Genomic DNA, 56533 nt, shown 5'->3' with positions numbered 1-56533 from the left:
ACGGGGTACGTGGTGGAGACACCGTCGCCTGTGCCGGCGAGATCCTCTCCTACCGGTACCGCTTCTACGCGCCCTCCGACAGGTTCTACGAGCGCTGCGTCGGCTTGACGTGGTGCTCGACCTGCCGTGAATACTCCGGTGCCATGGTGTTCGTGCCGCGGAACGAAGACCTTTGGGACCCGCTCGCCGATCTGCCGATGCCCGAGCGTGAGAGGCTGGTTCGCAGCGAGGTGAAGCTGCTCGACTATCTCGATCGCCTCGTCCGGCGAGGAATCGACCGCCGCGCCAGCCGTGATCGAGCCGGATAGAGGCTGCGCAGTTGTCAAGCAGACGCAAGGTGCTGACGTTCTCCGTACCGACGCGACGTTCGTACAAACCACAGCCACAGCAGGTCGGCGCTGATCTGCTCCTGCGGTTACGCGTTCGGGTCCCAGTCTGCGAGCCGCTCCATCGGCTCGGTGTCGCCGGTGGTCTCCAGGTCGTCGAGCGGGACCCGCGCGTAGAAGTAGAGGACCAGCTCGCTTGCTGCGCCTCGCATCGCCAGGTCGCCCGGCTCCGCGTCGGCGGCGAGGTCGTCGCAGCGGACGCCGTCGGCGTTGAGGGTCAGACGCCAGGAAGGGCCCTCGGTCGTGTGCAGGTCGATGGTCGCCGGCGTGAACGGCCAGGGGACGGTCGTCGCCGCGACGGTCGTCAGGAACTCGTCGACGCCCTCGACCGCGACTTCCGTCGGCAGCGGCTGGGCGGCCCCCTGGGTGAGCTGGACGTCGTAGGTGTGGACGGCGATCTCCTGGATCTGGTGCCGGGCCAGGGCTCCGCTGGTCTGCGGGGCCTGCGAGCGGCCCCACCAGGTCCAGCAGCCGCGGTCCGGGCCGGCCTCGCGCATCACGTCGAGCATGAGCTCGGTCGACTCGGCGAGCCAGGCATCTAGGGCCTGTTTCATAAGGGCGGTCGAGCCGAGGCGGAGTCCGGGCGGCGATCCGGCAAGGCGCGGTTTCGTCCGGATACCGGTGTCGTATCCGGACGCAACCGCAACGCCGCCGGGCGTCGTCCGGGCCCGCCGCAGGCCGGCCAGGTCTTATGAAACAGGCCCTAGGGCTTCACGGTCGCGGGGCGCGGTCGGGGCGCCCTTCGGGTCCGTCTTGGCCGGGGGCTCAGCGCCCGGCCCCGCCGCGATGATGGCGGCTTGGCGGCGGCGACCGTCGCCGAGGTGCTGCGCCAGTTCGCGCAGCGTCCAGTCCGGGCATGTCGGGACCTGGACGTCAAGGTCGGCAGCGGACGCGATCGCGGCGCGGAACGCGGCCGAGCGGTCTTCAATCAGCCGTAGGACCTCGGGGAACTCGACGATGTTTCGCACCTCGGTTGTGTATCACTGCGTACCGCCATCTGGGTAACGATTTTGTCGGACGAACGCGTCGACGGCCGGGCGGAGCGCCGGCCGTCGCGGACATCGAGCGGCGCAACCGGTGACGCGTTAGGACGCCTCCTCCCAGCTCGCCGCCGACTCATCCCGGATGCAAAGCCGTGCGGCAGCCATGAGCCCGTCCATCACCAGAAGGTCCACGCGATAGCGACCGGCCGGCGGCAGAAGCCACGTACCTTCGATCGCACACTCCGCACCGTTGACACTCGTACCGAGCGCGAACCTCTCGTCGTACTCGATCGGATCGTCCTGCAGCTCGGGGCCCTCTTCGGTGCCCGCCGACTGCTTCCGGCAGCAGTTCTTGTCACCCTCGCGCCGCGCCACCCTTTTTCACGTACTCAAACAACGTGATGAGGACATCCTTGCTTGATTCGCGGTCCCTGGCGTCACACAACATCACGGGCACGTCCGGGTCCAGGTTGAGGGCCAGTTGCACCTCCTCGAGGCTGAACTGACGGGTGCCAGCGAAGCAGTTGACGGCGACGATGAACGGCAGTCCTCGCCCCTCGAAGTAGTCGACCGACGGGAAGCAGTCCGCTAGCCGGCGGGTGTCTGCGAGGACGACCGCTCCGAGGGCTCCCAGTGCCAGTTCGTCCCACACGAACCAGAACCGGTTCTGCCCGGGCGTGCCGAACAGGTAGAGCACCAGATCGTCGTCGAAGGTGATCCGGCCGAAGTCCATGGCCACCGTTGTCATCGATTTGTCCTCGACGCCGACCAGGTCGTCGACGCCGATGCTGTGCTCGGAAATCACCTCCTCCGTGCGGAGGGGCTTCGTTTCGCTCACCGAGCCGACGAGGGTGGTCTTGCCTACTCCGAAGCCACCAGCGATAAGGATCTTGATAGCGGCCGGAAGGGTGCGTAGCCCGTCCGCGCCGTCGCCGTCAGAGTTCGCGTAGTCCATTGATCAGTGCCTCGAAAAGGGTGTCGTCGGGAAGGGTGGCGTGGGAGGTTGGCTCCGTGACCTGCACCAACCTCTGTTCGAGCAGGTCACCAAGGAGAACGCGGACGCTCCCGAGCGGAAGCTCGAGGTGCGCGGCGACCTCCGCCATTGCGAGCGGTCGTTGCTGGCAGAGGCTGATGATGCTTATGTGCTCCGGCGCGATACCGACCGTGAGCGGCGGCGGCGCCCCCGTAGCACGTACCAGCGAGATCAGATTGAGGTTGGCGCTCGTCTTCGCTCGGCCTCGCGTCACAGCGTAGGGCCGGACCACGGGCCCGGCATCGTCGTCGACCCACAGGGCATCTCGTTCGGCGGTCATGACGGCCCCTACTTGTCGGTGGGCGATTCCGACGATGACCGCGCCGGGGAGGCAAGGAACTTGCCGGCACGGCTGACGAGCATGGTCATCTCGTAGGCAACCAGACCCACGTCTGCGCTTTCCGAGGCGAGGGCCGCCAGGCATGCGCCCCGCCCCGCAGCGGTGACGAACAGGAAGGACGACTCCATCTCAACGATGGTCTGCCGGACGGCGCCGCCGTTGAACCGGGTACCCGCGCCCTTCGCGAGGCTCTGAATCGATGACGCTATCGCGGCAAGATGCTCGCCGTCATCGCGGACCAGCCCTGCCGAGGACGCCACGAGCAGCCCGTCGACGGACAGGACGACGGCATGCTCAACCTGCCCGACTCGGGACACCAGGTCATTGAGTAACCACGTCAGATCGGTCTGCTGCACCTGTTGTGGCACGTCTCGTTCCTCTTTCTACCCGTCGGTGCTGGCTGGTGCCGATGCGGGCATGTCGCCGGGACCTTCGTTGTCCTGGTCGTATTGGCCCTCAGCGTCGAGACGGCCGCGGCGGGTGCCACTTTGGTACGAGCTCATCATGGTGCGGATCTGGTCGGGCGACCTGGTTGAGTCGCCACGTGCAGGTACGTCGGTCCGGGTGGAACCGTCGCGAAGCTGCGGAGCGATGCTGCGCTGCCGTACCCGAACAGGCAGCCCACCCGTGGTGCGGGTGTCGAAGGGCGGGGGCGGCTGATCCGCGTTGTCGGAAGGCGACAGCGCTGCCCCCGCTTCTGCGTCGGTAGATCGGGGCGGATGCGTGCTGGCCTCTCGCACGGCGGGGAGCCCTACGGTTGGTGCGGTGAGCGCACGTGGCGCAGGGGGCTCCTCCACAGCAACGGCTCCGCCCGTCAGAGGGGAAGCCTGCCGAGGGCTTCCCAATGTTCCTGTGATGTCGCCAGCGGCAGCCGAGACGCTGGCGTTGGTCGTCGCGGTGCCGACAGAGTCGGCGGTGGTGATGAGCTCCAGTGGGATCAACACCACGGCGGTGGTGCCGCCGTACCCGGACCTCTTGAGGTGGACCATCAGCTGGTGCTTCCGGGCCAGATGGCTCACGACGTACAGCCCCAGCTTGTTGACATCGTCCAAGCTGAACGCCTTGGTGCTGGCGATCTGGTCGTTGGCGGCAGAGAAATCATCATCTGCCATGCCCAGCCCTCGATCTTCGACCTCGATCGCGAAGCCCCGCGCCACGAGCTGTCCCCTGACCTCAACCTCGGTGTGCGGGGGTGAGAACGACAGGGCATTCTCGATCAGCTCAGCCAGCAGGTGGGTGACGTCTCTCGCCACGCGACCCTTCACACCGATCGGTCCGAACGGTATGACTTTCACCCGCTGATAGTCCTCCACCTCCTGCAGCGCAGCCCGGGCCACGTCAAACAAGAGGATGTCCCGACGCCAGACCCGGCCAGGCGTTCCGCCGGACAGCAGGATGAGGTTCTCGGCGATCCGGCGCATCCGGGTAGCAAGGTGGTCGACCCGGAACAGGTCTTCCAGCTCGTCGGCGTCGTGCTCTCGCTTTTCCATCGCATAAAGGAGCCCGTGTTGACGATGCACGAGCGCCTGCGTCCGTCGGGCAAGGCTGAGAAAGACTTCACGGACGTTCTGTCGAAGCTCGGCCTGCTCGGCGGCGGTGCTGATCGTCGTCCGCTGGAGACGAGTGAACGCTTTGCCCACCTGCCCAATCTCGTCGTCACCGAAGTCCAGTGGCGGTGCCTCCCGCTCGACGTCCACCTTCTCACCGTGGCTGATGCGTTCCACAACCCCTGGTAGACGCTCATCGGCCAATTGGTCTGCGGCCTTCCTGAGGCGCTGGAGTCGGGCCACCAGCTCCCGTGACGTGGTCACAGACACCACGATCGCCGCGACAACTGCCAGCAACCCCAGACCCGCGGCGAGAATCAGCCGAACAACGACCCATACGGCTACCGGGGTGGCCCGATCCACCAGGGCATCGCCGCTGTCGAGCACCATGTTCTGCAGCTCGGTCAGTGCGGCCTCCGCGGCGACATCCCACTCATTCGACGTAAGGGGAAGCTGCGACGCGCTACGTTCGCGGGCGAGAACCCGGTCTTCGAGGGCGCGCAGGTTAGTGAACGCGGGACCGGCGATCACTGCGTCGAATGTGGCCCTCTCCGACTCGCGTAGCAGCCCGGAGGCCCGGACAGTAAGGAATCGCTGACCGGCGACGAGTTCCACGAACTTCGCGTTGTCGGTTGTCGTTGATCGGCCTGCGGCGAGGGCACCGGACAGCAGCGCGTCCTCCTGGGAGATCAGCTCCCGGATCCGGTAGAGCTCGATGAGGTTGCGGGTGTCTGCCTCGATCGCTGCATCATCCAGGCCACCCACCACATCGTAGAGGTCGAACAGCGAGTCAATGAGGCCGCTGAAGGCCTTCCCAGCGGCAGCCTGGTCGACGCTGCGATTGTCGATCGACTGTCTCGTGCCGGGTAGGGTGTCCAGAGCGGCAATGGCAGCATTGACCGTGCGCTCAGCCTCGGCATCGGCGGCGAAGTCCGCGAGGCGACTTTGGGCGGTGTCGCGAAATCTCCTTGCGGTGTCGTCGACATTCCTACGAGCGGCGACGAGGGCATTTTCGCGATCCGGGCTGGGCCCGCCGAGCTGGGCTGCCGACAGCCGGCGCTCGATCTGCAACTCGAGCAGCAAGGGCTCGCTTGGGCCAACGATCTGACTATCGATCGTTTGGACGCCCAGCAGGTTGACGCCGTCGCGGAGGGTCACCCATGCCGCGAACGACCACAGCGCGACCAGAGACAGCAGGGCGCCAACGACTTTCGCGCGCAGATTCGTACTGCGAGACCGCATTAGACCTACCGCCCCATGCCTGACATTGGCAACTTCACGGCCTTGCTCGCCGTACAAGCCATCGGATGGTGTAGACCGGGGCACGCTAGCAGTTTCCTGACTCGCTACTCAAGGTCGTCGCGGCATCGAAACGACGCCTCAGCCATCGACGGCCTCCATCACGTCGGGCACGTCCACAGATCGTCGTTGACCTTAGCCCGCAGAGGGATCTCCGTCGCGAGGTGCTGCGCCGCGAGGACGGCAGCACGGACGATCTTTGTTGGGTGATAAAGGTCCTTGTCGTGCCACAGCGCGGGACCCTCCTGCTGGATCGCGCTCGCCCTGTCCAGATAGGACAGGCCTCGGCTGAGGGCCGAACCAGCGGCTGGTAGTTCTCGCCCCGCAACGGCCAGGATCTGCATCGCGTACGCCGTCTCCTCCAACGATCCGTTCCAGCGACCCCAGGAGCCGTCGTGCTGCTGCGTAGCGACCACCCAGTGCACCGCGCGGGCCAGAGATTCCGCAGCCGCGGAAGGGGCGGCATCGGCCAGAGCCAACGTGCAGCAGACGGTCGCGTAGTAGGGAGAGGCGTGCCATCGGTCCTGCCAACTGCCGTCCGGAAGCTGGCAGGCTTGCAGCGCACCGACCAGACGCCGGGCCGCAGAGCGGTAGCGTGGTGCGGCGTCTGACTGCGTAGCCGCGTGCTGGCTCAGGGCGTCCAGGACATGGGCGTTGGTAGTGACCGAGAAGCCGTCCTCGCCGGGCCAGGTGCAGAATCCGGCGTCCGTCTCGAATCCCCACAGGCTGCTCGGGTCGGTGGGCACGCCCAGCCGCGCCAGCGCATACAGAGTGACTGAGGTGGTATCCGCGTCCGGCGGCAGGCCTGGGCCGGCTGGTGTCCCCGCCGATGTCAGATCTGCCGTCAGGCTGTCGACCAAGCCCGAAACCGCGGGTACGGCGATGCCGGCCCGGGCAAGGGAACCGACTACCCACGCACGCTCGAAGACGCCGAGCGGCGTCGCGCAGGGAGCGAGACCGTCGTGCCGCTGAATGACGGACTCCAGGTATGCCCGTACCCAGCCATGCCCATCGGCCTCTCCCGCCGCACCCAACCACGCAGCGGTGGCGGCCGGCGACGCGCCGATGACGCCTGGCGGCAGCGGTTGAACACCGACGGCGTCCTGGGCGATGTCACCAACGACCTCCAACGCGTGCAGCAGCTTGTCGGGCACAGGCGCGCCTGCCGCGATGATGCCCCGAACGACGTCGAGTCTCTTGTCATCCATGCCGGGCGGCAGGGGCAGCCGAGGACCTGCCTGCCAGTGGACCAGGCCGCGCGGCATATCGCTGCACGTCACGTGCTCGTTGATGGCGTTCGTCAGCGCCGGCACAATGAGGTCGATCGCTGGCGTGTCCGGGATGGGTCGCGTGGTCGCCAGCCAACTCCTGAGCCACATGAGCCCCCGGTCGACAGCGTCGACCAGCATGTCACCGGGAGACCTGCTCAGAACGGCGAGTAAAGCCTCCGTGGCGCTCAACGTCGGAACCAGGGCGTACCCCTCTGGTGGGCCCCATCCGCCGTCGAGCCGCTGGTTGCGCAGCAGGTACCGCACCCGCTCGTCATGGCCGGTCAACCAGGGAGCCAAACTCACGAGCCGAGCGGTTTCGTAGGTGGACGGGGACATCTGCCCGGCTGGTTCTCGCATCATCGCCTCGACCAGGTCAGCTGCGCCGGTCGAGGCGAGGGTCCGGCCCTCTGGTCCCCGCGTCTGTTCCGGGAAAGCGCGGTCAACGCTCAACGGTGCCCCAATAATCCGTGCCGCGATAGAAACCAGTGGTGAACCCGATTTCCCGGGCCAGGTAACGGGCTTCCTGCGCGCACGTGCCTTCCAACTCCTGAAGCAGCGTGCGGCACATGTCGATCCGCTCGGTGATGTTTCGGTTGATCTCATCCCTGTCGACGCCGAGCATGAGGGCGTTGAGATCCCCTGTCTTGAGATCGCGCTCATAGCTGGCCATGTCGTTCACCAGACGCAGGATTTTCTGTACCTCGCGACTGGCCGCTGTCAGTTCGGGGAGGTGGCTCAGGGTCTCCTGGTCGGCGGTGGCAAGCCAGTGGGACACGTTGACAAAGGACGCGCCGTAGTTGTCCGCGTTGTCGAGGTATTCCACGAATGTTGGCAGCTGACGCTCGTCGGCTGCCCTGGCGGCTCGCCACTGCCACTCCAAGACCTCAGCGGTGAGCATCTTGTCGACTTCGTCCCGCCACAGCGGCTGAGCGTCTGCGAACGCGGGTACGGCGGCCAACTCGTCGCGAATCTCGGCGAGAAACTGGCCGAGCGCGTCTCCGGCCGCCGGCGTGGCGCCGTCGGCGACCGCGATGCAGGCGGAGGCGATCGCCGTTACGGAGTCCAGGGACGTCGCGACAGAGTCGACCATCCAGTCTTCCGCAGTGACCCACAGCGACGCCCGGTTGGCGATGCGAAGCTGCTCTGCGGTGCACCACGGCGCTATGAACGCCGTCGACAGCGCCAGCGCGCCCAGCATGGCGCCGTCAACCGGTGGGCTGGGGAACAGGGTGGGATACATCGACGCGCACTGCTGTAGGTCTCGATGGCCCCGAGCGGCGAGGACGCAGATGCGTCCCTCTTCCGCAGCTGCCGCGAGGCCGTCGGCGACGGTATGGGTAGGCACAGGTACTCCTCTCATGCGGCGGTGCGAGCTATGCGCGTCAAGACCATTTCCACGGGGCGTGCGGGACGTAGCGAGGCGGCGACCCTCGTGCTGGGAATGGCGGAATCGTTCAGACGGAACCGGAACCGGCTCAGGAAGGTCGCCACGACGAGAACGGCCTCGAGTGCGAACAGGTGCTCGCCCAAACAGCGGTGCCTCCCCCCTCCGAAGGGGTAATACGCGTACCGGTGGCGGCCCTCGTCACGGCCTGGCGCGAAACGCTCAGGGTCGAAGACCTCCGCCGTCTCCCCCCAGAGCGCGGACATCCGATGCGTGGCGTACGGCGAGAGGATGATGCTCGCCCCCTTCTTGATGCGCACTCCGCCGAGCACGTCCGCCTCGGCCGCGCGACGGGGCAGAATCCAGCCGGCCGGGTAGAGCCGGAGGAGTTCGTCCAGCACCATCCGGGTGTAGGTGAGTTCCTGCAGGTTCTCGGCGCGGATCGGACCTTCACCGATGACGTGGTCGACCTCGGCGTAGAGCCGACTGGCGACCTCCGGGTTGTTGGCGAGGACCGGCCACAGCCAGGTGAGCACGACGTACGAGGTCTCCGTCGTGACCGCGACCATCGACACCAGGTCGTCGCGCATCTGCTTGAGACTGAGCGGAGCTCCTTCAGAGGTCCGGGCTCGCGCCAGGGTGGACAACACGTCATCGCTGTCGCCTGGTCGCTGGAGCGCCTCTTGTAGAACGGGCAGCAGGATATCGTCGATTGCGCGAACCGCAGCGATGAAGCGTCGATCGCCGGGCAAGCGGATCCACCACGGCACGCCCGGCGCGAGCAGGCGAGGTCCCATCGCAGTAACGATCACCTCCTGTGCGGCCATGATCCGCAGGGCGGCTTCGATGTCGATTCGATCGGCGAAGAAGACCCGCATGATGGCACTGGAAACGATCCGGGACAGTTCGGCGCCGACATCGATCGGCGTTCCCGCAGCGGCCGCCACCTCAAGCTCGTCGACCGAGGTGGCGATGGCCTCGGCCATGGTGTCGACCAGTGGGCCGATGCGAGTCGTCCTGAACAGCGGGCCGAGCGTCCGCCTGCTGGCCGCCCAGGTCTCACCCTCCGCGAGGATGCCGTCTCCGACCAACCTCCGTACTGACCGCCACAGTGCGGTGTCGTCACCTCGCGGGTAGATGTCGGCCTTCTCCTGCAGCACCTGCTGCACATCGGCCGGGTCGGTGACGAGATACGCGCTGGAAACTCCCAGTCCAAGGCGGACGACGGCACCGCCGGACCAGTTCGCGATGTCGACGAGCGACTGGTGCGGGTCGCGGACCAGCCGCGGCAGCGCCTTGTAGACAGGAATGGCCATGGCCTTGGCACCTGGCGTCGTTCTCGGCATCGTGAGACCCCTCCCCACCGCGCCTGACGGGCGCTCATGGTCACCCGGCTCGATGTCACAGTGGCCGTCAGTGTCCTAGGTGTAACGCGAGTCAGCAATGGGTGACCCAGATAGTCACACCACACCTCACGACGATCGACGCGCCCTCGATGCGGTTGACGTGGGGTTGAGGGCTAATGCGGATCTCGACGATCACCGCGATTGTGGCAACTCCTAGATCATCGGCGAGTGCGCCGCCAAGCTGGAGCGCTACTGCGCAGCCTCGACGCTGGAGCTGACCCGACGGTGGTCACCGCCGGGATTGCGCAGACCCAGGCCGAACGCGCCAGCTGCCTTCGAGAAGACCTCAGCCCAGCGAATCCGCCGCACCCTTCGGAATGGTCTTCTAGGCTGCGTGGGCGGCCCGCCCCAATGTGACACAGGCGTCGAGTTGGTGCTGTACGGGTTGGTCGGGGCGCTCTCCTCGGCGGCCTGGCTTCACTACTGTGCCTCGACGGCGCGTGACGCACCCGGTTCTCGCCGTTGGCGGCCGAGCCCGGCTACCGGTGAGGAGCAGCGGTGACCCAGAGCGAAGGGCAACGCCCGGAGATCGTCGTGGGACTGGTGGCAACCCCACCGGACCACCCTGCCCGGGTGGCGGCGAGGCTCACTGCGGAGTTGGCCCGCCGGCTCACGGAGCGGGTGAGCGCCGATGTGCGGTGGACCGTCCGGGAAGGCTGGGGGGATGTGGCGCCACGCCGCGACGGCGGCGCCGAGGCTCTGCTCGACGATCTTGCTAGACGGCGCGCCGACGACAAGTGGGACGTCGCCGTCTGTCTGACCGATCTGCCACTGCATGGCGAGCGGGTGCCCCTGGTCGCGCAGACCTCCGGCCGACGCCAGGTCGCGATGATCTCCCTGCCCGCGCTGGGCCTGCACCAGATACGAGCGGCCCGCGCAGCCGTTCCGGATCTGATCAACCAACTACTGACCGACGCCACCGACCACCGGGTGCCGCCGGCCGAGTGGGCGTCGGCCGAGTTGACAGGCCGGATTCCCGCCGTCCGCCGAGTGATCGGCGGGGCTGACGCCGGTGAGCGGCGCTACCTCGCCTCGGGGCTGATCGGCCGGGCGCGCCTGGTGACTGGCATGGTCCGAGCCAACCAACCCGGACGCGCCCTGCTGGGCCTGTCCAAGCTGCTGGTCGGTGCGTTCGGCACGGCCGCGTTCGCGCTCACCACGGACACCATCTGGCAGATGGGCGATGCCCTCGGCGGACTTCGGCTCACCGTGATCATGCTGCTCGGGCTGGCCGCGTTGGTGGTCTGGCTGATCGGCGCGCACGGCCTCTGGGAGAGGCCGAGCCGCGAGACACCAAAAGAGCTGGCACGGCTGTTCAACCTGGGTACGATCCTCACTCTCACGCTAGCGACGGCACTGTCCTACGTGGTGCTCTTCGTGGGAACGGTGCTCGTCGGGGCGCTGCTGATCGACACATCCGTGCTGACCCAGGTTCTGCAGCGCCCGGTGAATACCAGCGACTATCTGACGCTGGCCTGGATCACCAGCTCACTGGCCACTGTCGGCGGCGCGATCGGCTCCGGGCTGGAGAACGAGGAAACAGTCCGGGCTGCCGCTTACGGCTATCACCCTCAGCCCAGTGGCTGGCGGGACGAGAAAGGCAGGGAGCAGCCCAGCAGCGGGAGGTAGGCGGACGAGCGCACTCGGGGTCGCCTGGACCGCTGGGTACCGCAACTACCTCTTCCCGGACTCGGGCCTCCTCTGGCGTTGCAGTTCGACACACTGGCCACCCTTGACTTCCGAGACGGGCCTCAGCGGGGCGCATGGCCCATCGGACCTGCCGGGTCAGGGCTGATACTGACTGCGGGTACGGGGAAGCCACTGCGGATGATGGTCGCGCAGGTAGCAGACCAACCCCTCGCGCAGGTCGCAGCGCAGGTCCCAGGCGCTGGCGCCGTCGGCAGCCGAGGCCTGCACCTGGATGACCACCGTCTGCGAGGTGGAGTCGACCATCTGGAGCACCCACTGGTCGCGATCCCACAGCGGTGAGGACTCGACCAGCCGGCGCGCCTCCCGCCGCAGGTCATCCAGATCGGCGGTGTGGTCGACATGGATCTGGATCTTGCCGATCACCCGGGACTCGTTGCGGGTCCAGTTCTGAAACGACCGCTCGGTGAAGTACGTGGTGGGCAGGATGAGCATCCGCTCGTCCCAGAGCCGGATCACCACATTGGTGAGCTTCACCTCCTCGACCCGGCCCCACTCACCGTCCACCACCAGCACGTCGCCGACATGCAGACCGTCGGCGAAGGCGACCTGGACACCGGCGAACGCGTTGCCCAGCGCGGTACGGGCCGACAGACCGATCAACGCCCCGACCACCCCCGCCGACGTCAGTACGGAGACGCCGAAGAGACGTACCGGCCGAAAGGTGCTCAGAATCAGGCCGATCGCGACCATCGTGACCACGGCGACGGTGAGCCGCCGCACGGGACGAATCTGCGTCCGAGCCCGCCGGACCCGCCGGCTGGCGACCGCGTCACCCGGTAGGCGGCTGAACGCGACCGCCTCAGCGACGTGCAACGCCCTGATCACCAACCAAGCCCCGGACAGGACCAGAGCCACCAGGACGACGTGCCGCAGGTGACGCTGCCACCCGACCGGACCCAACGGCAGCGCGTAGTACAACACCCCAGCCAGCAGCGCCGCTGCCGCCGGACCGCGGCAGGCGTGCCGCAGCGGTTCCAGCACCCACTGGTAACGGCCGCGGGCTACCCGGCGGACCAGCACCCCGGAGATCAAGTCCACGACCACCGCCGCCGCCAGCACGGCTACTACGATCAACGCGGTACGCATCAGAGGCCGTTCACCCTAGTCCCGATGCCACCCTCCCCCGACTCCCTGCCCAGCCCACATGCCCAGGGTGCCACCCCGTCCAGCGGTAAGCGGCCAACATCGGCGAACAACCGCTGACCACACCTGCGTCAGCCGCCCGGTGGCCGCTTCCGCCTTGATCGCACAGCTCCCGGCCGGCCTCGTGTGCTGCGGTGTCTGTGGCCGATCCCTGCACTCTGGTGGGCTCAGCCCGCGCTGGTGGTGCGGGCTCGCCGCTCACGTAGCCAGACCAGCACCACCATGGCGATGTTGACGGCGCCGAGGATCAGCAGGGACGCGTCACCGGAGTCGGTGGACCGGTCGATCGCGTAGGGCTCACCGTCCGCCATCACCGTGTTGACGATCCCGAACAGGACGTTGTTGGCGACGTGGAAGGCGACCGGCGCCTCGATGCCGCGACTGATGATGGCCATCGCGCCGGTGCTGACGCCGATGAACGTGTAGTAGCCGAACAGCCAGGGGTCGGTCGACCCGTGGACCACGGCGAAGCCCAGGCCGGAGACGGCGAGCCCGACGACCAGGGCCGGACGCACCGCGCGCACCCAGGACGCGGCGGCGGGCAACACGGCGCTTCGGAACATCAACTCCTCGCCGGCCGACTGCAGCGGCGTGCTCAGCACGGTGACCACCAGCACGCCGATCGTCGTGCCGGTGACCCCGACGGCGGTCCAACCCGGGGAGTCGGGCGCGACAAGCGCCACGACACCGATCCCGGCACCCACCAGCAACGCCGCTGCGATCAGGTAGTACGTCAGGCGGCGGGCGTCGAAGGTTCGGGGAAAGCTGATCAGGCTCCGCCACGGCACCTTGGCGGTCCGCACCAGGAGCAGGATCGCCAGGACGCCCGCCGCGCCGATGCTGATGTTGATGGCCAACAACTTCAACGGCGTGAAGTCGGCCGACATCGGGTCGTCGCTGCCCTCGATGAGGCCCACGACCTGGTAGAGCACCACCTGGAGAAGCAGCATCACCAGCGGCGGCACCAGGATGACCACGAGCGGCTTCCACCAGCTCATGCGGAGGTGGGCGCCGAAGGGCCGGGAGGTGTCGACGGCCGGCCCGGATTGCTCCGATGTCAGGAGGCGCGAGCTTCCGGCGTCAGAGAGTCCCGCGCGTTTCGTCCCTTGCCAGGGTCCGTCGGATCGTGGGGGGTTCATCGGGAGGTTCCTTTCCGAAGGTGGACATCCCATTGCAGCGCTCACCGCGCCCTGCCGGCAGTGCCACCACGTCACCACCTCACCGTGACATTCCGACCTGCGCCTCCCCTCGCACCCTGATGCCTCAACGCGGAACGCATGGGTGCGCCGGGCCGGCCTGTCGCCGGCCTGGCCCACGCCGTAGATGAAGCAGTCACACTTTCTCCGGCGGCCCCTGGTCGGCGGAGAAGATAGGCCCCCGGATGCGTCGGTCACCTGGCCGGTCGCCCAGCGGGCCCTGGAGAGGCAAGGAAGGCGATCATGTCCGCGACATCCGCCGGCTCGCCGACACGGCGCAGGGCCGATAGCCCGGTCACGGCCTCGCGGAGCGGTCACGCATCCGGGCACCTCAGCTGTCGCTGATGGTCAGCCGACCCATACCCGTGTGCCACGCACTGTCTGAGCGTGTCTCAGCGTGTGACCCAGTTCAGGGATCGCGTTGATGACCGCGGCCCGCGCGGCCTCCTCGTCGACTGCGGGAAAGGCGATGCGGATTAGGCGCCCGTTCGGCCATTCGCTGTAGGTGACCCGCCAGTCCTGTGCTGTGGCGAAGCGAACGTCGCAATCACCTTCATGAATACTGAAACCACGATCCTGAACTGGCCCGAACAGTTGGCGCAGCAGTCGCGCACGCTCCCTGAAACTGCCGGCCCCACCGTCGAGATACACGTACACCTGCTTGAGTTTGCGGGCTGGCTCGAACCAGGCCCTGCCTCGCGGTGGCCTGGGCAGCGTTCGTGTGGGCAGGGTGCGCTTCAGCCAGTCGACGATGAAGGCGACCGCGCCGCCTTCGTAAAGCTGGTAGTTGCTGTCGTGCTGATTCCATACCACCACTGGCCACTCATCCGGCTCGCCCCTGGTTAGCCAGCACAGCGAGTGCCCGTCGTAGGTGCCGCCCCACAGCAGCAGGCCACCAGCTTCCGGGTAGAGCGGATATGGGTACCACATTGGGAACTTGCCTCGCGAGGCCGCGTGCCCTTCCAGCAACAATGTGTTGCGCCGAATGTTCATGTCGTCGCCTGCCAGGGGGTATGCGAAGAGGTAGTCGAGGAACATGCCAGCCCCGTAGGCCGTGAGGAGCTCCTTGAAGTCGGCAGGAAGCTCCAACCCGAGCTCGGCCTCGCAAGCGGCGAATTCCTGCGGCAACGACACGTCGATCCCATGATCGGGAGCAGGCACAAGCGTGATCAACTTTTGCAACGACATGGCGGAACCCTAATCAATTAAGCGAAGGTGGCTTGTCCGCCCGAGACGACACCCGACCACTTCGGTATCCGCTGGGAGGTCGAGCCATACCGCTCGGCCTTCATCACCGCAGGTCAAAGCCCCTCGCCTCTGCCCTGCGCCCGGTGAGCGCTTCGGGCGGGGAAACCTGCACCCGACGGTTGTCACCGCCTGGATTGCGGTTAGACCCAGACTGAACGCGCCCGCGCGGAAGCAGACCTCCGCGCAAACTCGGGCGCCCCCGGGCGCAGGATGAGCCGAGGAGAAATCATGGCCCTGGTGGACGCACTCGGCGACATCACCGCCGTGCTCCGCGACGCCGATCCCTCAGACAAGGCCGAGGTGTACCAGCAACTCGACGTTCGGCCGAACTACCATCCTGAAACGGCAAACGGTGCGCGCTGCAATCGATTTCAGCGCGTGCCGGCTCAGGAGCGACGGCTGGCGGGACGAGAAAGACGGGTAGCCCCACAGCGGAAGGTAAGTGGGCGTACACCCGAGTCGCGACGGTCATCTGGTGGGCTGGAAGACGGCCCGTCCGCCGACCCTGTTGGGTGGCCATCCGCAGTGGCTTGCACTCGATCTGCTCGTGCGAGTGCCGCGACAACGGCAACCTTCAGGGCAAAACCTTTCACAAGGGACATATCCCGCAGGGATGCTTGTGACACCCCGCGGAGTTCCCGCTGGTCAGGGCGCTCTGGAGTGAGACCGTGCACCAGCGCGATGGTGATCTCGCCTGGCGCCCGCCCAAACGGCCACTGCCCCTACAACATCTCCAGCGGTTGCGGGCCGGTAGGTGGCGGGAATGCCGTGTCGAGTGCCGTCATGTCTTCCTCGGTCAGGTGCAGGTCGCGTGCTTCCGCGTTCTCCCGGGTGTGTTCCGAGTTGGACGATCGGGGGATGGCCGCGACCATCTCCTGCCTCAGCACCCAGGCCAGCGCGACCTGAGCGGGCGTCGCCCCGTGCCGCGCGGCGACCTCCGCAACCTGGTCGTGGCCGAGCAGTCTGCCCTGCTCGATCGGGGAGTACGCCATCACCGGGACCCGGTGCTCACGTAGCCAGGGCAGCAGATCGTACTCGGGGCCGCGGCGGGTGAGGTTGTACAGGATCTGGTTGGTGGCGCAGTCGTTCCCGCCCGCATCGAGTAGCTCGGTCATGTCGGAGAGGTCGAAGTTGCTCACGCCCCACTGCCCGATGTCGCCGGCGTCGACGAGTTCGGCGAACGCCTCGATGGTCTCCGCGAGTGGATGTGTGCCGCGCCAGTGCAGCAGATAGAGGTCGATGTGGTCGACGCCGAGTCGTTGCAGGCTGCGGCGGCAGGCCTGCACGGTTCCCCGGCGGCTGGCGTTGGACGGCAGCACCTTGTCCACCAGGAACACATCGCCGCGTCGTCCGACAATGGCCTCGCCGACAAGCTCCTCGGAGGCGCCATCGCCGTACATCTCCGCAGTGTCGATCAAGGTCATACCCAGGTCCAGGCCAGCGTGCAGGGCGGCCAACTCATCCCGTCGCCTCGCGGGGCGCTCACCCAGGTACCACGTGCCCTGGCCGAGCACGGGCATGGTCTGGCCGGACGGCAGTTCGATCGGAGCGGCAGGGAGAGTCATGTCGGCCTTTCCGGGGCCTCGGCGCCAGTGGGTCAGTCCGTTACCCGCATCGACCGGAAGCAGTCTCGTACGGTGACCTTTCCTCCACGCAGACCCTGCCTGATCGGCGAGCGGCCGATCCTCCCACCCTTGAGCGGCCATTGGTGACCTGTTTCCCGCTTCTGACAGCGGGAAGGCGACCGCGAGCGAACGATGCGCCGCCGACGGGGCGACGCCGTGAAGGAAAGGCCGCCAAGATGGCGCAGAGCCAGCAGCCACTGACCGGCAACCGAATCGCCTGCCTCGCCGCCGACGGGGTGGAGGACGTGGAGTACACCCAGTCCCGAGCCGCCGCCGAGCAGGCCGGCGCCGAGGTCCACCTGATCTCATTGAATTCCGGCGAGATCCAGTCGATGAACCAGGACATCAACCCGGCCAACCACTATCGGGTGGACCGGACCGTGAAGGAGGCCAATGCGGCCGACTACGACGCCCTGCTGCTGCCGGGCGGGACGGTCAACCCCGACCGGCTCCGGATGAACCCACAGGCGATGGACTTCGTCCGGGCGTTCTTCCGGCAACAGAAGCCGGTGGCGGCGATCTGCCACGGCCCCTGGTCGTTGGTCGAGACCGGCATGGTCAGCGGCCGGACCGTCACCTCGTTCCCCAGTCTGCGGACCGACATCCGCAACGCTGGCGGGAACTGGGTGGACCAACAGGTACAGGTCGACAACGGCCTGATCACCAGCCGCAACCCCAGTGATCTTCCGGCCTTCTGCGCCAAGATGGTAGAGGTGTTCGCCCAGGGCGAGAACGTCCGCCAGATGGCGACGGCCTGACGCGGCAGGGCTCAGGATCCGGAGGATCAGGCCGGGCCTGAGCCCCACAGCGGGGGCATCCCGATCCCGACGGCCGAAACGCCGCCGCTCCTGCCTGGCAACGGCTGTGCGGGACTGGTGCGCATGGTGCGGGCTGCTGGTGGTCGCGGCCCGCACGCCGTCCTGAGCAGCAGGACAGGGATCACCTCCATACCGCGACCAATGCACGGATTGAGGTGGTTTCCGGGGGGTATGCGCGCCTCTACAGGTCGCATCCCCGGACTTCCGTGAGCCGGAATGGCTCAGCCGAGAGGCGACCCAATACGGAGGTTACCCGTGACTCAACTAGCAACCCGAGAGGCCGCGCAGGCCAGGCAGGAAGACGTCCGACGGCGAGGGCGCCGGCTCGGCTGGATGAGTCTCGGTCTGGGCGTGGCACAGCTGGCGGCACCGGACGCGGTGCGCCGGATCAGCGGGGTGGACGACTCCTCGACCTCCCGGGCGGTGGTGCCGCTGGTCGGGGCGAGGGAGTTGGTCCATGCGGCCGGGCTCCTGACGAGCCGGCGCAAGGGCATGTGGGCGTGGACCCGGGTTGTGGGCGACGCAATGGACCTGGCCTCTCTCGGGGTGGCCATCGCTAACCGCGGCGGGCACCGCCGGCGTCGCCTCGTCGGTGTCACCGGCGCCATCGTCGGGATCACCGTGGTGGATCTGCTGACCGCCATGCAGGCCACCCGCGTGCAGAGGATGAGTTCAGCGCCGGCGGTACGAGGCTCACGCGAAGGAGGACCCATGGAGCTGACAGCCACGACAACCATCCGCAAACCCCCGCCCACGGTCTACGCGTTCTGGCGTGACCTGGACAACCTCCCCACGTTCATGGCACACCTTGAGAAGATCCGCGCCACCGGCGACCGTACGAGCCACTGGTCCGCCAGCGCGCCTTTCGGCAAGAACGTCGAGTGGGACGCGGAAATCATCGACGAGGCACCCGGGGAGAAGATCGCGTGGCGGTCCACCGGTAATGCCGACGTGCCGAACGCCGGCACAGTCCGGTTCGCGCCCGCCCCGGATGGTGTCAGCACCGAGGTGCACGTCGTCATGTCGTACGACATCCCGGGCGGCGCGGTCGGCAAGGTGGTCGCCAGGTACTTCGGTGAGGAACCGCACCAGCAGCTCGACGACGACCTTCGCCGGCTCAAGCAGGTGCTGGAGACCGGCCAGGTGGTCCGATCCGAGGGCGCCCCGTGGGGCAAGCGGGCCCGCAAGGAGTTCCCGCAACGTCCGGCGCAACCGCTGTCGGATTCCGAGCTCGCGAAGGGGGCGGATGCGTGAGGGCGAACACCTGGGCGGGCCGCAACAAGGTCAAGGTCCGTGACGTACCGGACCCGAAGATCCTCAACGACCGCGACGCCATCGTACGGATCACCTCCACCGCGATCTGTGGCTCGGACCTGCACCTGCTCGACGGGTACGTGCCCACGATGCAGGACGGCGACGTCATGGGTCACGAGTTCATGGGCGAGGTGGTGGAGGTCGGCCGGGGCGTCGACCCAGGTCGGGTACGCGTCGGGGACCGGGTCGTCGTACCGTTCCCCATCGCTTGCGGCGCGTGCGGCGCCTGCGCCGCCGAGCTGTACTCCTGCTGCGAGAACTCCAACCCCAACGCCGGGATCGCGGAGAAGATGTTCGGCCACCCGGTCGCCGGAATCTTCGGCTATTCGCATCTGACCGGCGGCTTCGCCGGCGGTCAGGCGCAGTACGCGCGGGTGCCGTTCGCCGACGTCGGTCCCCTGAAGATCGAGTCCGACCTCACCGACGAGCAGGTGCTGTTCCTCTCCGACATCCTGCCCACCGGCTACATGGGCGCCGAGATGTGCGACATCCAGCCCACCGACGTGGTGGCGGTGTGGGGCGCCGGCCCGGTCGGGCAGTTCGCGATGGACAGTGCCCGCGCGCTCGGCGCGGCGAAGGTCATCGCTATCGACAAGGAGCCGTACCGGCTGCAGATGGCCGAACGGGCGGGCCACACGCCGGTGAACTTCGAGGATGTCGACGTGCGGTCCCGGCTGCTCGAACTGACCGGTGGGCGGGGACCGGACAAGTGCATCGACGCGGTCGGCATGGAGGCCAGCCACGGTGCCGCGCACGTGCACGCCTACGACCGGATCAAGCAGGCAGTCCGCTCGGAGACTGAGCGCCCACACGCACTGCGGCAGGCGATCCTGTCCTGCCGCAGCGGCGGCATCGTGTCGGTCATCGGCGTTTACGGCGGCTTCCTCGACAAGTTCCCGGCCGGGGCGTGGATGAATCGGGCGCTGACCCTGCGTACCGGTCAATGCCACGTGCAGCGCTACATGAAACCGCTGCTGCAGCGCATCGAACGTGGGGAGATCGACCCGACCCGGGTCATCACCCACACCCTGCCGCTCGACCAGGCAGAACGCGGCTTCGAGATCTTCAAGAACAAGCAGGACAACTGCGAGAAGGTCGTCCTCAAACCCTGACCACCACCCGCATCCGGCCACCGCGGCACGCCCGGTGGCCGGATGCGGCGTCTGTCCGCGGGCACCGATCTTCTGCGGCACCCTGCAGTCGCAACCCCGGCTCTCCATCTGTTTGCCATAGACGACCCTGGGTAGGCGCAGGCGGTGAGCGCGCCAGACGCAGACCTAGGCACCCGGTCAGACACCAGCCGCGCGGTGGCGTTCAGCGACGCCATCTTCGCCATCATCATCACGTTGCTGGTCTTGGACCTGCGGGTGCCGGACGTTCCTCCCGGCCGCCTCCTGTCTGGCCTGCTCAACCAGTGGCCGTCGTACGTCGCGTATCTCGCGTCCTACTCGTACGTGGCCGTCGTCTGGCTCAACCACAAGGCGGCGTTCAACCGCATCAAGCAGGTCGATCGCGGCCTGCACTGGATGAACCTGTTCGTGCTGTTCAGCACGGCGCTGCTGCCGTTCCCGACAGTCGTCGTGTCGGATGCGTTGCAGGAACACAACAACATGGACCAACGGGTCGCCGTCGCCTTCTACGCGTTGATCGGCGCGTTGCTGTGCGCGACGTGGCTGGCGTTCTACCACTACCTGGCTCGGAACCCCGACCTGCTGAAGGAACAAGTCAAGGACGGCTTCTTTCGCGTCGAGCGAGTCCGCGCCCTCACGGGGGTCGTGCTGTATGTCCTCGCCGGCTTGGTCGGCTACCTGGTGGCTCCCTTGATCGGCCTGGTCATCTTTCCACTTCTGCCCGTCTTCTACGCCATCACCAGCGCCGGCCTGTACCAGTTGCGCGTGACCCGAGATATCACCCACCGGCCTCCGCCACCAGCCTGAGGGCGGACGAACCGCTTCCCCACTGGGCAACCGATCCGAGGCGCCTCCTCCAGCAGCCGTTCACCCGAGCGATCACAGGGCGCGGCCAGCCTGAGGCTATGAAAACCAGACCCATCCACTGCGCCAACAACGGCGTCCGCAGACCGATAGTGCGGTGCAGATCGCGGCCTGCCGACTGCATCCGGCTCGAGAACATCGTCGAACTCGAACAGTTCGGCATCCTCACCGAAGCCGTCCCGCTCAAAGCATGGGCGCCCAAGCACCGGGTATCCACCCGGGCATGGGTAGCCAACAGCGTAATAAGCATGACAGCGGCGGCGAGTCGGCGCGGGGCCGCCGGCACCCGGGCAGCGGAGCACGGGGTCGGCAGGGGGCCACGGTGGAGCACTCGCCGAATCAGCGGCACGAGCGCACTGCGACCGGATCAGCCGGCACCGAGCGCGACCACAGCCGGTCGAAGGCGGCCCGGGAGGGGCGGGTCAACCGCCAGGGTACGGCCTGACCCTCGATTACCCTCCTCCCCGCGCTCGTCGGTCAGCTCGGCACCTGCCCGTCTGCCGGCAGCAAATGCCGTACAGCCGGCTGACGGGATGCTCCCGAGCCCCATCCTCGGTCTCCCGATTGACTGACCCTGCGGTAGGGGGAGAGGCTTTCGATGATGGTCGCGCTGACGCGCGGCCAGAACGGTGGGTCGTCTCCAGTTGACCAGGCCGATCAGTGACGGCACCACCGTCCCGGCTTCCAGAGCTGCGAGCCGGGCCGCCACGGGCGTCCGCTCGTCGGTACGACAGGACGGCGCCGGACGCGCAGTCAGCGGCAGATGTACACGTTGGGGACGACCCCGTGCAGCTGCGGATGAGCGCGATGTTTGCTCGGTCCGGACGGGATGCGAGGCTGAAGGCGTGGCCTCCCGATCGGCGTACACGTGGACAAGCCCCGGCTGCCCGGCGGCTTGGTACGCACCGTGAACGCGTCGGTGTATCTGAAGACCGGCGAATGCGCGGTGGAGTGTCACGGAGCCGGGCCCACCCTGCGGCAGGTCGATGACGTCCTCGCCCAGGTGGAGATTGTCGCCGGGTTTCTCGACTCGTACCCCCCGGACGCTCGCCAGGCCCTGAGCCGGCGCGACACTCGCCCGCCGGTGACGCCTGTATGAGCTTGGTGTCGGCGTTCGTACCGATCTGGATCCTTACCGCCCTCGGCTACGCGGCCTGTCGTTGGGGCCTGCTGGGCGAGGCGGTGGCCTCGGTGCTCGGCCGATTCGTGTTCCATCTTGCGATGCCGTCCGCCCTGTTCCTGGCTCTGTCCCGAATGCCGCTGTCCGGTATCGCCGGCCGCCCGCTGCTCGCCTTTGCAGTGAGCACGGCCGCGGTCGTCGGGTCCGGGTGGGTCGGCGCGAGCTGGCTGTTCGGTCGCGAGCCCGGCGAACGGCCGATCTGGGGCATGGCCGCCGGATACGTGAACTCGGCGAACCTCGGCATCCCGATCGCCACGCAGGTACTCGGCAACGTGTCGTTCCTGGCGGAGGTGGTGCTGCTGCAGGTGCTGGTGGTGACGCCCGTGATCCTGGTCGCCCTGGACCGGCACAGCGATCCGGCCGGGCGGGTACGGGTCCGCCGTATCGCCTCCCTGCCGGTACGTAACCCGGTGATCCTGGCGTCGCTGCTCGGTGTCGTCTGCTCGGCTACCGGCCTGCATCTGCCGTCGGCGGCCGGCGCACCGCTCACCCTGCTGTCGGGCGCCGCGGTTCCGACAGCCCTGGTCGCGCTCGGCGCGTCGCTGCACCGCACGGGGCCGTCGCGGGCCGAGCCGACCCAGCTGACCGAGCTGGCCGTGATCACCGCGCTGAAGCTCGTCGCACAGCCGGTCATCGCGTACACGGTCGGGCTGGCCCTGCACCTATCCGCGCCACAGTTGCTCGCCGTGGTCGTGTGCGCGGGCCTGCCGACAGCGCAGAACACGTTCATCTACAGCCAGGAGTACGGCGTCGGCGAGACGGTCGCCAACCGGGCGGTGGTGGTGACCACAACGCTGTCTCTGGCCACCCTGGCCGCAGCGGCGGTGCTGCTCGGGTAGCCGGACGCGCAACGTGAGACCGTCAGATGGGACGCGGTCGCTACGTCGGCATACCTCATGCGGACAAGACATCTGACGTGCTGCTGTCTTATCTCCTCGACTGTGAGCCGGACGTCCGGCTCTTGGCCGCTCAGCACGCCCCGCTCACGGACCAGACGCAGCGCTGGCTACTCACGCTACGCGACGACCCTATTGAGGAAGCATCCGTGCGTCAGGCCGCAGCTGCGCGTCTCAACGGGCACTGAAGCCGCACACACCCTCACATTCGCTTCACGACCCGACGATCCCTACGAGGAGTGCCGGAGCAAGCTTCCGCCCATCAACATGAGCGGGCGCTGTGTTTGGTGGTGCTGGGTACACGTCAGCGTGGCGGCGAGGCCTCTTCCAGTGGTAGCCCATGGGCTCGGGTCGTGTCAGAGACGGCAACGCCGAGCAGGACGGCGACTGCTGCTGCGGCGACCCCGAGGGGCGGTAGGCCGACCATGATCGGTGCCATGGCCGCGAGGACGAGAATCCCGATCGGCCGCGGCCAGGACACTCGGGCGAAGGCCACGTACTCGAATACTGAGCGCCCGGCGAGGTAGAGCGCAGGCCCTCCGAGGATGGCTCCGACCCAGGCGGGTTTGGCGTCTCCGGATGGATCGATGAGGACGAGTTCGGAGCCGGCTGAGCTGGCAAGGATGCCGGACACCATGAGCAGGTGTGCGAACTCGGCCAACCGACCGAGCCGGCCGGGGTCGGCGGATGCCGCGATGGCCTCGCCCAGGATTTGGCCAGCCCGATAGAAGTAGATCCGCCACAGCAACACCGTCGTGAGGAACGACAAGGTGAGGGCCATCATTCGGTCAGCCATGATCGGACCGCGGAGAAGACTCGATCCGGAGGTCAGGATCGTCTCGCCAAGCGCGACAATGACAAGCTGCCAGTAGCGTTCGGCCAAGTGCTCGCCCGCGACGGCCCACGGTGACACCCGCGAGCGACCCAGCCCCGGGACCGGCCAGCCGAGTCTGGCCCCGAGGTAGTCGATTGCCAGGGCCACCGTCCACAGCGAATTGCGCGTCACCTCGGGAGCAAAGGCTCCGGCGAGCCACGGTACGGCCGACGCGCCAAACCAGATGAGCGCCAACATATTGACGCGGCGCAGATTATGACCGCGCACGATGCCTACGAAGAAGAGGGTGCGGCCTACCTGAATCGCGACATAGGTGCTCGCGAAGAGCAGGCCAGTCTCGGCGAGAGCCCCCGAAATCGCGACCGCCATGAGCAGGCTTCCGTACATCGTCGCAACGACAACGAACTGGATCGGCGGCTGAAACGGATCGAATCTGCTGGTCACCCATGCCGTCTGGGTCCAGATCCACCAGAGCGCCAGAAGCAGCAGCAGCGTCTCGCCGTTCTCCGCGAGGGAGGTGGTCAACCGCTCCGCGACATGGCCCCTGGTGTAATCCAACACCAACTCGTGCACAATCCGGGTGAGCGCGAAGACGTAGACGAGGTCGAAGAACAGTTCCAGGAAGGTCGGCCGCTGCGGACTCTCACGCCTGCGCAGAAGATTGGCCACTTCATTCCTCGTCACCCGGGCCGCCCGCTTCGTCGGCTAATCGCTGAAGCAGTCGTACCACGTTGCCGCAGCGCCCACGGATAAGATGCAACCGCGATGACCAAATAGCCTGACGGCCGACGAGGGCTGCACCGCTCCCAGCGCCGCCCTCTCCCGAAAAGCCGACGGCTGGCTGACCGACGTGCTACGCGGCTTCCCGGCAGGGCCCGCCGGCGGCGGGCAACGACTACAGGACGCGGCAGCACCGGCCGGCCGACCTTCTCGATCGCTTGGGCGACGTCGCTGAATCGGCCTCGCTCCCGCGGGTTGCGCCGCGATCCCGCAGTAACCGCCACCGCCCAGCGGAGCCGTCGCTCTCACCCATCCGTTGCCTCGAAGGTGCAACGGGAAGCAGCTGGTGAGGTGCTGGGTCAGGATCGCCGGATTCCGACGTCGCCGCCCGCTGCGCCTACGACGAACGACGGCAAGGCCCGGTCCCGCACGTCAGCTGATGAGACGACGCGGCTTGTCCCGTGGTTCGCGGATGCTGTCGATGATGCGGGTCCAGTTGTCGCCACCGTGCCCATTCTCGATCGCATGCCGATAATGCGCTCGCACGGCCAGGGGAAGCGCGAGGTCGAGGCCCAGTGTCGTGCTGGTCTCGACGATGTGGTCGGCGGTCGCGCCCATCATGGTGACAGTGCTGAGATCGCCGGGGTGTTCTCCGGCGTCCAGCGCGGCGCCGGGGGTTTCCTCGCCGGCGCGGAGAATGGCGCCGATCGACTCGGCCGAGGCGATCAGCTCCGGCATTGCCTCCGTGGCCGTCATTCCCGTGGCGCCCAGCATCGCGGTGGCGTGCATCAACGCGGACAGAGTGGCGAGGAATACGGTGAGCTGGGCTTGATACATCATCTGAGCGAGACCCGGGTCCTCGCCCAGGTGGTTCGGCGCGCCGAGCCGGGCCAGCGCCTCCCGGCTGTCGTCCAGCACTTCGCCGGGGCCGCTGTAGTAGACGTACGCCGCGTCGGTGCCGACCATCGGCGCTGGGACCATGACGCCGCCGGTGAGGAAGGCGGCGTCGTGGGCCGCGGCCCAGGATGCCGCCTCGCGGCTGCGGTCGGGGGTGTCGGAGCTTAGGTTGACCAACGTTCGGCCGGCGAGAGACGCGGTGGCGGGGCCGAGGATGTCGTACATCGCTTGGTAGTCGGTGAGGCTCAAAATGATGAGGCTGCTCGCCTCGACCGCCTCGGCGGGTACAGCCGCGAGCGTCGCGCCGTCGGCGACGACGCCCTCGGCCCGGCCGGTGGTGCGGTTCCAGACCGTCACGGGGTGGCCGGCGGCGAGAAGGGTGCGGGTGATCGCCTGGCCCATCGGGCCGAGCCCGATCACGGTGACGGCGCTGTTGTGCTGTTGGTTGTTCACCTCTCCATGCTCGGCGACGCTTCACTATTCTCGTAAGTACCCACTAACTTCTGCGGTACTTACCTTTCAGTAAGGGGATCAGCGATGGCCAAGGCATCCCGACGCGGGCCTTACATCTGCGGCATCGACGCGGCGCTCGACGTGGTGAGCGGCAAGTGGAAGGGCCTGATCCTCTGGGAACTCGAGGCCCATGGCGTACGCCGTTTCGCGCAGCTGCGTCGAGGGCTGCCCGGAGTGAGCGAGAAGATGCTGACTCAGCATTTGCGCGAGCTCGAGGAGGACGGCCTGGTGCACCGGAAGGTCCACGCCGAGGTGCCACCGCGGGTGGAATACTCTTTGACCGAGCACGGGCGCACGCTCAACCAGGCGCTCGGACCGCTCGGCGCCTGGGGGAGCGAGCGGATCCGACGCGAGGCCGCCGAGATGGTCGGCGCGGCTTCCGAAGACCGGGCGGCTCTGCGCTGATCAGCGGGCGGCAGCGTGTCGATGGGGCCCGCACGCTGCTACTCGGACGCACGGCCTGCAGGCATCTCGTTTGGCGACTGTCGTTGTTCCGGCCAGTACGCTGTTTCACCACCGGGTGGCGGTATGGCAGGGTGACCGGATGATCGACAGCCATGGGGCGTTGGAGGCTGTGGTCCGGCACGCCATGGAGCTTGAGGACGATTACGACGACATTGCGCCAACCGTCACGGCCCTGACTGCGTGCGGGGACACTGCCTTGGTACCCCGGCTGCGGGAGGTGCTGGACCGGTTCCTCGACGAGGGGAACTTCTACGGCCGGGACCTGATTGCCGGCATCTCGGCAGGCATCGAAGGTATGGCGGCGCTGCCAGTGCTGCTCCGCGCCTCGGCGCGCGATCTCGGCGACGACCAGGACAGTCTCCAAGCCGAAATCATCGAGCTGCTGCACGCAGACCGGGCGACCAGCCGGCGTGTGGTGCGTGACTTCGCCACGAGTGAAACGCCGGAGTTGCGCCGTGTGGGACTGTGGGCGCTCGGGTTCGTGATCGAAGTACAGGATGTCGAACTGCTGGCCTCGGCCATGACCGACGCCGACCCGGAGGTCAGGTCCCTCGCTGTCGGCTCGATCCCTGACCCAGCCGGAAACGACCGGGCTTTCGGGGCGCTCGTTCTGGCAATGCGCGACCTCAACGAGCAGGTCCGCACATCGGCCGCGAGCAGGCTTGGCTACACCGGCCGGGTTGACGCGGTCGCACCGCTCGTTGCCCTCGCCGCCGATCCGACACCGCGAGTACGGTCCATGGTCGCCTACGCACTCGGGCGACTCGGTAGTCACGAGGCGACCCCGGCCCTGCTACGGCTCCTTGACGACCCCGATCGGCATGTCCGCGAGAACGCTGCGGACGCACTCGGCTCAGTCGGAGGGCCAGCGGCGGTCGATGCGCTGCTGGTGCTGGCTGCCGACCACGACCCGAAGCGGCGAGTCCAAGCCGCCAAAGCGCTCGCGAAGGCGAACGACTCGGACCCCCGCGTGGCACCGCAACTCACGATGCTGGCACGAGACGGCGCGGCCGCAGTACGAGCGGCCACCCTCAGCGGACTCGCCAGCGCCGATGGCAGGCCAACGCACCGGCGGCGGCTCCTGATCGAATTGGCGGACGACCCTGATCCCATGGTCCGTCAGCGCGTCGCGGTCGTGGCACGCCACCTCGCGCCCGACGCCGCCCCGGACATCCTCCACCGGTATGCCCACGACCCTGATCAGACCCTGCGCCGACTCGCCGCCACCGAGCTGGACCGCCTGACCAACCCCACCGCTCGCTGATCCGACAGCCCCCAGTCAGCGATCCGCTGGCGAGACCGTCATGGACGTTCCCGCGAGGCTGTCCGCCCGGGCCCGGGTATTCGTGACGCGCGACCAGCCGCAGAAGCGCGCACGTGACGTTGATCAGCGCGTCGGATCGAGCTGTCAGGCGTACGAGGGCCGATGCGGGTCCAACAGCTCGGTGATGCGGCCACGGTCAAGGATTTCGATGAGTGCGTTGGTACCGCGTTCGACCTTGACCGCTATCTCCTCAGGATGCAGAGGGATCAGCGCGAGCAATGCGATTCGGATGCCGCCGCCGACGTCGATCGTCCGGGCCTCTGGCGGCACCCGCAGCATCGGCGTGACGACGACTCCGGCGAACGGGGTGTCCGCAGCGTACGGCTGCGCGGGGTCGCCGTTCGGCACGGAATGCCATTCGCCGATCCAGGTTCCGTACTCGTGCGGTAGCCGAGCTACCTGCTTGAGGGCCCGCAGCGGCCACCCGGTTTCGTCGCCGATCCCGGCTACCTCGGTCAGTGGCCAATCTGCCGGCAGGCTCAGCATCAGTTCCGCGTACGGGCTGATGTCGTGGCCCTCCGGGACTGCCATCGGCAGCTCGCTCATCCCAGAAGTGATCAGCGTCCGGTACGGGCGTTCCTCGGTTGGGGCCACGACATAGACATGCACACCGACCAGGTGCGAGGCGATCTCGTGGTAAACGAACTCGACGGGCCCGAAATGTTCCTCGATGTGTCGGTCGATGGCGTCGGCGAAGGCCTGCTGCGGTCCCTGCGCCGGCACGAACCCGTCGTGCAACGACTGATGGCGGAGGACTCCTGACCCGCTCGGCTCGTCCATGGCGACGCAGCCTATGCAAGGGCCCGACGAGGGCGCGACCGGGGGCACGCGCATCGGCCATGAGCGGGCGTCGACGACCTGTGAACCCAACCACGGGTACTGACGCTCCCGTGCGCGTGACCACTCCTCCAACCTGCGCAAAATCCACTCCCACCCGCGCCGCCACTGGTAGTCGCGAAGGGCGACGGACACTCGGCACCCACGCGCACGGTCGACGGCCAAATCCGGATGTCGGATCCTGGCGGGGCCAGGCATCATCATCGCGTGGATGCCCGCCGAGTGATCGTCCTGGTCGATGACCTCCGCTCGTTCGTGGATGGCCGTAGCGCCGCGGTGGCCCGTACCAGTGCTGCCGGAGTTGAACTCCTCGATCGGCACCGGGGCCGCCGCCTGGACGAGCTGTGGTTGGACCATGACCTCGGCGGGGACGACACGATCTGGCCGGTCGTGAAGGTCCTGGAACGGGCTGCCTTCGACGAGCGCCCCTTGACGTCGGCGTCATCAACGTTCACTCCGCCAACCCGGCGGGCGCCGCAAAGATCGCTCAGGTCCTCCGACGCTGGGGGTATCGCGTCCACGTCGCCACGGGCTCCACGGACGTCGGCTATGTCGACAGCCGTGCGTGAACTGACCGGCACGAACGCCCGCCTGACGGCTGTCACACTCGGACAGCGGCTCACCACGACCACCCCGTAACCCCCAATTGGCGAGGAGAAGACGATCGACAACTCGGACACGATCACCCTGTGGAGGCCCACCGGACAGGCCGAACGTGACCTCGTCGCGGAGTCGGGTTGGCGGTCGTGGCCACCACGCTTGGCGGACCAGCCGATCTTCTACCCCGTCCTGAACCGCTGGTACGCCACGAAGATCGCCCGCGAGTGGAACGTGCCCGCCAAGGGAGTCGGCTACGTGACCCGGTTCGACGTCCAGCGGTCGTACCTGGACCGTCACGAGGTTCATCAGGCCGGTGGCCGCGACGTGCTGGAGTACTGGATCCCCGCCGAGGAGCTCGCCGACTTCAACGCCCACATCGTCGGCGCCATCATCGAGGAAGCTGAGTACCGCGGCCCGGTGAACGACCAGGAGTTCACCGACGCCGACAAGGCCCTGGGCCGACCTCTGCCGGCCGCTTGGCGCACCTACCTCCAAGGCGAGTCGTGGTTCCGGCGAGGCTGGATGTCCAGCGGAGCCTACGTATGGCTCAACTCCCCGCGCGAGATGCTCGAGGTGCATGACGCATGGGACGAGGCCACCGATGAGCATCCCGGCATCGCGATCATCGGCGGCGACGGCTCACGCGAACAGCTCGTACTCGACCTGCGCAGCGACCCCGCACCAGTACTACTGGCCGACATCACCAGCAGTGGCTGGGAGAGCGCGACTCGGCAAGCTAGCGATGTCAGCCAACTCATCGACCGCATCGAAGCAGGCACCTTCGAGTTCACCTTCGAGGTCTAGCGGACATCACGCAGCTCCCGGCAGACGCCACGTTGATGCATCATGGTTTCCCATGTTCGTGAACCAGCGGCAGTTCCCTTTCCTGGCCGAGCTTCGGGCACGATGGGATGCCATCCGGGATGAATGCCTTGCTCTTCCGCTTGACACCTACCAGCCGTGGGTCCAACGCGAGATGTACGGCCAGGGCTGGAGTGTCTATGGACTGGTCGCCTTCGGGGATCGGATCGAGGAGGCCCTCGAGGCATGCCCGAACACCGCCTCCGCGTTGACGAAGGTCCCTCACCTGACGACCGCTGGGTTTTCTCGGATGGCTCCTGGCACCCACATCAAGCCACATCAGGGATGGGTTACCACCGTTTACCGCGCGCATCTCGGGCTCGTCGTGCCGCAGGACTGCGCGCTGCGAGTGGGCGACGAGACTCGACAGTGGCGCGAGGGCGAAACCTTCGTCTTCGACGACACCGTCACGCATGAGGCGTGGAACTTTGGCACCAGTGACCGCGTTGTGCTCCTGTTCGACTTCGTCCGTCCCGGCTGCGAGGACATGCAGCAGGATGAACCGCCGGCCTCGGTGGCCGGCTTCGTACGGCGACGCGGACGACGTTCAGGTCCCGACCGGTGATGGCGTCGCCCTGCACCGCGAACAGGATCACGATCGTGAACAGCAGCCCGTAGAAGCGGCCGGGCCGATACGGGGGCAGGAAGCGGGCGTCGTACCAGGTGCGGCCCTTGGCGCGCGCCTGACCAGACCCTATGAGCAGGGCTAGCCCGCTTGGCTGCGCCTGGACACCGACGCCGGGGGTGCCAACCGCACCACGGGCGGGAGCGGCGAGACATCCGGGGAGGCTTGGAATGCCGAGATGGCGAGTGCGGCGAAGCGCCGGGAGGCGGTGACCTGGGTGGTCGGCGAGGTCGCGTGGATACCGCTGTTGGCCATGAGCACGAGGAGGACGTCGTCCAGGACAAAGTCGGGGCGCAGACGCCCCGTTTCCTTGGCGCGGCGGGCCAGTTCGTCGATCGCTCTGAGCGCGTATTCACGGCGCGCCTCGAAATCAACCGCATTGGGAAAGGTCGAAATGAGAGCTGCGGTAAAGCCTCGATCGCGTGCGTGCAGTTCACACATTTTCTCGATCACAAGACAGAAACCGTGCCATGGATCCAGATCGGCAAGACCCTCGTCGACAACGGCGCGACACGCGTGCATCTGTTCCGCGAATGCCTCGGTGACCAGCATCTCCTTGGTCGGAAATCGGCGGTACAGGGTGGCAGGTGCAACCCCGGCGCGTCGGGCAACCTCCCGCATGGGCACATCCAGGCCGTCAACGGCGAAGACCGCGCGGGCGGCCTCGATGATGCGCTCGCGGTTGTCCAGGGCGTCGGAGCGAAGGGTGTGAGGCAAACGATCGGTCACGGCTCTCACTTTAGCGAGGCGGACAGCGGCGTGCGTTAGCGTCCGCCTGCATGAGGGCTTTGCAATTTTCGAAGTACGGTCCCGCGAGTGTCCTTGAGGTCTCCGAGGCACCGGAACCGCACGCCGGACACGGCCAGATACGGGTGGCGGTTCGGGCCTCGGGTGTGAATCCGGCCGACACATACGTCCGCGCCGGCCAATTCCAGGACTGGATTCCGCTCCGCCTGCCGCACGTGCCCGGCGTCGACGCCGCCGGCGTGGTGGATGAGGTCGGTGACGGGGTGACCACCGCTCGGGTAGGCGATGAGGTTTTCGGGATAACGGACTACGCCCAGATGGGCGGGGCGAACGCCGAATACGCCGTCTTGGCCGCGTGGGCACCGAAGCCGGCCGCCCTGACCTGGGAGCAGGCCGGCGGCGCGGCGGGCAACATCGAGACGGCCACCCGAGTACTCGACCGGCTGGGCGTCAAGGACGGCACTACGCTGTTGATCGAGGGCGCGGCCGGCGGGGTCGGTACGACCGCGATCCAGCTCGCCGTCGCTCGCGGCGCGGCCGTCATCGGCACGGCCAGCGAGCGCAACCATGAGTTCGTCGCCTCGCTCGGGGCGATCCCGACCACCTACGGTCCCAGACTGGCCGAGCGGGTCCACACTCTGGTGCCCAGCGGGGTCGATGTCGTACTCGACTGTGCCGGCTCTGGCTCCATACCCGACCTGGTCGGCCTGGTCGCGAACCCGGACAGGGTGGTGAGCATCGCCGACATCAACGCCACGGCCTACGGCGTGCACCTGTCGCGCGGCTCTGGCCCCGGCGCGGACACGCCGGCTCTCGAAGGAATCGCTGCCGCCGGCGAACTCGCCGAACGAAGTCGTTTCACAGTGCCGGTCGCTGCCGTGTTCTCTCTGGAAGAGGCGAACGCCGCCCACGAGTTGAGTGAGTCCCGCCATGCACGGGGCAAAATCGTGCTGAAGCCGTAGGGCGCCCGACCCAGCGTCTGTCCGCCTGACCCGAGCACGCGCGGCCAGGGCGAGCACCAGGACGGTGTCGGCCGGAAGGCACCGACACAGCAGGAAGCGGCCCCGGATCCCTGTTGAGGGTCCGGGGCCGCAACCGTCGGTGACGGGCTCGTCATATAGGTCGATTCAACGGCCGCGTCGCGTTACCTCCGTCACCCCACTTGGCATCCGGAACGTCGTTCCGTATGTTGGTTACCGGAACAACGCTCCGGTTGGCCCGCATGCTGAACCGGGCGGACTGCCACTGAACCATGGACCGCTGGACGTCTGAAGGAGAAACAGTCATGCAGTACCGCACCTTGGGGCGCACTGGTGTGCAGGTCAGCACCCTCGTGCTCGGCGCAATGAACTTCGGCAAGATCGGCAACACTACCCAGGAGGAAGCCACCGCCATCGTCGACGGCGCGCTCGATGCGGGGATCAACCTCATCGACACCGCCGACGCCTACAGCGGTGGCCAGTCCGAGGAGATGGTCGGCAAGGCCATCGCCGGCCGCCGCGACGACGTCGTCCTGGCCACCAAGGCGACGCTGCCGATGGGCGACGAGCGCAACCAGCGGGGCGGCTCGCGCCGCTGGCTGGTCACCGCGCTGGAGAACAGCCTGCGCCGCCTCGGCGTCGACCACGTCGACCTCTACCAGATGCACCGGTGGGATCCGACGACCAGCGACGACGAGACGCTGTCGGCGCTGACGGACCTGCAGCGCGCGGGCAAGATCCGCTACTTCGGCTCCTCGACCTTCCCGGCCCACCGCATCGTGCAGGCGCAGTGGGCCGCCCGCGAGGGGCGTCTGAGCCGTTACGTGACCGAGCAGCCGAACTACTCGATCCTGCAACGTGGCATCGAGACCCACGTGCTGCCCGCGACCCAGGAGTACAGCATGGGCGTGCTGGCCTGGAGCCCGCTGGCATCGGGCTGGCTGTCCGGGGCGATCCGCGCCAGCCAGGAAATCAGCACGAACCGCTCGGGCTTCATGCAGCATCGCTTCGACGTCAGCATCCCCGCCAACCGCGCCAAGCTCGACGCCGTCGAGCAGCTCGCCAAGGTTGCCGACGAGGCTGGCCTCAGCATGATCCAGCTCGCGCTCGGCTTCGTCACCGCGCACCCGGGCGTGACCAGCGCGATCATCGGTCCCCGCACGATGGACCACCTCAGCTCGCAGCTCGCCGCCGCGGACACGGTCCTCTCGGCCGACGTGCTGGACGCGATCGACGCGATCGTGGCTCCCGGCGTCGACCTCGCCGCCCATGAGAAGAACGACACCCCGCCCGCTCTGCTCGAGCCGGCGCTGCGCCGCCGCTGAGCATTCGGCACGTTACGAGTATCCGGGTCGTACGGTCCTCGGCACGGCACGCTGGATCGGCGGCCGCGCGGACACGAGTGTTCGCGTGCTGTCTCCCTCCCCTATTCGAATTCCTCGACGAGCCGCACGTCGGGCGCGGCGTCCGGGTGCAGGAAACCCAGCAGCGCGGCACCTTCGGTGGTCACCGCGTCGCGATCGGCGGCGGTTAGCGGTACGAAGAGCCGAACGGTGAGGGCCGCAGCTGCGACCGTCCACGCTCCCGCGGTGAACCCGTCGACAAGTACCGGTCTGGGGACCGGACCGTGCCGGGTCACCGCCCGGCTCCGGAACTCGTCGGTGAGCACCCGCGTCCGGTCACGATAGGACAGCAGCAGGTTGTCGAAGTCGTACAGGTACCGCACCGGTGCCGGTGTGTCCGGGTCGGGCCGCGGCGCGTCGGGCAGGTCGACGTACCCGCCGGGGAACGTCCGAAGGTGCGGCCGGAGCCGGTCGACCACCTCGGCGAGGTGGGTGAGGCCGCTCCAGGTCTGCGCGTCGGCCACGGTCGCCGGGCCGTACGCGCCCAGGTAACGCAGCACCAGGTCGTCGATCTTCATTCGGTGCGGCGGCGGGTCCGCCCAAACGTCGAGCGGCGCGTGCACGGTACGGCCACTACGGCCCCACACCCCGCGCGGCGGCGTCTGCACGAGCGGAAGAAGGTTACGGGCCGCGTACGCGAGCGCCGCCGCGTTGTTGTCCGGCCACCGCCGCAGCAGTGCGGCGCCCGTCTCGGCGGGCGTCATCGCCCGCTCGGCGAGCAGGTCGTGCGCGTGTGCCGCCACCGCACCGGTGTCGAGCCCCCGCATCCACCGCCCGTGGGTGTGGTTGGCGAACAGGTCCCGGTCCAGCACCGGCTGCACGAGCGGCCGAATCCGCGCGGCCTCCGCGGCGCCGATCACGTGGATGGTGGACCGCATCAGCGCGATCCTCACCACCGCCCGGCTCTCCAGCAGCGTCGCGACGTCGGCCGCCCGGAAGTCGGCGAGCCGGCTCCACAGTCCCGCGTACCAGGTGTGCGGCGTCTGTGCCTGCAGGCCGACGAGGTGGGAGAGGGCCGCTGGAACGCTCATACCGGAGCGGCGCAGGAGCAGCTGGCGGTCGAGCGTGGCCCGGTTGAGCGCCCGGCGGTCCATCAGCGCTTCTCCCACGCCCGCCGGTCGTACCCGTGCTGCCAGCGCCCGGCCAGCACACGGGGCCGGGCCGGCGGCACGCCGTAGTCGTCGCCGGCGCCGGGCAGCTCGTCGGCCCACCGGGCACGAGCCAGCCGCTCGGTCAGGTCGCCCAGTTCAGCCCGCGGACAGTCGGTGCGGAACTCGCGGATCTCGGTCATGCGGTGAACTCTGTCAGCTCATGCGGAAGAGTCCGTTCCTAATAGCGTGCGAGGCTGACGACATGTTGGAAACCTCGGCGCGGTTGCTGCGGTTGCTGTCACTGCTGCAGACACCGCGGGACTGGACCGGCGCGCAACTCGCCGAGCGCCTCGGCGTCAGTGGCCGCACGGTGCGTACCGACGTGGAGCGGCTACGAACCCTCGGCTATCCCGTGACGGCCACCCGCGGCTCGGTGGGCGGGTACCGGCTCGGAGCCGGGGCCAGCCTGCCGCCGCTGTTGCTGGACGACGAGGAGGCGGTGGCGGTCACGGTCGGGCTGCGCATCGCGGCCGGTGGGACGATCTCCGGCATCGAGGAGGCGTCGCTGCGCGCGCTGGCGAAGCTGGAACAGGTGCTGCCCGCTCGCCTGCGGCGCCGGGTGGCTGCGCTGCAGACGTACACCGTCGCGGTGCCGCGCGACGTCGCCGGACCGGTGGTCGACCCGACGCTGCTGTCCGTGCTGGCCGCCGCGTGCCGAGAACGGGAAGGCCTACGGTTCGACTATGCGGACCATGCGGGTACGGGCAGCCGGCGCGACGTGGAGCCGTACCGGCTGGTGAACTGGGGTCGCCGCTGGTACCTGCTCGCGTACGACCTGGGCCGCGCGGACTGGCGGACGTTCCGGGTGGACCGGATCACGCTGCGTACGCCGAACAACCCGCGGTTCGCCGCGCGCCCGCTGCCCACCGACGACATCGCCGGGTACGTGTCCGGTCGGGTGTCCGCGGCGTCCTGGCGATATCGCGCCCGGATCATCGTGCACGCGCCGGCGGTCGAGGTCGCCAACCGGATCACCCCTGCGGTCGGCACCGTGGAGCCGATTGACGAGCGGACGTGCGTGCTGGACACCGGGGCGGAGTCCGTCGAGACGCTCGCCGTCCATCTCGGACTGCTCGACCACGACTTCACCGTGACGGAGCCGCCGGAGCTCGTCGCGTACCTCCGACGGCTGGCCCGCCGTTACGCGATCAGCGTGCCCGGCGGAGCTTCGCCACCCGGCCCGGCTCCCCCGACGCCCGGCAGGGCCGATCCGGCGCGCGGATGACCCCGCCGGATGCGGGCGTTCGCCCGATCTCCATCATGTCCGGACGCTCATCGGCCGGGGGCAAGAAGGTCCTCGCCGCTGATCACGAGGCATCCGAAGATGTCGCCGAGGACAGCTCGTTGGTGTTTCGTCAGCGGGTTGGCGAAGACCGCAACCTCGACCTGCGCGGCTCGGCACGCTTGCGCGATTTCACGCGCTTTGCCGGAGCTGATCAGCGTCCGTCGAGAGAACGGCATGGCCATCCTGGCCGCACCGCCGCGTGAGACACCCCGCCGCTGGACGTGCCGGCTCACTACCCGTCCACCATGCGCCTCCACCGAAGCCGTCAGCACATCAAGCTTCGCGCCGAACTCCCTATCCTTCGCGGAGAACAGCCCTACGAGCAACACGTTGGCGCCCGCAAGCACAGAGGCCGACGGCCCAGTCGGATCTCGCCGCACGGAATCATGGTGCCAGACGCCTTACCTGCCGAGGGGCTGTCAACGGCGGCTGGTCCGACAGGCGGCGGCGGCACTGCGAGGATGACGGCGTGATCATCCCCGGATACTTGGACGGGTACGAACCGCCATTCCTACGATCGCCGCTGGTCGACGGGGCCGACATCATGTCGCAGGAGCTGTTCTGGCCCGCTTTCCTTGCCATCGTCGGGGGATCCACGTCGGTGCCAGACGCTTTCGGCGTCGACCCAGCCGACCTGGAGCACATCGTCGACACCTTCCTCGACCCGCAGAGTTGGCCAGTGTTCTCACTGCCGCTTCCCGGGCGCTGCCACCTGCACGTCATCATGCGCAACGTCGACGACGATGGCGGCGTTGACTACGTGCTCGACCCTGGCACCGGTGACGCGTCGATTCCTCTCGCCGCCATGGAGGGACACTTCCGAGGGCCGGCGTTCGCGTGGCCGGAAGTCGTCGCCGCAGCGCACCAGCCGGATCAGGATCACACCCCTGCCGAGCGTCTACTCCTCCTCGTACCGGCCTGCGCCGACAGCAACCGCCCAGGCGAGGCCGTCGACCTGGTCGCGGAGGCCTTGACCGCTCTCGGCGCCCGGTCCGATGTACGCCAGGTCAGCGAAGAACTGCTCAACAGCGGCAGGTACTGGACGCCGTGCCCATGGGTGAACATCGACGACGTCCTCGTCGGCAGAGGACCGCACACCTACCGCCGCTACGGAGGTGAGCTGTCCCGGGAACAACTCCGCCTCATCGCCGACACGCTCCAGCCCTCGGGGATCACCGAACAGCAGTAGCGTGCCAGCGCACTACGTCGGCCGGGACGAGGGCAAGAGGCCGGGACGAGGACATCGGCTGCCTCAGCTTCACCCTCACTGTCGGATTTGCCTAAAGGTATTAGGCGAGAGCATAATTGCTGTAGGCAGGTAGGGGAGGCGTGATGGATAGACCAGGACTGACGCCGGAGCGTCTGACCCGAGCGGGGGCGGAACTGGCCGACGAGGTCGGCTTCGACCAGGTCACCGTCTCGGCGCTCGCTCGGCGGTTCGACGTCAAGGTCCCGAGCCTGTACTCGCACCTGAAGAACTCACAGGACCTCAGGATCCGCATCGCGCTGTTCGCGCTGAACGAACTCGCCGACCGCGTAGCCGATGCCGTTGCCGGTCGGGCCGGCAGGGACGCTCTAGCCGCGTTCGCCGACGCCTACCGCGACTACGCCAGGGAGCACCCGGGCCGCTATGCCGCCGCCCGGCTCCGGCTCGATCCAGAGACGGCGGCCGCCAGTCCAGGTGTCCGGCACGCGCAGATGGCTCGGGCGATCTTGCGGGGTTACGGGTTGGACGAGCCGGACGCGACCCATGCGGTCCGGATGCTGGGCAGCGTCTTCCACGGCTACGTCAGCTTGGAGCTAGCCGGTGGTTTCGAACACAGCGCTCCCAACGCGCTGGAATCCTGGGAATGGATCGTGGATTCGCTCGACGCGGTGTTACGCAACCGCAGCACTCGCTGACCCGACGACGGTCGCACCACCGCCAGCGGTTCGCAGCGCGGCGCCCCGATGAACATCGAGAGGCTTGAGGCAATGCCCACCGAACACCAGTGGATCACCACCCCGGTCACCGCGGGCCTCCTGCGCGGCTTTGTCGATCTGGAGGCGACCCCGCGCGGTCTACTGCCGCATCGGCTGACCGCCCGGGCGCGCCAGCAGATCCCCGACGATCAACTGGCCATGGCTGAGGCCCAGCCCTCCGGCGTGCGGCTCGCTTTCCGTACCCGGGCCACCACCATCGAACTGGACACGCTGCCCACCAAGCGGGTCTACCAAGGCTTCCCGGCCCCACCGGACGGCGTCTACGACCTGCTGATCAACGGCCGCCTGGCCGCACAGGCCTCGGTGCCCGAAGGCAACGTCCGGACGGTTACCAACATGTTCACCCAAACCTCTGTGCTGGCCGAAGGGCCGTCCGGCACCGCCCGCTTCGCGGATCTGCCGGAGGGTGAGAAAAACATCGAGATCTGGCTCCCGCACACGGAGATCACCGAGTTGATCGCGCTGCGCACCGACGCGCCCGCCGAGCAGACCCCGCCCAGCGGACGCAGGACGTGGCTGCATCACGGCAGTTCCATCAGCCACGGCTCGAACGCCGGTCATCCCACCGCCATCTGGCCGGCGCTGGCCGCGGCCGAGGGCGGCGCAGAGTTGGTCAACCTGGGGTTCGGCGGGAGCGCGTTGCTCGACCCGTTCACCGCCCGCGCCATGCGGGACATCCCTGCGGACCTGATCAGTGTCAAGATCGGCATCAACATCGTCAACAGCGACGTGATGCGTCTCCGTGCCTTCACCCCTGCGGTCCATGGCTTCCTCGACACTGTCCGCGAAGGGCACCCGACCACACCACTGCTGGTCGTGTCCGCCATCCTGTGCCCGGTTCAGGAGGACACGCCCGGCCCTCTCGCGCCGGACTTCGAGGGCGGGACTCTGCGGTTCAAGGCCACGGGCGATCCGGCCGAGCGCAGCGCCGGGCGGCTGACGCTCAACGTCATCCGCGACGAGCTCGCCCGGATCGTCGAACAGCGCTCGGCCGATGATCCGAACCTGCACTATCTCGACGGACGCGACCTGTATGGCGAGGCGGACTACGCCGAACTACCGCTTCCCGACGAGGTGCACCCCGACCCGGCCGGACATCGCCGTATCGCCGACAACTTCGCGCGGCTCGCGTTCGGCGACGGCGGTCCCTTCGCCACCAAGACCGGCTGACCGCCTGAGGTACGCCGCGCAGCGACGGACGAGCCGGTGCTGTTCGGCGTAGTTCAGGCCCGCGTTGACATCGGCCTCAACCATCCTTCGCGGGCCGAGAAGCGATCTCAGTGCTGCGCCTCGTACGGGTCCCAGTGAGCTGCATAGCGCAGCAGCGAGCGGGCCAGGTGCGGGTGTCCCGTCGCCCATCGGGTGTCGAAGAGGAACCACTGGTCGAAGCCGAAGAAGTCGTCGATGTAGCGGGCGACCTGCGCGATGTGCGCGTCCAGCCGGATCTGAGACTCGGCGGGCCGCTCCGAGACCAACAGCTCCAGCATCTCCCGGTGGATCGCGTCGTGCGCAGACACTGTGTCAAGGTTGGCGGGCGACGGGGCATATCCGGGTAGCCGGGCGTAGCGCTCCAGCGCGGAGCCGATGTCGTTTCCCCCGGGGGCGGCTAGGGCCCGCAGCAGCCGGGTGTCGTGCGGCCAACTGTGGGCGTCGTCGGCGTCGCGCAGGAGGGTTGCGAGGTCCGGCAGGGTGAGGCCGGGAAAGGCTGTGGCGCCGACCAGGTTCAGGTTGCGGCCGGTATCGGGTGATTCCCAGCAGAGGCGGACCGAGAACACGCAGTCGGGCCCGGGCGGAGCCAGCCGAACGGTACGGACAGGTACGCCATGGCTGAAGACGGCGCCGGGCGCGGCGACGCCGCCGGGCAGCGGCCAGGTGTCGTGCAGCAGGAACGAAAGCCGGTCGGGCGACGCGACGGCGGCCTCGTCGTCGACGAAGTAGTAGGCGAGGTCCACCTCGTCGTCGTCGGTACGCACCCTCAGGGAATGCTCGCCGAGCCGGATGAAGGTGCTCTCGTCATCGCCCTCCACCCAGAGGTGCTCGTTCAGCAACTCACGCAGCTCGTCGACGGTCTCCGGCCGTGGCAGGTTGCGCTCCAGTGCCGCCTCGAAGATGGAGTCCAAGCCGTACACCTCATCGCCCAGCTCGCTGTTGATTCACCCTTCCGGGTCGTCGCAGCCCCAGCCCCGGCGGAACCAGTCGAGCACGGTCACGTCGGGCAGGGTGACCACCCGCTTGCTGAACGGCGATTCCTCTCGCCACCGACACACGAAGTACACGCGGCTGACTCTAGGTCGACGAAGACCTGGTAGTCACCGCCGATGTGAAGGGCCGACCGACCTGAGCGCCGTTTTAACAGTCGTCTCAGATTCGCTCGGTACGAAGTCGGCGTCAGATAAGCGATGTGACCCGTCTGTAGGAGGCTAGTGATGGCAGTCAACGCAGCGCCGTCCGGGGAAGCGCCGGCCGGCCGGTTGGCAGGCCGGTGGGTGCCGTGGTTGGTGATTGGCCTGTGGGTGGCGCTGGCGGCGGTCATGGTGCCGTTGAGCGGGAAGCTGAGCTCGGTCACTACCGACAGAGCCGTGGACACCCTGCCGGCCGGTGCCGAGTCCACCAAGGTGGCGGTGCTGGAGGACAGTCTCCCCGGTGGTGAGGACAACACGTTCGTGTTCGTGTACCACCGCGCCGGCGGCATGACCGACGCCGACCGCGCGACGGCCGAGCGCCACTACAACACCTTTGTCAAGCGGTACCCGCCGAAGGTGGCGGTCCCGGCCGGCGAGGACGACGAGGGCCCACCGACGAGACTCTCCACCAACGGCAAGGCGATGATGTTCACCCTCGACGTGAGCACGACCTACGGCGCACCGGAGGCCATCGTCGGGCCGTTGCGTGACGCCGCAAAGGACCGCCCCGCCGGCCTGGAACTCGACGTGACCGGCCCGGCCGCTGTCGATGGCGACATGGATGCCGTCTTCGACGGCATCGACCTGCAGGTCTTCCTCACCACCGTCGTCGTCGTAACGCTCCTACTCATCCTCACCTACCGCAGCCCGGTGTTGTGGTTCATCCCGCTGGTGGTCGTCAGCGTGGCCGCACTGACCGCGATGGCGAGCGTCTACCTGCTCGTCAAAGGCTTCGGCATCGTGGTCAACGACCAGAACTCGGCGCTGCTGACGATCCTGGTATTCGGCGTCGGCACGGACTACGCGCTGTTGCTCATCGCTCGATATCGGGAGGCACTGCACCACCACGAGAACGTCCGGGTTGCGATGGTCCACGCGTTGCGCGGCGCGGCACCGGCGATCGTCGCGTCCGCGGCCACCGTGGTCGCCGGCCTGCTCTGCCTGCTCGTCGCGGACCTGAACAGCACCAGCGGGTTGGGCCCGATCGGTGCGGCCGGCATTCTGTGCGCGCTGGTGGCCATGCTGACGCTGTTCCCGGCGGTGCTCGTGGTGCTCGGCAGGCGTATCTTCTGGCCGGCCATCCCGCGGTTCAGCACGGCCGTGGAGCAGAAGCCAGGGCTGTGGGGACGGCTTGGCACCGCCATCAGCCGCCGCCGATGGGTGGCGACGCTCGGCTCGCTCGGAGTCCTCGGCGTGCTCGCCCTCGGGCTGGCGGGCAATACCGGCGCCCTGCGGGAGCAGGACCAGTTCCTGTCCGCGCCGGAGTCGGTCACCGGCTTCACCGTTCTCCGCCAGCACTTCCCGGAGCTCGGCGGCCAGCCGATGACGATCTTCGCACGGCCGGCGTACCAGGAGCGGGTGCTCGACATCGTCAAGGGCACCCGCGGTGTGGCCATGGCCATCCCGGGTCAGACCAAGGGCGGCTGGGCCGACATCTCCGTGTTTCCGACGGACGCGCCGGACACCGTCGCAGAGTACGACACGATCAAGCGGGTGCGCACCGCCGTGCACGCGGTGAGCGGGGCGGAGGCGATCGTCGGCGGGCCGAGTGCGGAGAACCTCGACACCGAGGTGACCACCAGCCGCGACGAGAAGCTGGTGATCCCGCTGGTGCTCGCCGTCGTCCTGATCGTGCTCGGGCTGCTGCTGCGCGCGGTCGTGGCCCCGTTGGTCCTGATGGCCACCGTGGTCGTCTCATTCGCCGCAGCCTTCGGCGGCAGCGTGTTCCTCTTCGACACGATCCTCGGGTTCAAGGGCATCGACTATTCGGTGCCGCTGCTGGCATTCCTGTTCCTGGTGGCGCTCGGCGTCGACTACAACATCTTCCTGGCCAGCCGTGCCCGGGAGGAGGCCGTGCGTCTCGGCACCAGAGAGGGCATGCTCAAAGCCCTCTCCGCCACCGGTGGCGTCATCACCTCGGCAGGCCTGGTCCTGGCGGCCACGTTCGCGGTCCTCGTCTCACTTCCGCTGGTGATGCTGATCGAGGTCGGGTTCCTGGTCGCCTTCGGCGTGCTGCTCGACGCCCTGCTGGTGCGATCGGTCCTGGTGCCCGCCCTCACCCTGCTGATCGGCCGGCGGATGTGGTGGCCGAGCCGGCTGTCCGGACCGGTGGAGCCGCCGGACGGGCGACAGTCGTTCGCTGACGAGGAGCCCGCGCTGCGACGGTGAGCGCGGCGGCACGGGCGAGATCCGGGACGGGACCTCAGGCCCGTCCCGGATCTTTTTCATGACCCGGCGGTGGGCCGCGTGATTCGACCGGGCGGGGCCGCGGCCGGAAGGTCGACCCGAAGCAGCGCACCACCGCGTGCGGAGCGGGCGACGGTGGCCCGGCCGCCGTGGGCGTCGACGACCCGCTGAACGATCGACAGCCCCAGACCGGATCCGGGCAACGCTCGGGCGCTGTCGGCACGGTAGAACCGGTCGAACACCCGGGGTACGTCGGCGGCGTCGATGCCCGGCCCGGCGTCGTCGACCTCGAGCACCGCCGACGCGCCCTCGGCACGGAGCCGGACCTGGACCAGCTGGTCCGCGGGGGACCACTTGCCGGCGTTGTCGATGAGGTTGAGCACCGCCCGTTGGAGCGCAGCGGGACGCCCGCTCACCCACACGGAGGTGACGTCGAGCGCGACCTCGACGTCGGGCACGCGGGAACGCGCCCGGGTCGCGGCGGCCACCACCACGTCGGCGAGGTCGAGCAGGTCGGTGCTCTCGTCGGTGACGTCACCGCGCGCCAGGTCGGTCAGTTCGGCGGCGAGGGTGCCCAACTCGGCTACCTGGGCGCCGAGGTCGTTGAGCAGCCGGGTCCGGCTCTCCGCCGGCAGTGCGCTGTCCAGGGTTCCGCGCCGATCGAGCCGGATCAGCAACTCGACGTTGAGGCGCAGGCTGGTGAGCGGGGTCTTGAGCTCGTGGGCGGCGTCTTCGGCGAGCAGCCGCTGGGCCCGCCGGGAGTCCCGGAGCGCGGCGAGCATGTCGTTGATCGACTGGATCAGCCGCCGGATCTCCCCACCGCCTTCATCCGGGATGTCGGCGTCGAGATCCCGGGTGTGCGCGACGCGTACCGCGGCGGCGGTCAGCCGGTCGATCGGTGCCAGCCCGGCCCGCGCCACGGTCCGCCCGACAAGGGCGCCGCCGACCACGCAGAGCAGCCCGATCAGCAGCATGCCGAACCCGAACCGGTTGATCGGGCTGTCGTTGGCGACGCGGGCCACCTGGACCGCGCCGTCGCCCGCCCGCAGCGTGTAGACGAGGTAGCCGTCCTCGTCCATGTCGTTCGACTCCATCAGGTCGGCAGACGCGCCCTGCGCCACGCGCCCGGCGTGCTCGCTGACCGGGGGCAGCGCGGGTTGACCGGGCGGCGTCCGGGTCGAGCCGTCGGGCAGGATGACCCGCACCAGTCGACCGGATCCGGGATACGGCGGTAGCTGGACCTGCGCCAGACCGGCGCGCTCCGCGTCCGTCGCCAGGACGCGGGAGTCGGCGCGCAGCTGATCCTCGGCGGTGTCCCGCAGCTCCCCGTCCAGCAGCTCGCTGGCCACCTGGAAGGCCATGAACACGCTGACCGCGATGGCCGTCGCCGCGATCACCGTCAGCCTGGTCCGCAGTGACCGCCGGCGCCACCATCGGGTCAGCCGACGCGGTTTCCGGCCGACGGGCCTGCTCACGGAGGACTCTGCCGCAACGTGTATCCCAGGCCGCGCAGCGTGTAGATCAATCGCGGCTCACCCTCGGCCTCCATCTTGCGGCGCAGGTAGCTCACATACACCTGGAGGTTGTTGGCGGTGGCGCTCATGTCGAAGCCCCAGATCGCCTCGAACAGCACGTCGCGGGTCAACACCCGGGTCGCGTTACGCACGAGGACCTCCAGGAGGGAGAACTCGGTCCGGGTCAGGCGCAGCGGCCGCCCGCCCCGCCACGCCTCGAACCTGTCGGGATCGATCCGGACGTCGGCGAACGACAGGACCTGCGACTCCCCGTCGCCCGGCGTGCGCCGGCGCAGCAAGGCCCGCACCCGGGCCAGCAACTCCTCGGTGGCGAACGGCTTGGGCAGGTAGTCGTCGGCGCCCGCATCCAGCCCTGCGACCCGGTCCGAGACCTGATCACGAGCGGTCAGCATCAGCACCGGCAGATCCCGACCCGCCGCCCGCAACCGCCGGCAGGTCTCCAACCCGCCGAGGCGGGGCATCATCACGTCGAGGATCAGCAGATCCAGCGTGTCACCGCCGGCCCCACCGACCCCGTCGAGCACGGCGAGACCGTTGGCGACGATGCTGGTGTCGTAACCCTCGACCTGCAGAACCCGCTCCAGCGAATCACGGATGGCCGCGTCATCATCCGCGATCATGATCCGCATGCCGACGCGTCCCCTTCCAGTCGATGCTTTTGCCGCTCATGGTCCCCGATCAACCTGAGGCCAGGATTAGAAGACCGGTCACTATGACGGTCAGCGACCCGCGGCCGGGGTACACGAGCAATGCGGGGAGCAGCGAGCGCTGACCACTTCGGCATCCACTGGGCGGTCACGCCACATCGCGCGATCTCCATCACCACAGGTCATAGTCCGCGTCTCTGCCCGGCGTTGGTGAGCACTTCGGTCGCGGTGACCTCTTCGCCAACCCGCACCCAATCTGCTCCCAGTTGCGAGGCCAGGCCAACCAATGGCTCCTTACCGCCTTGACCTGCGCACACTCCCCCACCAGAGGTCCGGGATGTACGTCACGCGTCGATCATCGCAGTCAGACACGGGCAGTGCGATACAACAAAACGACGGTGCGGGCCGCCTCTGGGCGGCCCGCACCGTTGTCGAACGCCGGGCGCGTTACGCCCGTCTGCCGGAATGCTGGTGGGTGGGAGTTCCCGGCCTACAGGTCGGCCTTCGTCACGCGGGAGGATTCGTACGTCGTGGAGGCCTGGGGAAGGCCCGGCACGGTGGAGACGTCCTTGACCAGCATGCCGGTCGTAGCGTCGATGGTCAGCACCTCGCTGCCCTCGCCGCCGAACACCTCAGGGCCGGCGGTGATCGTCAGCGTCGCCTTGCCGTGGGTGGTCGAGTTCTTGACACTGACCGCGGAGATGGTGGACAGCAGACGCAGCACACCGGCCCGGACCCGCGTGTTGCCGTCGCCAGCGGACAGCGCTTGGGTGCTGTACGTCCACAGAGCGTTGTCGAAGTGCCGCTGAACGGCCTGGGGGCTGTACGGCTTCGGCTCGGCGTTGCCGCCCTTCTGCTTGATGATCACCTGGACGTCCGCCTGCTGCTTGTCCCACACCGCCTTCTGCGCTACGGGGTCGAGGCCCACCAACGGATCCTTGGCAACCTTGAGCATCTGGGTCCGACCGTCGGCCGGGCTGCTGTCCGCCGCGGCGACGGCTGCCTTGAGGAGCGGAGCGTAACCGCCGTCCGTCATCTGGTCCTGGTGACGGGCGATCGCACGCTTGATGTCCTTCACGCTGTTGCCCGTATAGATCTCGTGACCGTCGGTGTACAGCGTATAGACGACCTGCATGGTCTTGGTGCCGTGGACCTGCGTCGCCTTCACCAGCCACGCGTCGCCCGTCGCCGGGGTGACCGTCTTGATGGACCCGGCCAGGGTCATCAGCGGCGCGCGCTCGGCCGACCCGTCGACGGTGGTCGAGCCCGAGGTGGCGGCTGACGAATCCTTGCTGGCCTCCATGCCCCCGGTCGCCGACGAGTTGAGCACCACAGCGACGACTGCCGCCGCGGCGGCAACCCCCACCCCGGCGCCGATGCCCAGTCGGCCCGCGATACCGATCCTGCGGCGGCGCTGAAGCGCCGGCCTGGATTCGTGGTCCCGCGTGGTTGTCGTCGTTTCCATGGTTGACGTCGCCTCCATAGTCGTGTCCGCCGCTGATATCGCGCCCGGCAGCCGCACGGTTCCGGGGTCGGCCATAGCCGCTCGCAGCACCGCCCGCGCCCGCTGATACGCCTCCGGGCGTAGTGGTTCTGCGCTGCCCAACGCACCGACCAGATCGAGCTCGTCGGTCATCGGTGTCTCTCCTTCGCGCTGTTGCGGTCCTTCAGAAGCGCGGACACCCCCGGGGCGTCGCGCAGTGCCGTCCTGGCCTGGCTCAGCAGCCGCCGCGCGGTGCCGGCCGGTATGCCGAGTGCCCGCGCGGCGTCGGCTGCGGTCAGGTCCTCCCAGGCGACGAGCCTCAGGACCTCCCGCTCTTCGGGTTTGAGCCGCGTCAGGGCCGACCGGAGTACCGCCCGGGCGTCCACGCCGAGGTCCACCGCCGACCACGGATCCCATCCAGTAGCGACGTCCGGCACGTCGGCGACCAGGTCCTCGGCCGGCCGGGACCGCCAGTAGCGCCGCAAGCGATTCAACGCCACCCCGTACAGCCACGGCCGCGCATCGTTGTACGACCGGTCGTAGGATCGCCGCGACTCGAACGCCGCAACCCAAACCTCGCCCAGGAGGTCCTCAGCCGCATCCCGCCCAGCCCGGCGAACGAGGTACGAACCGACGGCGGCCTCATGACGCTCGACCACCTCTACGAAGGCGTCGACATCGCCATCCAGCGACCGGCCTATCAAATCCGCATCCGAAGCCATGGCCCTCCTCGGCAAAGTCCGCGCTTCACCCTGACATTGCCGATCAGGCGGGGAAGTGTTCAGGCGCGGGATCGGACGGCAGGCGGTCGCCCAATAGCGACCGCTCGGCGGCATGAGCGGCGGCGGTGCGGTGCGGTCAGCGTTGGGCCCAAGCGTGGCGCCCAGGCCAGGGCCGAGGGCTGAAGTCGGAAGATGGAGGCAGCGTCGCGACAGCGAGGCTGCCACCCCAACATCGGCAGTCTCCCCGCCGTTTCAAGGCTGGATCTGGTTCTCGACGGGGCTGCCAGGGGCGCCGAGAAATGGCGGCTCGCCCGACTTGGCGCGACGACCGGGCCTACCGATCCGAGACCGCCCGACGAGCGGCCCTACCCGCCTGGCTCCACGCCCACAATTGCGCGCCCTCCCCTGCCAGGAAACATAGAGCACTGTCAACTGCTGCCCGTGGCTCCGAAGCACTCCGTTGTGAAACAGGACCCCGCACCCTCTCTGGCCCAGTCGGCTCTCCCAAAACCCGGCTTGAGCCAGACCGGCGACCACCGACCGATCGTGAGCTGGCACCCCTAGGGCCTGTTTCATAAGACCTGGCCGGCCTGCGGCGGGCCCGGACGACGCCCGGCGGCGTTGCGGTTTCGTCCGGATACAACACCGGTATCCGGACGAAACCGCGCCTTGCCGGATCGCCGCCCGGACTCCGCCTCGGCTCGACCGCTCTTATGAAACAGGCCCTAGACCTTGCTGTTACCAGCGTTGGCTTCCGCGCCCACATTGGTCGCTTGGACGCACCGTCACGGACGTGGCGCCCGATCAGCGGCATGAGAGTTAGTTGATCTTGACGTCAGGGTGGTGTGCATCCTCGCGGACAACCAGGTATTGCTGGTCAGGACGTTGGTGACGGCGCATAGTGGCGGGCAAGGTCGGCGGCGAGGGCGCGGAGGTAAGCCCTGGCTTCGGTGGGGCCGTGTACCGTGATGGCGCCTCCGAACGGCAGCAATGCTCGTACGTCCTCAAGATGCATGAAGCGAATTCTCACCTTATGGCCGGTGGCGGATTCTTCATGGTTGTCCCGGACGAGTCGTAAGCCGAAAATCCGTTGCGCTCGCTCGATCTGGGTCTGGTCGATGGTGGCGCTGACCTCTATCGCGTGGTTGTGTGCCCACTGATCAATGAGCGCTGCAGCGACGGTGGCCAGGGTTTGGTTCTCGCGGAGCCGTCGTGGCTGGTCGACTTCTTTCCACGTGGTGATCCGTTCGAGTCGGTACATCCGTGGCACTCGGGCACAGTCGGCAACGAGGTACCAGATGCCGGCCTTGGCGAGCAGCCCGTAGGGATCCACGACCAGGTCGCGTGGGCATGACTCGCGTGGGCTGTCGTACACGATCCGTAGCTGGCGACCTCGCCGCACTGAGCCGATCAGCGAAGCCGGAGTCGTGCCGGAAGCTCGTGTCTGGTGCCAGGGACGGCTGTCCACGTGCACGACGTCGGTGAGCGGCAGGAGCTCATGAACTCGACGTGACTGTGTAGCGGCGAGCTTGGCGAGCGCGCGCTGGCCTTCGGCCGATGCGTCGAGCTCCGCACGTTGCTTCTCATCCAGCCCGATGAGCGAGAGTTGATCACGCTCGTCAGGCGTGAGTCGGGTGAGGTCGAGCCCGGATCCGGGCAGCATGGTCACGCCGCCGAGGCGGCCCCGGTGTGCGGTCACGGGCAGTCCGGCGTCGCGGAGCCAGTTCAGGTCCCGGGTGATGGTTCGGAGGGAAACCCCGAGCGCTGAGGCAAGTTCCTGTGTGGTCGCGCCATCCCTCGAATCGAGGAGCAGCATCACGGCGAAGAAGCGGTCCGGGGTCACACACCAAGTTTTCCAGGAAATTGCGACACCATGCGGCGCATATTCCGGCCAGGCTGGTGGATGCGTACCTACGACCTGTGAGAAGGAACAACCATGACCACCACGTCCGTCGTGTCCATCGTCTATGTGAACGACGCTCCCGCCGCAGCTCGTTTCTACGGCGACCTCCTCGGCATGAGCCCTTCGTTCGAGACTCCGGGATACATCACCTTCGACCTCGGGCCGGGCGCTGACCTCGCTCTGTGGTCCGGCCAGTTCGAGGATCTGTCGCCGAACGTCCCACGTACCAGTGAGGTTTGCCTGGCCATCGGCGGTGGACGACCCGACGAGATCAACGCGATCTTCAAGCAGTGGCAGTCCAAGGGCGTCACGATCCTGCACGAGCCTCACGATGCGGGGTTCGGGCTGACCTTCCTCGCAGCCGATCCTGACGGGAACCGCATCCGGGTCGCACCGAAGGGCTGAAAGGCCACAATGCGGCAGGCGCGCACGCCAGGTGTCGCGCCTGCCGCTGTCCGACTTCGAGAGGACGACGAGTGCCCCACGTCGACGGTGCACTCCTCGGAGGTGTACACCTGCGGGCTACCGCGATCTTCTCGGAGGTCATCTTGCTGGGCCAGCCACCTCGGCGCGTAACTGACATCCGGTGAGTGACATCCGCGCTGCCAGTCGGGTGAGAAGTCTCAGCTCAACCTGCTCCAGTAACACTCATAGGGGAACAGCAGCGAACGCGCTCACATCGGCACGTCCGGACGGCACTCAGGCCAGCTCGGCAGGACACTGCGTAGCGCGCGCCTCGCGGCAGAATCGACCTCTCCTCGGTCCGGCGATCCAGCCCGACGACTTGTTCCGTCGCGGGCCAAACAGATCCGGCGGCGTGTGGTGCTTGATCGGCGGCGAGAGCGGACGCTCAGGCGAATAGCCGATCAGCCAACCCGGGCAAGCAGGATGTCGATCATTGTTTGAGATGCGATGGTGTTTGGTCGGTCGCTGACCTGCCCGTCGCCGAGTTCGATGACCCGACATACGCCGTCCTCGCGGAGAGCGAGGTCCACGGTGATGAAAGGCAGCCCGAGCCCGCCGACCAACGGAGCGACCGGGGCCAAATCGACCTCGACCGGCGCCGGATCGTTCGGACTATCGGGATGCGGCCCTACCAGAACGCACACGCCGTCGATCCACCACGTGCGTACCTCGGTCGAGGCGAATCGCTCGAAGCGCCGCAGCACGAGCCCGCCCACGAAGTCGTCGTCACGTAGCTCCAGAAAGCGCCTCGCCACGCTCCACGCAGCCGCACCCTCCCCGAGGTCAGGGATGAACGCGGCCTCGTCCCAGTAGTGCTTCATCGACTTGCTGTAGTCACGCAACACCGCTGGTCCCGCGCCCAGCACGGCACGCGCGCGGTCGAAGTCCGCCCGCTCGGAGCCCGTGGTCCAGACTGATGGCGGGGTCACGGAAGCCAGAGCGGCATACCAGCCAGGCAGCTCATGCGCCAGCCGGTACTGCTCAGCACCAGTCCGCAACACCACACCACGCTCAGCGAGCACCTCAGCGAACATGGCGTACTGCTCGCTACGCAGCATCCAGCCGCGGTACACAGCCATACCGCTGCTCGATACCGACGCGACCGCGCGGCGCACATCCCCGCCCCGCGCCAACGCGTCATGGTCGACCACCGCCACATCCAGGCCGGCAACACGTGCAGCCCGCGCCTCTGCGGCGAAGTGCTCATCCGGGTGACGCGGCCGCAGCGGGTCCGCGGGAACCAACAAGATCACGCCGACATCCTGCCCGAGGCGGCCGCCTCGGTCGGCACCGCCGGCCACACGTTCAGCCAGTTGAGCGGGGCGACGACCTGCCGCCACCTCATGCAGCGCCGGACGGACGTTCGCTGACCCTCTCGGCGATTGCCCGGCCCAGCTCCGCCGTCGTGCCGGTGCCGTGCAGGTCGGGGGTCAATGGTGCCTGTCCGGGCCCGTACGCCAGGACGTCCTCGACCGCGCCGAGCAGGTGGGCGGCGGCCTCGGGGTGGCCGAGGTGCTCCAGCATCATCGAGCCGCACCAGATCTGGCCGATCGGGTTGGCGATGCCTTTGCCTGCGATGTCGGGTGCGGAGCCGTGCACGGGCTCGAACAGGCTCGGGTGCTCACCACCAGGGTTGATGTTGGCGCTCGGGGCGATTCCGAGTGTGCCGGTGCAGGCCGGGCCGAGGTCGGAAAGGATGTCGCCGAACAGGTTGCTGGCCACGACCACGTCGAACCACTCCGGATGGAGCACGAACTGCGCCGCGAGCGCGTCGATGTGGAACTTGTCGAGGCGAACGTCGGGGAACCGCTCGCCCATCGCGGCCACCCGCTCGTCCCAGTACGGCATGGAGATGGAGATGCCGTTGCTCTTGGTGGCGGACGTCAGGTGCCGTTTCGGGCGACGGCTGGCCAGCTCGAAGGCGAAGCGCAGGACACGGTCGACGCCGACGCGTGTCATGATCGTCTCCTGTAGGACGGTTTCCCGGTCGGTGCCCTCGAAGATCCGCCCACCCACGCTGGAGTACTCGCCCTCGGTGTTCTCCCGGACGACGACGAAGTCGATGTCGCCGGGGAGCCGGCCGGCCAGGGGGCTGCGGACGCCGGGCATCAGCCGGCAGGGGCGCAGGTTCACGTACTGGTCGAAGACCCGCCGGAACTGCAGGAGGCTGCCCCAGAGCGAGACATGGTCGGGTACGACCTCCGGCCAGCCCACCGCGCCGAAGTAGATGGCGTCGTAACCACGCAGCGTCTGTTCCCAGTCGGGCGGCAGCATGTCGCCGTGCCTCTGCCAGTAGTCGGCGCTGGCGAAATCGAAGCTCTCGAAGTCGAGCGTCAGGCCGAAACGACGCGCAGTGGCGTGCAGCGCGTCGAGGCCGGCCGGGACGACCTCCTTGCCGATGCCGTCGCCGGGAATCACGGCGATCCGGTGGGTGGTCACGGCGCCTCCCGAAGCGCTGCGAGGCCGCCCTGCGAGTCCTCGAGTGCGATGCGCTCCGCGGCGGCGGAGTCGCCTGCCCGTAGCGCCCGGACCAGCGCCCGGTGGCTGCTGTATCGCTCCAGGCCGAACGTGTCGTCCTCCGCCACCCGTTGCAGAAGCAGCTCGCGGCGCTGCGGGCGGGAGAACACGCGGCTCTGCTCGAGCATTCGGACCAGCACCGGGTTGTGCGCGCAGGCGCTGACCGTGTCGTTGAACTGCTGCATGGTGTCGAGCAGTTCGGTGAGGTGCCGCTCGACCGGCCCGCCCTGAGCGGAACGCTCCTTGAGGAGGATCAGCAGGTCGTCGGCGCGGTCGAGAATGGCGTCGAGCGCGTCGAGCTGCTCGGCGGTCGCGTGTCGGGCGGCGAAGCGGGCGACGAGGCCACGCAGGCCGACCTCCACCTCGGCGAGGTCGTCGATGGCGGCGTCGCGGATGGCGGCGACCAGCACGGTACGCGGCCCGATCCGCTCGATCAGCCCGTCGAGCTCCAGCCGACGCAGGGCCTCGCGGACCGGGGTCGGGCTGACCGCGAGCCGCTCGGCCATGCCGCGCTCGGTGACCTTTTCTCCCGGCGCGAGTTCGCCGGTGGCGATCGCGGTGCGAACTTGTCGGTACGCCTGATCGGCGAGCGTGCCGGCTGTCGTCATGACCGCACTCTAGCGCATGACATAGCAACTTCGTTTGCAACTGTTGACGAGTTTGCTACAGCAATTTACCGTGACCGGGGACACAAGGAGGTGGACGTGTGTCCAACCGGCGGATCACGTTCTTCATAGCCCTCGCACTCTTCGCCCAGGAGTCGACCTGGAACTTCTATGACAATCAGGTGCCCGTGCTGCTGCGCGAGCACGTGACGAGCGCGGCGCTCGTGGGCGCGCTGATGGGGATGGACAACCTGCTGGGAATCTTCATCCAGCCCTGGATCGGCAACCGGTCCGACAACACCCGGACCCGGTGGGGGCGGCGGATCCCGTACCTCGCGGTGGGCATGCCCCTGGCCGCGCTGGTCTTCGTCCTACTGCCGTGGACCACGTCGCTGGCCACGCTGGTCGTGGTGATGTTCTGTTACGCGCTGATCGCCAACACCACACGACCGCTGGCGGAGTCGTTGGTGCCGGACTTCCTGCCCCCGCAACGGCGCAGCCGGGCGAACGCCGTCGTGAAGATCGCGACCGCACTGACCATCATCGTCGCGTCGCTGATCAGCCTGCTCGTGGTGGACGAGCATCCGAGGGCGGCGTTCGTCATCCCGTCGGCGATCATGCTGGCCGCCACGTTCGTGCTGCTGGCCAACGTGCGCGACAGCCGCTCGGCGGCCTACCAGGCCGCGGTGGCCGAAGAGTCCTCCGCCGGTCCCGCCGCGGTCAGCCAACCGCTGCGGCAGATCGTCGCCGGACTGTTCACCGACCAGGACCGCCGCCGGCTCCTGCTGCTGCTGACCGTCCTGCTCTTCGGCGGGGCATGGTTCGCCTCACGGTCGCTGATCACCCCGTACGGCATGGAGGCGTTGGGCCTGAGCCGCGGCGAGGCGGGCGGGCTCACCCTGCCCAGCGGCATCGTCTACGTGGCTGCCGCCTATCCGGCCGCGCTGCTGGCCGAGCGCTTCGGACGGCTGCGGATCATCCTCGTGGGCATCGGCGTCTTCGCCGTCGCGCTGGCGGCGGGCGCCGTCGTGCAGACCGCCACCAGTACTGTCGTCGCGTTCTGCGTAGCCTCGGCCGGCGCCGCCGCCTTCACGATCAACGCGGCGGTGGCGCTGTGGAACCTGGCGCCGTCCAGCAGGGTGTTCGGCGCCTACACCGGCCTGTACGCGGTCACCTGGTACCTGGGCGGCTTCGGTGGCCCCGCCCTGATCGGCGCCGTGATCGACCTGGTCGGCTGGGACGGGATGCCGCTCTACATCGCCGTGCTCTCCCTACTCGCCTTGCTCGTCGTCGTCCGTCTCGAACGCCTGCAGCGTGTGCACCGGGCCAACCGGGCCGTCACCCTCACCGGAAGCGAATGATGTCGACCATCCTCATCACCACTGACTACCTCGCCCCCGGCGACGAGGTGGACACCTACCTGACCGGGCTCGGCTTCACCACGCGGCACGACCCCATGCGGGGACCCCGCCGGCCGGAGCAGCTGATCGCGGCCCTGGCCGGCGTCGAGGGGGCGCTGATCGCCAACGAGCCGATGAGCGCGGGGGTGCTGCGCCAGGCATCCGACCTGCGCGCCGTCGTGCGTACCGGAGTCGGGTACGACTCCGTCGACGTGACCGCCGCCGGCCGGCTCGGGATCAGCGTGAGCAACCTGCCCGGGATCAACGCCAACGCGGTGGCCGAGTACACCATGGGGTTGCTGCTCGCCCAGGCCCGGTACCTGGTGCCGATGGCCGCCGGGGTGGCCGCCGGCGGCTGGCCCCGCACCGACGGCCACGAGCTGCGCGGCAGGACGCTCGGCCTGATCGGGCGGGGCGCGGTGGCCCAGCGCGTGGCGCCGCTGGCCGCTGTCTTCGGCATGACAGTGCTGTGCACCGGCAGCCTGCCCGGGCCGGTCACCCGGGTCACGCTCGACGAGTTGCTGCGCGACGCCGACTTCGTGTCGGTCCACACCGCACTGACCCCGCTCACGCGCCATCTGATCGACAGCGCAGCGTTGGCCCGGATGAAGCCAGGCGCGCACCTGATCAACACCGCACGCGGGCCGCTCGTCGACGAGGCCGCCCTGGTCGAGGCGGTCCGGTCCGGCCGGCTGGCGGGCGCAGCCCTCGACGTGGTGGACGTGGAGCCGCTGCCCGCCGACAGCATCCTGCGCGGCGTGGCCGGCATCACTGTCTACTCGCACATGGCCGGGCAGACTGCCGAGGCCCGGCTGGCCGCGGGGATGGAGGGCGCCAAGGAACTCGTCGCCGCCCTCGACGGCCGGCCCGCCCACTCGCTCACCGAATTGAAGGAGCCGGCATGACCACCAGGACAGCGGATGCGGACGTGATGGTGATCGGCGCGGGCCTCGCCGGACTGGTGGCCACCGCCGAACTCGTCACCGCCGGCCGATCCGTCCTGCTACTCGACCAGGAGCCCGAGCAGAGCCTCGGCGGCCAGGCATTCTGGTCGTTCGGCGGCCTGTTCCTGGTCGATTCCCCCGAACAGCGCCGGATGGGCATCCGCGACTCGACCGAACTCGCCTGGCAGGACTGGCAGGGCAGCGCCGGGTTCGACCGCCCCGAGGACGCGTGGCCACGGCGCTGGGCCGAGGCGTACGTCGACTTCGCCGCCGGCGAGAAACGCGCGTGGTTGCGGGGCCTCGGCGTGAAGATGTTCCCCATCGTCGGCTGGGCCGAACGTGGGGGCTACGACGCCACCGGACACGGCAACTCGGTGCCCCGCTTCCACGTCACCTGGGGTACCGGGCCGGGCCTGCTCGAACCCTTCATCGCGATCGTGCGGGAGGCCGCCGGACGCGGTCTCGTCCGGTTCGCCTTCCGGCACCGGGTCGACGCACTGACCGTCAGCGACGGCGCGGTGGTGGGCGCCACGGGCCGGGTCCTGGAGCCCAGCGACGCCGCCCGCGGCACCGCCAGCTCGCGGGAGGAGATCGGCGACTTCGCCTACACCGCGCAGGCCGTCATCGTCACCTCCGGCGGCATCGGCGGCAACCACGACCTGGTCCGCCGCAACTGGCCGGCACGGCTCGGCACCCCGCCCACCCACATGATCAGCGGTGTGCCCGCCCATGTGGACGGCCGCATGCTGACCATCACGCAGGACGCCGGCGGCGCAGTGATCAACCCCGATCGGATGTGGCACTACGTCGAGGGCATCCAGAACTGGAACCCGATCTGGGACGCGCACGGCATCCGGATCCTGCCCGGGCCGTCCTCGGTCTGGCTCGACGCGCGCGGACGACGGCTGCCGGTGCCGCTCTACCCCGGATTCGACACCCTCGGCACGCTCGCCCACCTGCGTACCACCGGCCACGATCACAGCTGGTTCATTCTCACTCAGAAGATCATCGAGAAGGAGTTCGCGCTCTCCGGCTCCGAGCAGAACCCGGACCTGACCGGTCGCAGCGTCAAACAGGTACTCGGCCGCCTCCGTGGCGGCGCACCGGCACCGGTGGAGGCATTCAAGCGGCAGGGCGCCGACTTCGTCGTAGCCAACCGGCTGGACGAGCTGGTGAAGGGCATGAACGCGCTCACCGACGAGCCTCTGCTGGACCCGCTCGACATCCAGCGCACGATCGAGGCACGCGATCGGGAGCTGGCCAACAGCTTCACCAAGGACATGCAGATCGCCGCCATCCGCAACTTCCGAAACTACCGGGGCGACCGGCTCATGCGGACCGCGGCGCCGCACCGGTTCCTCGACCCGAAGGCAGGGCCGCTGATCGCCGTACGCCTGCATGTGCTCACCCGCAAGACCCTGGGCGGCCTGCACACCGACCTCGATGGTCGGGTGCTGGACGGCGCCGGCCAGCCGGTGCCCGGACTCTATGCCGCCGGCGAGGCCAGTGGGTTCGGTGGTGGCGGCATGCACGGCTACCGCGCGCTGGAAGGCACCTTCCTGGGCGGCTGCCTCTTCTCCGGCCGCCAGGCCGGCCGCGCCGTGGCCACCACCGTCGGATGACCGGCTCGTACCCGCGAAATGAGGAAACCGTGACCCGCGACTGCGTACGCATTCTCGTGCCCTCCGGCATGCTCGGCTCGGGATTCCCGCCCGAGATCGTCG

At 68.2% G+C, this 56533-nt stretch carries 53 protein-coding genes and 2 pseudogenes (2 of these 55 only partly in view); 24 read left to right on the top strand and 31 right to left on the bottom strand.

All coding sequences use genetic code 11. The features are described from left to right. Nucleotides 1–308, top strand: partial view of a hypothetical protein gene (locus tag FHU34_RS12280; protein ID WP_145780071.1) — the 3' portion only. It extends 7 nt beyond the left edge of the window; 308 of the gene's 315 nt are visible here — the last part of the coding sequence; its start codon lies off the left edge, out of view; the stop codon is at nt 306–308. A gap of 107 nt (nt 309–415) precedes the next feature. Here the strand turns inward: FHU34_RS12280 and FHU34_RS12275 are convergent, their stop codons facing one another. The 10 genes from FHU34_RS12275 to FHU34_RS12230 form a co-directional block, all read right to left on the bottom strand. After that, nucleotides 416–940 carry a maleylpyruvate isomerase N-terminal domain-containing protein gene (locus FHU34_RS12275; protein WP_208744971.1) on the bottom strand — a complete coding sequence of 175 codons (525 nt, stop codon included), beginning with the start codon at nt 938–940 and terminating at the stop codon, nt 416–418. A 135-nt stretch (nt 941–1075) separates the two neighbouring features. Further along, nucleotides 1076–1354 carry a maleylpyruvate isomerase N-terminal domain-containing protein gene (locus FHU34_RS12270; protein WP_244311632.1) on the bottom strand — a complete coding sequence of 93 codons (279 nt, stop codon included), beginning with the start codon at nt 1352–1354 and terminating at the stop codon, nt 1076–1078. 117 nt (nt 1355–1471) lie between these two features. Beyond that, the gene (locus FHU34_RS12265) at nt 1472–1744 is read right to left on the bottom strand and encodes a hypothetical protein (RefSeq protein ID WP_145780070.1); all 273 of its coding nucleotides are present in this window, start codon (nt 1742–1744) and stop codon (nt 1472–1474) included. Beyond that, nucleotides 1725–2324: a GTP-binding protein gene (locus FHU34_RS12260; protein ID WP_145780069.1), complete on the bottom strand. Its 600-nt coding sequence runs from the start codon at nt 2322–2324 to the stop codon at nt 1725–1727. Before FHU34_RS12260 ends, FHU34_RS12265 begins: the two co-directional genes overlap by 20 nt. Continuing rightward, a complete protein-coding gene (locus tag FHU34_RS12255) occupies nt 2305–2682 on the bottom strand; it encodes a DUF742 domain-containing protein (RefSeq protein WP_145780068.1) in 378 nt (125 codons plus the stop codon). The genes FHU34_RS12260 and FHU34_RS12255 overlap by 20 nt, the downstream gene beginning before the upstream one ends. Before the next feature lie 8 nt (nt 2683–2690). Further along, the gene (locus FHU34_RS12250; protein ID WP_145780067.1) at nt 2691–3110 is read right to left on the bottom strand and encodes a roadblock/LC7 domain-containing protein; all 420 of its coding nucleotides are present in this window, start codon (nt 3108–3110) and stop codon (nt 2691–2693) included. Nucleotides 3111–3125: 15 nt separating this feature from the next. Further along, nucleotides 3126–5588, bottom strand: coding sequence for a sensor histidine kinase (locus tag FHU34_RS12245; RefSeq protein WP_244311631.1), 2463 nt, complete (start codon nt 5586–5588; stop codon nt 3126–3128). A 101-nt stretch (nt 5589–5689) separates the two neighbouring features. Further along, complete coding sequence (locus FHU34_RS12240) at nt 5690–7219, bottom strand: prenyltransferase/squalene oxidase repeat-containing protein (protein WP_145780066.1); 1530 nt, start codon at nt 7217–7219, stop codon at nt 5690–5692. Between the two features lie 79 nt (nt 7220–7298). Then, nucleotides 7299–8219, bottom strand: a complete 921-nt coding sequence (locus FHU34_RS12235; RefSeq protein ID WP_145780065.1) for a terpene synthase family protein — start codon at nt 8217–8219, stop codon at nt 7299–7301. Beyond that, on the bottom strand, nt 8216–9553 hold the full coding sequence (locus tag FHU34_RS12230; protein WP_145785556.1) for a cytochrome P450: 1338 nt from the start codon (nt 9551–9553) through the stop codon (nt 8216–8218). Before FHU34_RS12230 ends, FHU34_RS12235 begins: the two co-directional genes overlap by 4 nt. Nucleotides 9554–10147: 594 nt before the next feature. Here FHU34_RS12230 and FHU34_RS12225 point away from each other — a divergent pair. After that, nucleotides 10148–11278 carry a DUF2267 domain-containing protein gene (locus FHU34_RS12225; RefSeq protein WP_145780064.1) on the top strand — a complete coding sequence of 377 codons (1131 nt, stop codon included), beginning with the start codon at nt 10148–10150 and terminating at the stop codon, nt 11276–11278. 156 nt (nt 11279–11434) lie between these two features. Here the strand turns inward: FHU34_RS12225 and FHU34_RS12220 are convergent, their stop codons facing one another. From FHU34_RS12220 to FHU34_RS12205, 4 genes are all read right to left on the bottom strand, one after another. Then, nucleotides 11435–12445, bottom strand: a complete 1011-nt coding sequence (locus FHU34_RS12220) for a mechanosensitive ion channel family protein (protein WP_145780063.1) — start codon at nt 12443–12445, stop codon at nt 11435–11437. A gap of 224 nt (nt 12446–12669) precedes the next feature. Then, nucleotides 12670–13500 carry a CPBP family intramembrane glutamic endopeptidase gene (locus FHU34_RS12215; RefSeq protein ID WP_208744970.1) on the bottom strand — a complete coding sequence of 277 codons (831 nt, stop codon included), beginning with the start codon at nt 13498–13500 and terminating at the stop codon, nt 12670–12672. Between the two features lie 546 nt (nt 13501–14046). After that, the gene (locus tag FHU34_RS12210) at nt 14047–14886 is read right to left on the bottom strand and encodes an SMI1/KNR4 family protein (RefSeq protein ID WP_145780061.1); all 840 of its coding nucleotides are present in this window, start codon (nt 14884–14886) and stop codon (nt 14047–14049) included. 782 nt (nt 14887–15668) lie between these two features. After that, entirely contained in the window at nt 15669–16511 is an 843-nt protein-coding gene (locus tag FHU34_RS12205) for an aldo/keto reductase (RefSeq protein ID WP_145780060.1), read from the bottom strand. Nucleotides 16512–16747: 236 nt separating this feature from the next. Here FHU34_RS12205 and FHU34_RS12200 point away from each other — a divergent pair, with 236 nt between their 5' ends. The 5 genes from FHU34_RS12200 to FHU34_RS12180 all read left to right on the top strand — a co-directional run bounded on the left by FHU34_RS12200 (nt 16748) and on the right by FHU34_RS12180 (nt 22716). Next, nucleotides 16748–17329 (top strand): type 1 glutamine amidotransferase domain-containing protein, encoded by a 582-nt coding sequence (locus FHU34_RS12200; RefSeq protein ID WP_145780059.1) that lies wholly within the window; start codon nt 16748–16750, stop codon nt 17327–17329. A gap of 393 nt (nt 17330–17722) precedes the next feature. Next, nucleotides 17723–18643, top strand: coding sequence for an SRPBCC family protein (locus FHU34_RS33630; RefSeq protein ID WP_244311628.1), 921 nt, complete (start codon nt 17723–17725; stop codon nt 18641–18643). Continuing rightward, complete coding sequence (locus tag FHU34_RS12190; protein ID WP_145780057.1) at nt 18640–19815, top strand: zinc-dependent alcohol dehydrogenase; 1176 nt, start codon at nt 18640–18642, stop codon at nt 19813–19815. The genes FHU34_RS33630 and FHU34_RS12190 overlap by 4 nt, the downstream gene beginning before the upstream one ends. Before the next feature lie 195 nt (nt 19816–20010). Next, nucleotides 20011–20640 (top strand): TMEM175 family protein, encoded by a 630-nt coding sequence (locus FHU34_RS12185; RefSeq protein ID WP_145780056.1) that lies wholly within the window; start codon nt 20011–20013, stop codon nt 20638–20640. Nucleotides 20641–21792: 1152 nt separating this feature from the next. Further along, the gene (locus FHU34_RS12180) at nt 21793–22716 is read left to right on the top strand and encodes an AEC family transporter (RefSeq protein ID WP_145780055.1); all 924 of its coding nucleotides are present in this window, start codon (nt 21793–21795) and stop codon (nt 22714–22716) included. Between the two features lie 361 nt (nt 22717–23077). Here FHU34_RS12180 and FHU34_RS12175 read toward each other — a convergent pair whose 3' ends face one another. After that, the gene (locus FHU34_RS12175; protein ID WP_145780054.1) at nt 23078–24277 is read right to left on the bottom strand and encodes a low temperature requirement protein A; all 1200 of its coding nucleotides are present in this window, start codon (nt 24275–24277) and stop codon (nt 23078–23080) included. Nucleotides 24278–24760: 483 nt separating this feature from the next. After that, the gene (locus FHU34_RS12170; protein ID WP_244311627.1) at nt 24761–25678 is read right to left on the bottom strand and encodes an NAD(P)-dependent oxidoreductase; all 918 of its coding nucleotides are present in this window, start codon (nt 25676–25678) and stop codon (nt 24761–24763) included. Nucleotides 25679–25762: 84 nt separating this feature from the next. Here FHU34_RS12170 and FHU34_RS12165 point away from each other — a divergent pair, with 84 nt between their 5' ends. Continuing rightward, nucleotides 25763–26143, top strand: coding sequence for a winged helix-turn-helix transcriptional regulator (locus tag FHU34_RS12165; RefSeq protein ID WP_145780053.1), 381 nt, complete (start codon nt 25763–25765; stop codon nt 26141–26143). Nucleotides 26144–26282: 139 nt separating this feature from the next. Then, the gene (locus FHU34_RS12160) at nt 26283–27467 is read left to right on the top strand and encodes a HEAT repeat domain-containing protein (protein WP_145780052.1); all 1185 of its coding nucleotides are present in this window, start codon (nt 26283–26285) and stop codon (nt 27465–27467) included. A 144-nt stretch (nt 27468–27611) separates the two neighbouring features. Here FHU34_RS12160 and FHU34_RS12155 read toward each other — a convergent pair whose 3' ends face one another. Then, nucleotides 27612–28307 carry a suppressor of fused domain protein gene (locus FHU34_RS12155; protein ID WP_145780051.1) on the bottom strand — a complete coding sequence of 232 codons (696 nt, stop codon included), beginning with the start codon at nt 28305–28307 and terminating at the stop codon, nt 27612–27614. Between the two features lie 228 nt (nt 28308–28535). Here FHU34_RS12155 and FHU34_RS12150 point away from each other — a divergent pair. The 3 genes and pseudogenes from FHU34_RS12150 (at nt 28536) to FHU34_RS12140 (ending at nt 30390) form a co-directional block, all read left to right on the top strand. Next, nucleotides 28536–28933 (top strand): annotated as a pseudogene (locus FHU34_RS12150) (cyclic-phosphate processing receiver domain-containing protein). 94 nt (nt 28934–29027) lie between these two features. Further along, nucleotides 29028–29375, top strand: a pseudogene (locus FHU34_RS12145) (ADP-ribosylation/crystallin J1); the annotation flags it as partial. Nucleotides 29376–29820: 445 nt separating this feature from the next. After that, nucleotides 29821–30390, top strand: a complete 570-nt coding sequence (locus tag FHU34_RS12140; protein WP_145780050.1) for an aspartyl/asparaginyl beta-hydroxylase domain-containing protein — start codon at nt 29821–29823, stop codon at nt 30388–30390. A 141-nt stretch (nt 30391–30531) separates the two neighbouring features. Here FHU34_RS12140 and FHU34_RS12135 read toward each other — a convergent pair whose 3' ends face one another. After that, nucleotides 30532–31179, bottom strand: coding sequence for a TetR/AcrR family transcriptional regulator (locus FHU34_RS12135; protein WP_145780049.1), 648 nt, complete (start codon nt 31177–31179; stop codon nt 30532–30534). A gap of 50 nt (nt 31180–31229) precedes the next feature. Between FHU34_RS12135 and FHU34_RS12130 the strand changes: the two genes are divergently transcribed. Then, nucleotides 31230–32159 carry an NADP-dependent oxidoreductase gene (locus FHU34_RS12130; RefSeq protein WP_145780048.1) on the top strand — a complete coding sequence of 310 codons (930 nt, stop codon included), beginning with the start codon at nt 31230–31232 and terminating at the stop codon, nt 32157–32159. Between the two features lie 323 nt (nt 32160–32482). Continuing rightward, nucleotides 32483–33502: an aldo/keto reductase gene (locus FHU34_RS12125; RefSeq protein WP_145780047.1), complete on the top strand. Its 1020-nt coding sequence runs from the start codon at nt 32483–32485 to the stop codon at nt 33500–33502. Between the two features lie 101 nt (nt 33503–33603). Here FHU34_RS12125 and FHU34_RS12120 read toward each other — a convergent pair whose 3' ends face one another. Further along, nucleotides 33604–34674 carry a winged helix DNA-binding domain-containing protein gene (locus FHU34_RS12120; RefSeq protein WP_145780046.1) on the bottom strand — a complete coding sequence of 357 codons (1071 nt, stop codon included), beginning with the start codon at nt 34672–34674 and terminating at the stop codon, nt 33604–33606. Next, on the bottom strand, nt 34674–34871 hold the full coding sequence (locus tag FHU34_RS12115) for an epoxide hydrolase N-terminal domain-containing protein (RefSeq protein ID WP_145780045.1): 198 nt from the start codon (nt 34869–34871) through the stop codon (nt 34674–34676). Before FHU34_RS12115 ends, FHU34_RS12120 begins: the two co-directional genes overlap by 1 nt. Before the next feature lie 62 nt (nt 34872–34933). On the opposite strand from FHU34_RS12115, the gene FHU34_RS12110 reads away from it, so the two are divergent. Next, nucleotides 34934–35956 (top strand): helix-turn-helix transcriptional regulator, encoded by a 1023-nt coding sequence (locus tag FHU34_RS12110; protein WP_145780044.1) that lies wholly within the window; start codon nt 34934–34936, stop codon nt 35954–35956. A gap of 47 nt (nt 35957–36003) precedes the next feature. Here FHU34_RS12110 and FHU34_RS34230 read toward each other — a convergent pair whose 3' ends face one another. Beyond that, on the bottom strand, nt 36004–36192 hold the full coding sequence (locus FHU34_RS34230; RefSeq protein ID WP_358052684.1) for an HflX-like GTP-binding protein: 189 nt from the start codon (nt 36190–36192) through the stop codon (nt 36004–36006). Nucleotides 36193–36617: 425 nt separating this feature from the next. On the opposite strand from FHU34_RS34230, the gene FHU34_RS12100 reads away from it, so the two are divergent. From FHU34_RS12100 to FHU34_RS12090, 3 genes are all read left to right on the top strand, one after another. Continuing rightward, on the top strand, nt 36618–37205 hold the full coding sequence (locus FHU34_RS12100; protein WP_145780043.1) for a hypothetical protein: 588 nt from the start codon (nt 36618–36620) through the stop codon (nt 37203–37205). A gap of 143 nt (nt 37206–37348) precedes the next feature. Further along, a complete protein-coding gene (locus FHU34_RS12095; protein ID WP_145780042.1) occupies nt 37349–37918 on the top strand; it encodes a TetR/AcrR family transcriptional regulator in 570 nt (189 codons plus the stop codon). A 48-nt stretch (nt 37919–37966) separates the two neighbouring features. Then, a complete protein-coding gene (locus tag FHU34_RS12090; protein ID WP_244311625.1) occupies nt 37967–39169 on the top strand; it encodes a GDSL-type esterase/lipase family protein in 1203 nt (400 codons plus the stop codon). Nucleotides 39170–39276: 107 nt separating this feature from the next. Here the strand turns inward: FHU34_RS12090 and FHU34_RS12085 are convergent, their stop codons facing one another. Both FHU34_RS12085 and FHU34_RS34015 read right to left on the bottom strand, forming a co-directional pair. After that, nucleotides 39277–40119 carry a hypothetical protein gene (locus FHU34_RS12085; RefSeq protein WP_244311624.1) on the bottom strand — a complete coding sequence of 281 codons (843 nt, stop codon included), beginning with the start codon at nt 40117–40119 and terminating at the stop codon, nt 39277–39279. A gap of 33 nt (nt 40120–40152) precedes the next feature. Further along, entirely contained in the window at nt 40153–40275 is a 123-nt protein-coding gene (locus FHU34_RS34015) for a hypothetical protein (protein WP_280116479.1), read from the bottom strand. 150 nt (nt 40276–40425) lie between these two features. On the opposite strand from FHU34_RS34015, the gene FHU34_RS12080 reads away from it, so the two are divergent. Then, the gene (locus tag FHU34_RS12080; protein ID WP_145780041.1) at nt 40426–42570 is read left to right on the top strand and encodes an MMPL family transporter; all 2145 of its coding nucleotides are present in this window, start codon (nt 40426–40428) and stop codon (nt 42568–42570) included. Between the two features lie 56 nt (nt 42571–42626). Here FHU34_RS12080 and FHU34_RS12075 read toward each other — a convergent pair whose 3' ends face one another. The 5 genes from FHU34_RS12075 to FHU34_RS12055 all read right to left on the bottom strand — a co-directional run bounded on the left by FHU34_RS12075 (nt 42627) and on the right by FHU34_RS12055 (nt 48818). Next, nucleotides 42627–43985: a HAMP domain-containing sensor histidine kinase gene (locus FHU34_RS12075; protein ID WP_244311623.1), complete on the bottom strand. Its 1359-nt coding sequence runs from the start codon at nt 43983–43985 to the stop codon at nt 42627–42629. A 74-nt stretch (nt 43986–44059) separates the two neighbouring features. Next, a complete protein-coding gene (locus tag FHU34_RS12070) occupies nt 44060–44752 on the bottom strand; it encodes a response regulator transcription factor (protein ID WP_145780039.1) in 693 nt (230 codons plus the stop codon). A gap of 508 nt (nt 44753–45260) precedes the next feature. After that, nucleotides 45261–46406, bottom strand: a complete 1146-nt coding sequence (locus FHU34_RS12065) for a hypothetical protein (protein WP_167524807.1) — start codon at nt 46404–46406, stop codon at nt 45261–45263. Further along, on the bottom strand, nt 46403–46975 hold the full coding sequence (locus tag FHU34_RS12060) for an RNA polymerase sigma factor (protein WP_145780037.1): 573 nt from the start codon (nt 46973–46975) through the stop codon (nt 46403–46405). Before FHU34_RS12060 ends, FHU34_RS12065 begins: the two co-directional genes overlap by 4 nt. A gap of 877 nt (nt 46976–47852) precedes the next feature. Then, nucleotides 47853–48818 carry a helix-turn-helix transcriptional regulator gene (locus FHU34_RS12055; protein WP_145780036.1) on the bottom strand — a complete coding sequence of 322 codons (966 nt, stop codon included), beginning with the start codon at nt 48816–48818 and terminating at the stop codon, nt 47853–47855. A 93-nt stretch (nt 48819–48911) separates the two neighbouring features. Between FHU34_RS12055 and FHU34_RS12050 the strand changes: the two genes are divergently transcribed. Then, nucleotides 48912–49283, top strand: a complete 372-nt coding sequence (locus FHU34_RS12050; protein WP_145780035.1) for a VOC family protein — start codon at nt 48912–48914, stop codon at nt 49281–49283. 461 nt (nt 49284–49744) lie between these two features. On the opposite strand, the gene FHU34_RS12045 is transcribed toward FHU34_RS12050, so the two are convergent. The 3 genes from FHU34_RS12045 to FHU34_RS12035 all read right to left on the bottom strand — a co-directional run bounded on the left by FHU34_RS12045 (nt 49745) and on the right by FHU34_RS12035 (nt 52468). Further along, complete coding sequence (locus FHU34_RS12045; RefSeq protein WP_167524806.1) at nt 49745–50596, bottom strand: ATP-grasp domain-containing protein; 852 nt, start codon at nt 50594–50596, stop codon at nt 49745–49747. Nucleotides 50597–50684: 88 nt separating this feature from the next. Beyond that, the gene (locus FHU34_RS12040) at nt 50685–51782 is read right to left on the bottom strand and encodes a tartrate dehydrogenase (protein WP_145780033.1); all 1098 of its coding nucleotides are present in this window, start codon (nt 51780–51782) and stop codon (nt 50685–50687) included. After that, nucleotides 51779–52468 carry a GntR family transcriptional regulator gene (locus tag FHU34_RS12035; RefSeq protein WP_145780032.1) on the bottom strand — a complete coding sequence of 230 codons (690 nt, stop codon included), beginning with the start codon at nt 52466–52468 and terminating at the stop codon, nt 51779–51781. The genes FHU34_RS12040 and FHU34_RS12035 overlap by 4 nt, the downstream gene beginning before the upstream one ends. A gap of 98 nt (nt 52469–52566) precedes the next feature. Between FHU34_RS12035 and FHU34_RS12030 the strand changes: the two genes are divergently transcribed. The 4 genes in view from FHU34_RS12030 to FHU34_RS12015 are tightly spaced (at most 29 nt apart) and all read left to right on the top strand, a layout consistent with a single transcriptional unit that may run on beyond the window. After that, entirely contained in the window at nt 52567–53826 is a 1260-nt protein-coding gene (locus tag FHU34_RS12030; RefSeq protein WP_145780031.1) for an MFS transporter, read from the top strand. Then, a complete protein-coding gene (locus FHU34_RS12025) occupies nt 53826–54770 on the top strand; it encodes an NAD(P)-dependent oxidoreductase (protein ID WP_145780030.1) in 945 nt (314 codons plus the stop codon). The genes FHU34_RS12030 and FHU34_RS12025 overlap by 1 nt, the downstream gene beginning before the upstream one ends. Continuing rightward, complete coding sequence (locus FHU34_RS12020) at nt 54767–56431, top strand: FAD-binding dehydrogenase (RefSeq protein WP_145780029.1); 1665 nt, start codon at nt 54767–54769, stop codon at nt 56429–56431. Before FHU34_RS12025 ends, FHU34_RS12020 begins: the two co-directional genes overlap by 4 nt. Before the next feature lie 29 nt (nt 56432–56460). Then, nucleotides 56461–56533, top strand: partial view of an acyclic terpene utilization AtuA family protein gene (locus FHU34_RS12015; protein WP_208744967.1) — the beginning only. The gene runs 1301 nt beyond the window's last position; the window shows 73 of its 1374 coding nt (coding positions 1–73); the start codon lies at nt 56461–56463; its stop codon lies off the right edge, out of view.

Source organism: Micromonospora taraxaci (assembly GCF_007830095.1).
In the GTDB taxonomy this organism is placed as follows: domain Bacteria; phylum Actinomycetota; class Actinomycetes; order Mycobacteriales; family Micromonosporaceae; genus Micromonospora; species Micromonospora taraxaci.
This window is presented reverse-complemented; position numbering and strand designations above follow the sequence as displayed.

Excerpts from the sequence above, each read along its gene's own strand:
- FHU34_RS12255 (WP_145780068.1), bottom strand. The coding sequence starts at position 2,682 with ATGACCGCCGAACGAGATGCCCTGTGGGTCGACGACGATGCCGGGCCC.
- FHU34_RS12205 (WP_145780060.1), bottom strand. The coding sequence starts at position 16,511 with ATGACTCTCCCTGCCGCTCCGATCGAACTGCCGTCCGGCCAGACCATG.
- FHU34_RS12090 (WP_244311625.1), top strand. The coding sequence starts at position 37,967 with ATGAACATCGAGAGGCTTGAGGCAATGCCCACCGAACACCAGTGGATC.
- FHU34_RS12050 (WP_145780035.1), top strand. The coding sequence starts at position 48,912 with ATGACCACCACGTCCGTCGTGTCCATCGTCTATGTGAACGACGCTCCC.
- FHU34_RS12240 (WP_145780066.1), bottom strand. The coding sequence starts at position 7,219 with ATGATGCGAGAACCAGCCGGGCAGATGTCCCCGTCCACCTACGAAACC.
- FHU34_RS12235 (WP_145780065.1), bottom strand. The coding sequence starts at position 8,219 with ATGAGAGGAGTACCTGTGCCTACCCATACCGTCGCCGACGGCCTCGCG.
- FHU34_RS12020 (WP_145780029.1), top strand. The coding sequence starts at position 54,767 with ATGACCACCAGGACAGCGGATGCGGACGTGATGGTGATCGGCGCGGGC.
- FHU34_RS12180 (WP_145780055.1), top strand. The coding sequence starts at position 21,793 with ATGAGCTTGGTGTCGGCGTTCGTACCGATCTGGATCCTTACCGCCCTC.
- FHU34_RS12160 (WP_145780052.1), top strand. The coding sequence starts at position 26,283 with ATGATCGACAGCCATGGGGCGTTGGAGGCTGTGGTCCGGCACGCCATG.
- FHU34_RS12065 (WP_167524807.1), bottom strand. The coding sequence starts at position 46,406 with ATGACCGACGAGCTCGATCTGGTCGGTGCGTTGGGCAGCGCAGAACCA.
- FHU34_RS12025 (WP_145780030.1), top strand. The coding sequence starts at position 53,826 with ATGTCGACCATCCTCATCACCACTGACTACCTCGCCCCCGGCGACGAG.
- FHU34_RS12120 (WP_145780046.1), bottom strand. The coding sequence starts at position 34,674 with ATGGACCGCCGGGCGCTCAACCGGGCCACGCTCGACCGCCAGCTGCTC.
- FHU34_RS12095 (WP_145780042.1), top strand. The coding sequence starts at position 37,349 with ATGGATAGACCAGGACTGACGCCGGAGCGTCTGACCCGAGCGGGGGCG.
- FHU34_RS12115 (WP_145780045.1), bottom strand. The coding sequence starts at position 34,871 with ATGACCGAGATCCGCGAGTTCCGCACCGACTGTCCGCGGGCTGAACTG.
- FHU34_RS12070 (WP_145780039.1), bottom strand. The coding sequence starts at position 44,752 with ATGCGGATCATGATCGCGGATGATGACGCGGCCATCCGTGATTCGCTG.
- FHU34_RS12130 (WP_145780048.1), top strand. The coding sequence starts at position 31,230 with ATGAGGGCTTTGCAATTTTCGAAGTACGGTCCCGCGAGTGTCCTTGAG.
- FHU34_RS12125 (WP_145780047.1), top strand. The coding sequence starts at position 32,483 with ATGCAGTACCGCACCTTGGGGCGCACTGGTGTGCAGGTCAGCACCCTC.
- FHU34_RS12155 (WP_145780051.1), bottom strand. The coding sequence starts at position 28,307 with ATGGACGAGCCGAGCGGGTCAGGAGTCCTCCGCCATCAGTCGTTGCAC.
- FHU34_RS12080 (WP_145780041.1), top strand. The coding sequence starts at position 40,426 with ATGGCAGTCAACGCAGCGCCGTCCGGGGAAGCGCCGGCCGGCCGGTTG.
- FHU34_RS12035 (WP_145780032.1), bottom strand. The coding sequence starts at position 52,468 with ATGACGACAGCCGGCACGCTCGCCGATCAGGCGTACCGACAAGTTCGC.
- FHU34_RS12260 (WP_145780069.1), bottom strand. The coding sequence starts at position 2,324 with ATGGACTACGCGAACTCTGACGGCGACGGCGCGGACGGGCTACGCACC.
- FHU34_RS12200 (WP_145780059.1), top strand. The coding sequence starts at position 16,748 with ATGGCGCAGAGCCAGCAGCCACTGACCGGCAACCGAATCGCCTGCCTC.
- FHU34_RS12060 (WP_145780037.1), bottom strand. The coding sequence starts at position 46,975 with ATGGCTTCGGATGCGGATTTGATAGGCCGGTCGCTGGATGGCGATGTC.
- FHU34_RS12165 (WP_145780053.1), top strand. The coding sequence starts at position 25,763 with ATGGCCAAGGCATCCCGACGCGGGCCTTACATCTGCGGCATCGACGCG.
- FHU34_RS33630 (WP_244311628.1), top strand. The coding sequence starts at position 17,723 with ATGAGTCTCGGTCTGGGCGTGGCACAGCTGGCGGCACCGGACGCGGTG.
- FHU34_RS34230 (WP_358052684.1), bottom strand. The coding sequence starts at position 36,192 with ATGCCGTTCTCTCGACGGACGCTGATCAGCTCCGGCAAAGCGCGTGAA.
- FHU34_RS12210 (WP_145780061.1), bottom strand. The coding sequence starts at position 14,886 with ATGTCGTTGCAAAAGTTGATCACGCTTGTGCCTGCTCCCGATCATGGG.
- FHU34_RS12140 (WP_145780050.1), top strand. The coding sequence starts at position 29,821 with ATGTTCGTGAACCAGCGGCAGTTCCCTTTCCTGGCCGAGCTTCGGGCA.
- FHU34_RS12215 (WP_208744970.1), bottom strand. The coding sequence starts at position 13,500 with ATGAGCTGGTGGAAGCCGCTCGTGGTCATCCTGGTGCCGCCGCTGGTG.
- FHU34_RS12110 (WP_145780044.1), top strand. The coding sequence starts at position 34,934 with ATGTTGGAAACCTCGGCGCGGTTGCTGCGGTTGCTGTCACTGCTGCAG.
- FHU34_RS12220 (WP_145780063.1), bottom strand. The coding sequence starts at position 12,445 with ATGCGTACCGCGTTGATCGTAGTAGCCGTGCTGGCGGCGGCGGTGGTC.
- FHU34_RS12275 (WP_208744971.1), bottom strand. The coding sequence starts at position 940 with ATGAAACAGGCCCTAGATGCCTGGCTCGCCGAGTCGACCGAGCTCATG.